Source organism: Gimesia chilikensis (genome assembly GCF_007744075.1).
GTDB classification, from domain to species: Bacteria; Planctomycetota; Planctomycetia; order Planctomycetales; family Planctomycetaceae; genus Gimesia; species Gimesia chilikensis_A.
Window position 1 is genome coordinate 7096564 of record NZ_CP036266.1, and the last position, 57671, is coordinate 7154234.

At 52.0% G+C, this 57671-nt stretch carries 43 protein-coding genes and 1 tRNA gene (1 of these 44 running past the window's edge); 29 read left to right on the forward strand and 15 right to left on the reverse strand.

From position 1 onward, the window contains the following. The first annotated feature begins 677 nt into the window (after positions 1–677). The 7 genes from HG66A1_RS26720 (at position 678) to HG66A1_RS26750 (ending at position 10626) form a co-directional block, all read left to right on the forward strand. The gene (locus HG66A1_RS26720) at positions 678–2165 is read left to right on the forward strand and encodes a DUF3375 family protein (protein WP_145191485.1); all 1488 of its coding nucleotides are present in this window, start codon (positions 678–680) and stop codon (positions 2163–2165) included. After that, the gene (locus HG66A1_RS26725; protein WP_197996832.1) at positions 2158–2739 is read left to right on the forward strand and encodes a DUF4194 domain-containing protein; all 582 of its coding nucleotides are present in this window, start codon (positions 2158–2160) and stop codon (positions 2737–2739) included. Before HG66A1_RS26720 ends, HG66A1_RS26725 begins: the two co-directional genes overlap by 8 nt. Before the next feature lie 12 nt (positions 2740–2751). Next, positions 2752–6156 carry an ATP-binding protein gene (locus HG66A1_RS26730; protein ID WP_145191491.1) on the forward strand — a complete coding sequence of 1135 codons (3405 nt, stop codon included), beginning with the start codon at positions 2752–2754 and terminating at the stop codon, positions 6154–6156. Positions 6157–6170: 14 nt separating this feature from the next. After that, the gene (locus HG66A1_RS26735; protein ID WP_197996833.1) at positions 6171–7346 is read left to right on the forward strand and encodes a Wadjet anti-phage system protein JetD domain-containing protein; all 1176 of its coding nucleotides are present in this window, start codon (positions 6171–6173) and stop codon (positions 7344–7346) included. 501 nt (positions 7347–7847) lie between these two features. Beyond that, complete coding sequence (locus HG66A1_RS26740; protein ID WP_145191497.1) at positions 7848–9035, forward strand: hypothetical protein; 1188 nt, start codon at positions 7848–7850, stop codon at positions 9033–9035. A 69-nt stretch (positions 9036–9104) separates the two neighbouring features. Continuing rightward, positions 9105–9413, forward strand: a complete 309-nt coding sequence (locus HG66A1_RS32930) for a helix-turn-helix domain-containing protein (RefSeq protein ID WP_145191500.1) — start codon at positions 9105–9107, stop codon at positions 9411–9413. A 7-nt stretch (positions 9414–9420) separates the two neighbouring features. After that, positions 9421–10626: a tyrosine-type recombinase/integrase gene (locus HG66A1_RS26750; RefSeq protein ID WP_145191503.1), complete on the forward strand. Its 1206-nt coding sequence runs from the start codon at positions 9421–9423 to the stop codon at positions 10624–10626. A gap of 182 nt (positions 10627–10808) precedes the next feature. On the opposite strand, the gene HG66A1_RS26755 is transcribed toward HG66A1_RS26750, so the two are convergent. The 3 genes from HG66A1_RS26755 to HG66A1_RS26765 all read right to left on the reverse strand — a co-directional run bounded on the left by HG66A1_RS26755 (position 10809) and on the right by HG66A1_RS26765 (position 12584). Further along, a tRNA-Ser gene (locus tag HG66A1_RS26755) sits at positions 10809–10897 on the reverse strand. A gap of 314 nt (positions 10898–11211) precedes the next feature. Next, complete coding sequence (rfbD, locus tag HG66A1_RS26760; RefSeq protein ID WP_145191506.1) at positions 11212–12066, reverse strand: dTDP-4-dehydrorhamnose reductase; 855 nt, start codon at positions 12064–12066, stop codon at positions 11212–11214. Between the two features lie 23 nt (positions 12067–12089). Then, positions 12090–12584: a GNAT family N-acetyltransferase gene (locus HG66A1_RS26765; protein ID WP_145191508.1), complete on the reverse strand. Its 495-nt coding sequence runs from the start codon at positions 12582–12584 to the stop codon at positions 12090–12092. A 167-nt stretch (positions 12585–12751) separates the two neighbouring features. On the opposite strand from HG66A1_RS26765, the gene HG66A1_RS26770 reads away from it, so the two are divergent. The 4 genes from HG66A1_RS26770 (at position 12752) to HG66A1_RS26785 (ending at position 17091) form a co-directional block, all read left to right on the forward strand. Then, a complete protein-coding gene (locus tag HG66A1_RS26770) occupies positions 12752–13321 on the forward strand; it encodes a Uma2 family endonuclease (RefSeq protein WP_145191511.1) in 570 nt (189 codons plus the stop codon). 104 nt (positions 13322–13425) lie between these two features. Beyond that, a complete protein-coding gene (gene sthA, locus HG66A1_RS26775; RefSeq protein WP_145044264.1) occupies positions 13426–14826 on the forward strand; it encodes a Si-specific NAD(P)(+) transhydrogenase in 1401 nt (466 codons plus the stop codon). Between the two features lie 55 nt (positions 14827–14881). Beyond that, entirely contained in the window at positions 14882–15535 is a 654-nt protein-coding gene (locus HG66A1_RS26780) for a hypothetical protein (protein ID WP_145191514.1), read from the forward strand. A 101-nt stretch (positions 15536–15636) separates the two neighbouring features. Next, positions 15637–17091, forward strand: coding sequence for a sulfatase (locus tag HG66A1_RS26785; RefSeq protein WP_145191517.1), 1455 nt, complete (start codon positions 15637–15639; stop codon positions 17089–17091). A gap of 9 nt (positions 17092–17100) precedes the next feature. Here the strand turns inward: HG66A1_RS26785 and HG66A1_RS26790 are convergent, their stop codons facing one another. After that, a complete protein-coding gene (locus HG66A1_RS26790) occupies positions 17101–19044 on the reverse strand; it encodes a redoxin domain-containing protein (protein ID WP_232106682.1) in 1944 nt (647 codons plus the stop codon). Between the two features lie 303 nt (positions 19045–19347). On the opposite strand from HG66A1_RS26790, the gene acpS reads away from it, so the two are divergent. After that, positions 19348–19740, forward strand: coding sequence for a holo-ACP synthase (gene acpS, locus HG66A1_RS26795; protein WP_145044266.1), 393 nt, complete (start codon positions 19348–19350; stop codon positions 19738–19740). A gap of 20 nt (positions 19741–19760) precedes the next feature. On the opposite strand, the gene HG66A1_RS26800 is transcribed toward acpS, so the two are convergent. Further along, positions 19761–20351 carry a TIGR00730 family Rossman fold protein gene (locus HG66A1_RS26800; protein WP_145191524.1) on the reverse strand — a complete coding sequence of 197 codons (591 nt, stop codon included), beginning with the start codon at positions 20349–20351 and terminating at the stop codon, positions 19761–19763. Then, positions 20348–22414 carry an ATP-dependent zinc metalloprotease FtsH gene (gene ftsH, locus HG66A1_RS26805; protein WP_145191527.1) on the reverse strand — a complete coding sequence of 689 codons (2067 nt, stop codon included), beginning with the start codon at positions 22412–22414 and terminating at the stop codon, positions 20348–20350. Before ftsH ends, HG66A1_RS26800 begins: the two co-directional genes overlap by 4 nt. Positions 22415–22822: 408 nt before the next feature. On the opposite strand from ftsH, the gene HG66A1_RS26810 reads away from it, so the two are divergent. From HG66A1_RS26810 to HG66A1_RS26820, 3 genes are all read left to right on the forward strand, one after another. Beyond that, positions 22823–23974: a 1-deoxy-D-xylulose-5-phosphate reductoisomerase gene (locus HG66A1_RS26810; protein ID WP_145191530.1), complete on the forward strand. Its 1152-nt coding sequence runs from the start codon at positions 22823–22825 to the stop codon at positions 23972–23974. Further along, positions 23968–25971 carry an RIP metalloprotease RseP gene (gene rseP, locus HG66A1_RS26815; RefSeq protein WP_145191533.1) on the forward strand — a complete coding sequence of 668 codons (2004 nt, stop codon included), beginning with the start codon at positions 23968–23970 and terminating at the stop codon, positions 25969–25971. The genes HG66A1_RS26810 and rseP overlap by 7 nt, the downstream gene beginning before the upstream one ends. A 128-nt stretch (positions 25972–26099) precedes the next feature. Then, a complete protein-coding gene (locus tag HG66A1_RS26820) occupies positions 26100–26552 on the forward strand; it encodes a hypothetical protein (protein ID WP_145191536.1) in 453 nt (150 codons plus the stop codon). Between the two features lie 13 nt (positions 26553–26565). Here the strand turns inward: HG66A1_RS26820 and HG66A1_RS26825 are convergent, their stop codons facing one another. After that, positions 26566–28059 carry a hypothetical protein gene (locus HG66A1_RS26825; RefSeq protein WP_145191539.1) on the reverse strand — a complete coding sequence of 498 codons (1494 nt, stop codon included), beginning with the start codon at positions 28057–28059 and terminating at the stop codon, positions 26566–26568. A gap of 724 nt (positions 28060–28783) precedes the next feature. Here HG66A1_RS26825 and HG66A1_RS26830 point away from each other — a divergent pair. The 14 genes from HG66A1_RS26830 (at position 28784) to HG66A1_RS26895 (ending at position 50345) form a co-directional block, all read left to right on the forward strand. Beyond that, complete coding sequence (locus HG66A1_RS26830) at positions 28784–29857, forward strand: prepilin peptidase (RefSeq protein WP_197996834.1); 1074 nt, start codon at positions 28784–28786, stop codon at positions 29855–29857. Continuing rightward, a complete protein-coding gene (locus tag HG66A1_RS26835; RefSeq protein ID WP_145191541.1) occupies positions 29832–31076 on the forward strand; it encodes a class I SAM-dependent methyltransferase in 1245 nt (414 codons plus the stop codon). Before HG66A1_RS26830 ends, HG66A1_RS26835 begins: the two co-directional genes overlap by 26 nt. Before the next feature lie 3 nt (positions 31077–31079). Then, the gene (locus tag HG66A1_RS26840; RefSeq protein WP_145191544.1) at positions 31080–31916 is read left to right on the forward strand and encodes a hypothetical protein; all 837 of its coding nucleotides are present in this window, start codon (positions 31080–31082) and stop codon (positions 31914–31916) included. A gap of 233 nt (positions 31917–32149) precedes the next feature. Then, on the forward strand, positions 32150–35242 hold the full coding sequence (locus HG66A1_RS26845; protein WP_197996835.1) for a PSD1 and planctomycete cytochrome C domain-containing protein: 3093 nt from the start codon (positions 32150–32152) through the stop codon (positions 35240–35242). Between the two features lie 57 nt (positions 35243–35299). After that, positions 35300–36727 carry a DUF1501 domain-containing protein gene (locus tag HG66A1_RS26850; RefSeq protein ID WP_145191547.1) on the forward strand — a complete coding sequence of 476 codons (1428 nt, stop codon included), beginning with the start codon at positions 35300–35302 and terminating at the stop codon, positions 36725–36727. 230 nt (positions 36728–36957) lie between these two features. Beyond that, positions 36958–39045, forward strand: a complete 2088-nt coding sequence (gene flhA / locus HG66A1_RS26855) for a flagellar biosynthesis protein FlhA (RefSeq protein WP_145191550.1) — start codon at positions 36958–36960, stop codon at positions 39043–39045. Positions 39046–39143: 98 nt separating this feature from the next. After that, a complete protein-coding gene (flhF, locus tag HG66A1_RS26860; protein ID WP_145191553.1) occupies positions 39144–40499 on the forward strand; it encodes a flagellar biosynthesis protein FlhF in 1356 nt (451 codons plus the stop codon). A 75-nt stretch (positions 40500–40574) separates the two neighbouring features. Then, positions 40575–41555, forward strand: coding sequence for a P-loop NTPase (locus tag HG66A1_RS26865; RefSeq protein WP_145191556.1), 981 nt, complete (start codon positions 40575–40577; stop codon positions 41553–41555). Between the two features lie 375 nt (positions 41556–41930). Then, positions 41931–42152 (forward strand): hypothetical protein, encoded by a 222-nt coding sequence (locus HG66A1_RS26870; protein WP_145191559.1) that lies wholly within the window; start codon positions 41931–41933, stop codon positions 42150–42152. 77 nt (positions 42153–42229) lie between these two features. After that, positions 42230–43006, forward strand: coding sequence for a FliA/WhiG family RNA polymerase sigma factor (locus HG66A1_RS26875; RefSeq protein ID WP_145044282.1), 777 nt, complete (start codon positions 42230–42232; stop codon positions 43004–43006). Positions 43007–43245: 239 nt separating this feature from the next. After that, on the forward strand, positions 43246–44205 hold the full coding sequence (locus HG66A1_RS26880; protein ID WP_145191562.1) for an AAA family ATPase: 960 nt from the start codon (positions 43246–43248) through the stop codon (positions 44203–44205). Next, the gene (locus HG66A1_RS26885; protein WP_145191565.1) at positions 44202–45512 is read left to right on the forward strand and encodes a DUF58 domain-containing protein; all 1311 of its coding nucleotides are present in this window, start codon (positions 44202–44204) and stop codon (positions 45510–45512) included. Before HG66A1_RS26880 ends, HG66A1_RS26885 begins: the two co-directional genes overlap by 4 nt. 121 nt (positions 45513–45633) lie before the next feature. Then, entirely contained in the window at positions 45634–49410 is a 3777-nt protein-coding gene (locus tag HG66A1_RS26890; RefSeq protein ID WP_145191568.1) for a hypothetical protein, read from the forward strand. A 368-nt stretch (positions 49411–49778) separates the two neighbouring features. After that, entirely contained in the window at positions 49779–50345 is a 567-nt protein-coding gene (locus HG66A1_RS26895; RefSeq protein WP_145044286.1) for an FHA domain-containing protein, read from the forward strand. Here the strand turns inward: HG66A1_RS26895 and HG66A1_RS26900 are convergent. The 8 genes from HG66A1_RS26900 to HG66A1_RS26935 all read right to left on the reverse strand — a co-directional run. After that, complete coding sequence (locus HG66A1_RS26900; protein WP_145191571.1) at positions 50329–52467, reverse strand: YfhO family protein; 2139 nt, start codon at positions 52465–52467, stop codon at positions 50329–50331. The genes HG66A1_RS26895 and HG66A1_RS26900 overlap by 17 nt on opposite strands. 115 nt (positions 52468–52582) lie before the next feature. Then, the gene (locus tag HG66A1_RS26905) at positions 52583–53800 is read right to left on the reverse strand and encodes a hypothetical protein (RefSeq protein WP_145191574.1); all 1218 of its coding nucleotides are present in this window, start codon (positions 53798–53800) and stop codon (positions 52583–52585) included. A 72-nt stretch (positions 53801–53872) separates the two neighbouring features. Continuing rightward, complete coding sequence (locus tag HG66A1_RS26910) at positions 53873–54799, reverse strand: malate dehydrogenase (RefSeq protein WP_145191577.1); 927 nt, start codon at positions 54797–54799, stop codon at positions 53873–53875. A gap of 65 nt (positions 54800–54864) precedes the next feature. Continuing rightward, positions 54865–55755: a class II aldolase/adducin family protein gene (locus tag HG66A1_RS26915; RefSeq protein ID WP_145191580.1), complete on the reverse strand. Its 891-nt coding sequence runs from the start codon at positions 55753–55755 to the stop codon at positions 54865–54867. A gap of 59 nt (positions 55756–55814) precedes the next feature. Beyond that, the gene (locus tag HG66A1_RS26920; protein ID WP_145044291.1) at positions 55815–56096 is read right to left on the reverse strand and encodes a EutN/CcmL family microcompartment protein; all 282 of its coding nucleotides are present in this window, start codon (positions 56094–56096) and stop codon (positions 55815–55817) included. Between the two features lie 46 nt (positions 56097–56142). Continuing rightward, positions 56143–56832: a hypothetical protein gene (locus HG66A1_RS26925; RefSeq protein ID WP_145191583.1), complete on the reverse strand. Its 690-nt coding sequence runs from the start codon at positions 56830–56832 to the stop codon at positions 56143–56145. 4 nt (positions 56833–56836) lie between these two features. Beyond that, positions 56837–57121, reverse strand: a complete 285-nt coding sequence (locus tag HG66A1_RS26930; RefSeq protein WP_145191586.1) for a EutN/CcmL family microcompartment protein — start codon at positions 57119–57121, stop codon at positions 56837–56839. Between the two features lie 39 nt (positions 57122–57160). Next, on the reverse strand, positions 57161–57671 hold the 3' end of the coding sequence (locus tag HG66A1_RS26935) for an aldehyde dehydrogenase EutE (protein ID WP_145191588.1). The gene runs 914 nt beyond the window's last position; the window shows 511 of its 1425 coding nt (coding positions 915–1425); the start codon falls outside the window, past its right edge — the gene reads right to left on this strand; its stop codon occupies positions 57161–57163.

Genomic DNA, 57671 nt, shown 5'->3' on the forward strand with positions numbered 1-57671 from the left:
GCTGCATCAGTTAGTCAAACTATTCAGGACGGACATTGTCACCTCGATCTTGGGACACTTCACGGACGTTTTCGTATTCATGCATTGCCCGTGTTCACATCTGAAGAAGCAACCGGTCCCGACGGCGAGTCGAACGTCGTTGCAATCCTTCGTCCCCTGTAATTGACTGAGTGGCCCACATACCACTCTCTTTTTCTACCAGGAGATGGCTACCAAGTATGCTGGAACTCCTTTTTCGGAGGTCATGAAAACCGGCGGGGGGCGTTTCAAACTTATTATCTGTCTGACCTGGTAAATCGGAAATGGCTACAACCAGATCTCTCCTGAGGATCTGGGGGTGAACTGAAACGTCGCACCCTTCACGTTTCAATCTACTGCAAAGAAAAGCAATACATCAGTGCCTTTGCATGTAATCAGTGACTTATATAAGTAAAGAATTATTCCAGTTTAACAATCATCCATCTCCCACATATAATCGCATATTTATAATTAGTAAGGACTTACGAAATAAATTGCTAAATCTGTAATACTGATAATCTTTCGCCAGCTTATGGTTTGCTCTGAAATGCTCGTCTCATTGATGATTTTCGAAACTCTCTTGTGCCATTTAGTCCTCCCAAGGTGTACATTAAGGTAGATGTATGAAGTGAAGATGAAGGCACCTGGAAACCACAACCATGGAACTGGATCGTCTGATCACATTTTTTTCCACGAATCCATCTGCAAGGCTGTTGCGCGCCAATCAGGCGGCCTATATCGTTTATTTCCTGAACCAGCACTTCAAAACAAATGGGAATTTGGCGACTCCGAATACCGAACTCGTGCAGAGCCTGAAAGGTTTTCTGGAACACATTCATGAAACCGATCCGGAGGTACTGCGGGACAATGCGGAAACTTACCTCAATCAGTGGTCTACCGGTGAGACGCGCTGGTTGAGGCGATATTACGACTCTCAACACGCGGATTCTGTTTTCCAACTGACGCCACATTCCGAAGATGTCCTGAAATTCCTGACGGATGTCACTGATCATTCTCTCGGATTTGTCGGCACGGAGTCCCGCTTCACACGCATTCTTGAGACGCTGTCCGATATTGTAATCCGTGGCTCTGCGGACCGGGAACGTCGATTGAGTTATCTGCAAGCGGAACGTGATCGTATCGAGGAAGAGATTCAATCAATCGAGTCGGGTGAAATCGTATCAACACACAGTTCAACCGCCATTCGTGAACGATTTTCGGATGTCATCTCAGATCTGATTTCCCTGCAGGGAGATTTTCGAGCTGTCGAAGAATCGTTTAAGTCCATCACGCGCGATGTTCAAAAACAGCAATCGGAGGCAGTAGATACTCGCGGGCAAATCCTGGGTTCTGCACTGGCTGCGGAAGACCGGCTCAAGGACGAAGACCAGGGGGCCAGTTTTCAAGCGTTTTTTAAAATGCTGCTGTCCCAGTCGAAGCAGGACGAACTGGAAAAGATGATCCGACAACTCGATGAACTCGACGAACTGGCTTCTCAGACGGAAGGGAAATCTCGCGTCAAAGGGATGATCGGTAATCTGTCAAAAGAAGCAGCCCGAGTCCAGCAGACAACGCGACGACTGAATGCGACGCTCCGCCGGCTACTGGATTCCCGCATCAGCACGACGCGACTCCGCCTGGCAACAGTTTTACGAGAGATTCACTCAGCAGCAGTCCGGCAGGCAGAATCACAACCCGAAGCAGAAATCGAAGTCTTTACAGAGATTGATCTGTTTAACGGCATGGAGCGTCCTTTCTGGCAGACTCCGATCCAGTTTGAGGCGATGGAACTGAAGCAGGAAGAACCAAACGAAGCTGAGCGGTTGAATGTCTTCCAACGACTTGCTGAAATGCAGCGGCTCGACTGGGATGCCATGCGATCTAATATTAAAAGCCAAATCGATTTTAACGAACGTGTGACTCTGCCTGACCTGCTAAATGTCTTCCCTCCCGACAACGGACCTCTCGAAATACTCGGGTATATTCAACTTGCTTATGATGGCGGGCATGAGGTCAACGAAAACGAATTCGATCTGATCAGCATCGACACTCCCATGGGAATACAGGACTATGAGATTCCCCGGGTTGTGTATTTGTCTGAAACTGAAAGACTGGAGCGTGTTTCAGGAAGGACCTCCGATGAGTGAGATCCCGGAATTCCGCGAACGGGGTATCGTGGCGGTCCACCTGCTGCAAGGTGTGATCTATGAGGAACAGGAAGAAATCTGGTCGCTGTTGCTGAGCAATGAATCTGACCTGAGTGACTACTTCTGTGAGATTGGGTTGTCGCTGGTCATCGATCGCACAGAAGGAATGGCCTACCTGCGTCAATTCAGCGACGATGAACGGACCGGAGGTTATGAACGCCTGCCGCGATTATTCCGGAAAGCACCACTGACTTATAAAGTGACCCTGCTGTGCATGCTTCTGCGCGAGGAGTATCGGAAATTTGAAGAGGAAGATCTCGATAACGAACGCTGCGTCGTCGAAGTCGATTCACTGCTCGAATTGTGGAAACCCTGTTTTCCAGCTGAATCCGATGAAGTCACGTTACGGAAACAGTTAATCGCTTCCTTCAAACAACTTGAAAACCTCAAATTTGTCAGTGGTATTAAGGATGAGCCTGATTCCTGGGAAGTCCGTAAGCTTCTGAAAGCACGGATTCCCATTGAAGAACTGGAACGCCTGCGGGATCAGCTCACAGCGTTCGAAAACGAATAGGACACGCATGATATGCAACACTTGTTTGACATGGGGCCCGAATACCCCGGGTACCGTCTGCAAAAACTGGAAGTCTTTAACTGGGGGACGTTCGACAGTTCGGACGGGAACGTGTTCTGCTTTGAGCCACAGGGGCGGACCTCGCTTTTAGTAGGACATAATGGCTCGGGGAAATCGACCCTGGTAGACGCCATCCTCACCTTGTTAGTCGATGGAAAAACACGAAACTACAATGTGGCTGCCGGTGCTAAGAAAACCGAGCGAACCCCCAGGAGTTATATCAAGGGCGCTTACAATCGAACGACCGATGAAACACAATCCAGCGTGATTAGCTATCTCCGACCGAAAGGAAATCATCTGACGGCGATCTCCGCCGTCTTCAAGGATGAACAACTCGATCGTTCCTTTACCCTCACACAAATTCTCTACCTTAAAGCAGACGGGGCCGACGATCGGGTTTATGCCTTTGCCCCGTCAGCGCGGGAATTGAAGGCGGATTTGCAGGGACTGGTAAAGTCGGACGAAGTGCGCGAACATCTCAAGCAGTGTGGTTACCAGACGACACGTTCTTATGCCGAATACCTGGGCTGGCTCACCAGGCAGACCGGAATGAGAGGCAAAGCCATTAGCATGTTCAATCAGACGGTTGCTGTAAAGGATATTCAAAGCCTGAATCTGTTTATCCGTGCTCATATGTTGGAGGCAGCCAACTGGCAGGACAAAATCCAGGGGTTGCTGAAGCATTTTAATGACCTCAGTAATGCCCATTCTGAACTGGTCAGGGCACAAAGAGCTCAAGAACTTCTGATGCCGGTTGCGTCCATTGGCCATAAGTATCAAGTCAAAGCGGAGAAACTCAACCATCTGCAACTTCTGGATGCCGCTTCCGAATCCAGTTTTTCATTGCTCACAATTCAGGTATTTGAGCCAGAACTGGCATGTCTGGAGAACAAGGCAGCAGCTTTGGAAGCTATCCTGAACCGACTGACGCATGAACTGGAACAGTCACGGGATACCGTCAGAAGACTGAAAAACGAGCTTGAGCAGGCAGGGGGAGACAGGCTACGACGAATTCCAGAATTGATCCTGAATGAAAAACAGTCATTGTCTAGCAAGAGTCCGAATTTTCATAACTTTCATGATAATCTAAAACAGTGCGGACTTAAGGAAACGGTCTGGAATCAGGAGCAATTCCTGCAAGTTAAGACGAAATTACAGGCACTGCTGTTAACGAATATTCAGCAACGGAATGAATTAAAACAGAAACAGGAAACGGTGATTGGCGAGAAAACTGCCGTTGAAACGATCCTCCGTGAAGAACGCACCGAACTAGAGGCACTACAACAGCAGCGCAGTAATCTACCGCCTCAATTTACCACGATACGCAGTCAGCTCTGTACTGAGCTGAATCTGAAAGAGAGTGAGCTTCCTTATGCAGCTGAGTTGATCGCCGTAGATCCCGATCAGAGGAACTGGACAGCAGCCATTGAGATGGTACTGCGATCCTTCTCCCTCAGCTTGCTGGTTCCAGAACGATATTATCCTCGAGTCAGAGCCTACATTGAGAAACGGAAACTGACTGATGCTGCTGGGAAAGGGCTGCGGCTGGACTATCTGTGTGTAGGGAGTGTCGCTGAAAGCAGCGGGGACCGTATTCCTGCCAGTTCTCTTTACCACAAAATACAATTCAAGTCTAAGCATCCGCTTACTCCCTGGGTACGGGAAGAAATCCAACAACGTTTCAGTTTTCAATGTTGTGATCGTGTTGACGAATTCGATCAGATACCCCGAAATGCTTTGACGGCGAACTGTCATGTCAAATTTAACCGGAAACGACACCAGAAAGATGACCGGGACCGGACCACCGACCCCCGTTTCTTCGTATTGGGCTGGAATAATGCCGAGAAGAAACAGCGTATCCAGCAGCATATTCAGCGGCTCAACACGGAATTTGAAGCATTCCAGACGCAGCTGAATTCTCTCGACCAACAGAGTGAGGAACTGCAATCCGTGAAACAAGCCGCCGAGCAGGCTCTAATTATAGCGGATTTTGACCAGATCGACATTGCACGTCATCAGTCAGCAATCGAAGCACTCCAGACAGAGCAAAAGAAGCTGGAAGGGTCAAATGACAAGGTGCGTGTACTCAAAAAACAGTTAGCAAAAGCGGAGGAACAGGAAGTCTCTCTGGGGAAGGAACGCGATGAGAAGATCGGTCAACAGGCCAAATTAAAAAGTGATATTTCTATTACCCGCAGACGGCTTGATTCGACGCATGCTGAGATCAAACAACAGCGCGAGCGAGACGATTACCCGCAGCATGAGAAGTTCTTTCCGGAGATCGCCGAGTCAATAGAGGTGGATACACTCGCGATCGACAACCTGGAAGAACGGATGCGGGAGTGGAATAAAAAGATACGAGCGAAAATTGAGCGGATCAGAGAGCCACTCGACCGGCTGAAAGAAAAACTATTCGAGGCGATGTCCAGATACTTGAGGGAATTTAAAGAAGAGACAGACGATCTTGACGCCAGACTAGAATCTTTAGAGAGCTTTCTGGGAGTCCTGGACCGGGTCAAAGAAGAAGATTTACCCCGATACGAGCGACAGTTTAAAGACAAACTGAACGATCAGGTCAGCCAGGAGATCGCGTTATTCAATACCGAGTTACGAACCGAGCAAAAGCAGATTGAAGAGAAAATCGACCAGTTGAATGGTGCACTGAGAAAAGTTCATTACTCTCCTGCAACCTATATGCGATTGAAGCCCTCCCAGGTGAATGATCGTGAAATCGAAGATTTTAAACGATCGTTGCGGGAATGTCTGGATGAATCACTGGAGCAGAGCCCCGAAGCCAATGAAGCCCGATTTCAGCGCATTCAATTACTGGTACAACGTCTTTCAGATAAGGAAAAATCAGCCTGGCGAAAAAAAGTAATTGATGTACGTAACTGGTACAATTTTGTCGCTGAAGAAATCGTGATCGAATCAGGAGAGACCCGTAGCAGCTACGATGGCAGTTCGGGCCAGTCCGGTGGGGAGAAAGCTAAGCTCGCTTTCACGATCCTGGTTGCGGCTCTGGCTTATCAGTATGACATTGATCCTGATGGATTCACTCCAGGCCGCTTTCAGTTTGTCGTGGTGGACGAAATGTTTTCCAAAGTCGATGACCAGAACGCGGAATTCGCCCTGAATTTATTCGATCAGTTTGGGCTACAACTACTGATCGTGGCGCCGCTGGATGCAAAAGCCCGCGTGACCGAACCATTTGTCGATCGTTATCTGTATGTTGTGAAGGATACGGAGACCAGCCGCTCCAAGCTACTCAGTATGACGGCGAAAGAGTATGAAGAAGAAGTGAAAAAGAACATCAAGCTGAGTCGTACACAGTCCCGTAATTCTCAAAATACGAAATAATGATGGTTGAGCGAATGCCGTTGGTTTCTCCCGAAGAGATCGCAGATAAAGTCGCTAAGGCTTATCCCCGTTTTCTTAAACGTTGGGTGAGTGGAGAAGTCGAAGACTTTTTTCCGTATCGGGTAAAAGTCCGGTTGACACTGGACCCACGGAATCCCAAAGAAACCATTGATGCTCATGAGCTATTACTCGCCCATTCAAAAGATCAGCGTGGCTGGGGTTATACCGTCCACCGGGAACTAAAGCGGAAGCGGGATTTTGGAACGAACCTGGTTCCGACTGCCATTACAGTCGACACTCTCGAGGATCTGCTGCGTCTGGCCAAAAAGCAGGATGAGTTTGAAAAGACACGAACTGTGATTGAAAAGGTACGTTTTCACTTCCCACAATTAGAGGATTGGTTAGTTGCCGAAGTTACCAAAATCGCAAAACTGGCAGAGTCGGTAGACGGTTTAATACAGGTCACAAATTATCTCATTGCTCACCCGGTCCCTGATTGTTACATCCGACAATTACCGGTCCTTGTAGACACCAAATTTGTGGAAAATCATGAACACACGTTAAAACAGTGGTTGGATAAACTACTGCCTGCGTATGCGATCAATGTAAATGAGAACAAACTGGTCCATCGTTTTGGGTTTCGCGACAGTCAACCCCATCACTCATTCCGATTACTTGATCCTGAGTTACAGTCGGAACTGAATCTGCCTTTCGATGAACTCTCCCTGCCGTTACGTTACCTGAAAACACTGGATGTCCGGGATACCACTGTTTTTATTGTAGAAAACAACCTGAATCTACTGACCCTGCCTACATTCCATCGAGGGGTGGCCATTCGCGGTGAAGGAAACGCAGTCATGCAACTCAAAGATTTGAGCTGGCTGAGTAAGAATCAACTGATTTACTGGGGAGATATCGATGTGGAGGGCTTCCAGATCTTATCGCGGTTGCGAAAATTCTTTCCGCATACAGACAGTGTGATGATGGATCAGGAAACCCTCAACAGTCACACCACTGCTATCGTTAAAGGTAATCCGAGTCAGCCCGAAGCGCCCCCTAATCTGACCAATCGGGAAGCGGAGGCGTATGAGTACTGCCTGAATAATCAATGTCGGCTGGAGCAGGAACGAATTCTTCAGAATTACGTGGAAAACCAGATCGCTGCAATCACATCAGCGCCATCTGACTGACTTTTTATCCAAAATTGTTGGTCCGTTTAAACTTCCAAAAAACAAACTGCATTTTAACAAAGGCTTTCACCATAATTTCTACCAAGTAAAGTCAGTTCTCTGCTTAGAGACTCTCGGGACGGTTAAAAACACCTAAATTTTGGCCAAAAACGTGTCATAATAAATAGGATGGAAAATGCTTATCTATTTATTAAAAAAAAAACATGACTATGTAATTTCAGGCTGCTTATCATTTCCATTACTTTTAAAAAGGCAAGTTTGCTTTACTGTTAGCTATTAGCTAAATTTCGTTGGTTTTCGTGTCATAATACATAAGGAGAAACCTGATTAGCTGTCAGAAGAGAATGCAGACACAGCTATTGCAAATTACCAATCTGATTCGCCAGATCTGTATCAAAATTTTTTAACATCAGCTATTGCCTGCTGCACTATGGAGTTAATCATTTTTCCACAAGGTTATAACAACTGGTGTCAATCACGGACTCGATAGGTACTGCCGACATGCAACCATCTGATAAAGTTACAAATCAAAAAGACTTACAGGACTTCATTCAATTTATTCGACCACTGATTCAAGTGATTGATTCAATAAAGCGTGAGCCGTTTCAATTGAGATCATTATCAATCCCGATGAGGTGGGAAGTGACTCGGCGTCACCCCTTTTATCAAAAACTTTGGAAAGACTCCGCAAACTTCCATCGACAAGAAATTACCTCAACAAATCCATTCGAGAAAATAAAGCGTGAATCAGCAGCTAAACTTTTGGCTCTAATCGGAGTTTCCGGGGAACCTCCAGACCCGAGAACTCCATTTTCTGAGCTGGGCGAATCTGAACTCAATAACGCGTGGTTATCGGGGGCAGTTCATCCTGTCACATTACGGGGGATGGCTGGTATTTTATTGGCAACTTTACCAGAGAGTACCCTCGGGGATTTAGGCCTCTACCTCATAGAAGCCTCTTGTGAAAAAAACGATAAAGAGAAGTATAGTCGAGAAAATAGTCTATCCAAATTGGCTTCGTACAAATGCGAGGTACTTGACTCATATACTGCTGAACCACTGGTTTCGGTTAATCCGGCTGCGTCTCAGCGTCAAATTAGCGAGGCAATTAAGAGTCTCCATGGACAGTGGAAAAATGAACGTGAACTGAAAGAGCAGAGGGACCGCTCAGACAAAAATAAAACCTACTTAGAGGTTTGGGATCTGCGTGAAGGATTTTCAGAAGAAGGCGCTTATAACATTTCTGAAGAGCAAAAATTAAGCGAAATAGCAGAAGTAGTAGGTTCGTCAATTTCCACGGTCAGTAATCATTATCGAAGTGCATTCGAAATGATAATCGGGAAACCTTATTCTCCCGAGTTGTGGTGGAACACAATCGGCGTTTTTAAGCTCAGTAAGTTTGATCTTAAACATAACATTCTAAGTCAGATACGACCTAGAAAGTCCCGGACACCGCGCCCGGTTTCAGAGTCAAGACTCGGGTTAGGAATTGATTCTTTAAAACAAACTCACTTACAAAAAAAACATGAATATACACTACACGATCTGATAATGGATATTAGCTCCCTAATTGACCAAGGTCTGAGTGATGATGAAATCCAAAGTAACCTGGAAATTAAAGCTAAAACTTCTGAATTAGCTCAGCTACTTACCTGGATGCGTTCCAGGACAAGTGAGATCGAAAAATAACGTCTACACTAATTGGTAACCGGTAGAGGGTGAAAGTATTTCATTCCTTCTGAAAACTACCGGAAACCAATGACAAGTCACGCAGATTCAAACCTATCCGATCCGGAATTCCTTTCCCCAGAAGAATTTGCGCAATTCAGTGGGCTCTCTGTTCCCACCATCCACCGGTATCTCAAGTCAGGGCGACTTCCTTATATCCAGCCGGGGGGATTTCGCTGTCGAATTCTTATCCCCCAAAACGCCCTGAATTCCTCAGGAAAAATTCCTTCAGAGAATTCGCCTCCCGTACCACCACGCGCGAAGAAGCCCCAGGCCAAGACATCTGGTCCGGAACCTGCCTGGAAGAAAAAACATAAAGTACTTAAAAACAAAAAGTGAGGATGCTATGCCGCGAAAGCGAAAAAATCAAAAAATTAAAGCCCAATATTTTAGCTGGTTGCTTTCTCAGAGAGGAAAGTTATACCAAGCAGACGGACGTTCAAACACAATTAATGTTGGTCGTCACTCACTAGGAACATCGAATTACCAGGAAGCAATAGATGCAATATATGAACTCGACAGAATTAAAGCCGTCGAACATGGACTTCTCGATGCTGATGAACTTGACAGCCGAGAGAAAGGATCTTTACCTCTCCTGGAAGGTCGCCAACATTACGAAGCAGACATATCCAGTTCGATTCTCATCGGTGGAATCAGACAAAGCAGCCAAAAACGCTACAGAACAGTACTCGATAAATTCATCAAGTTTTGTGCAGTGGAGCAAGTATCAACGTGGGAACAAGTCGACGCTAAACTATTAAAAAACTACGCAGCCTATCTGGAAAATAAGGAGTATGCCAAAAATAAAGAATATTCCCAGAACACGATTTGTCTTGAATTGAATACAATTAAACAAATCGTGAACTGGTTAATTAAGGATGGCTACCTTCCAGAAGGCAAACGTATCGATTTGCCTCTTCGAAAGAAACAAGGAACTTCAACCTATTGCTGGAAGCCGAAACAAGTAGCAGTGATGGTAAAGTACTGTCGCAAAAACAAAGCTTTAAACTGGCTAGGGGATATTATAATCTGTCTTGCCTGCACTGGTTTGCGAATCAGCGAATTAGCCTCTCTTCGATGGTCTGATATTGATCTAGAAGAAGGGATGTTGCGTTTAACAGATGAGACTATGATTAAGAAAAAATCCAAGGCCAGTAAAAGGACAACGAAATCTGGTTATAACCGATCATTTCCAATAAACTCAACGCTGTTGGAAGTGTTCCATAAAATGCCTAACCGTTCAGGAAATGTTTTTCGAGGGCCTCGAGGTGGACAGCTCAAACCAGATACAGTACGACTTATTTTAATTAGGGATGTAATTAAACCGTTAGCAAAAAAGTTTCCCCAGAGTGAGGATGAAATTGGCTTTGCTGATGGCCGACCACATAGCTTTCGGCATTACTTCTGCTCCACCTGTGCTAATAGTGGAGTTCCGGAAAATATGGTAATGCGGTGGCTTGGACATCGAAGCAGCGAGATGGTGCAGCATTATTATCATCTGCACGACGAAGAAGCGAAACAGCGCATGGATACATTACGTTTCATAGGATAATTCGACGGGTGTTCCGTCGAATCACATTTGAAGTAGGCGTTGGAGGACTGATAATTTTTGAAATTCGTGAGTTTACAAGTGGCAGTTTTGTCACAGTTTTTGTCACAGTTGACTGTGTCAAAAAAAATGGTCGTCGCAAATCACTTATTTCTAAGTATTTACAACGACCATTATTTTGAATACGGAGAGAACGGGATTCGAACCCGTGGAACCGTTTGCACGGCTCACCGGTTTAGCAAACCGGCGCATTCGGCCACTCTGCCATCTCTCCTGACTGTACCGGCTGCTGAAAACAGAGCCGATTCAGCACTCTTTATGCTGTTTTTCCCGTGGAATGTCAACGTTTGAAGCTCTGAATATGCAGAGACTTCCGTAAATTAACATCGCGGGAAGAGGGAGTGTATCAAACCAAATTCTCAGCTGCAATAGTTTCGGCCCCCTGGAGATGCGAAAGCAGGGGATCTTGAACTGAGAAACTGGTATCCCAGCCATAATCGCGAGAACCGGTTTGGACACTCACACGACAGCCCGGGTTCGCGCAGAGAAGCTAACCCTGAAACTGATCACAATTACACATCCTGATCTTTAAGACCGAATGTAATTCTCCAGCGCGGTCTGCCAGTCCGGAATCTCGAACCGGGTCACCTGCTCGAGGTGGGAGCTGTCGAGGACACTAAATCGGGGGCGGTCGGCTGCGGCGTTATATTGTTCGGTGGTAATGGGCTGCGTTTCGACTTCGATCCCGGCGATCTCAAACAGGGTCCGCGCCAGTTCATACCAGGTCGTCTGTCCGCGGTTGGTCACGTGGTATAAGCCGTACTGCTCAGTCGCGATCAGTCGGGCGAGTGCTTCGGACAGATCGCGCGTGCTGGTGGGTGTGCAGTGCTGATCGTTAATGATCGAGAGGGAATCGCGTTCCTGTCCCAGCCTGAGCATGGTTTCGACAAAGTTGCCATTTCCGGTTTTGCCAGCTTTCCCATACAGGCCACAGGTACGAATGACATAGTGCTGAGGGCAGAGTGCACGGACAAAATACTCTCCTGCCAGTTTACTCAGACCGTAGGCACTGACGGGGCCGGGGGCATCCTGTTCCCGGTAACCCTGCTCCCGCGACAGATCCAGCCCGAAGACATAGTCGGAACTGATCTGCATCAGGGCTATCTGGTGCTGCTGACAGTAGAGGGCCAGATTCCGGGGGCCGAGAGCATTGACTGCGTAAGCGACTTCCGGTTCCGATTCCGCGAGGTCCACTTTGTTATAGGCGGCGGTGTTGATCACCAGTTCGGGAGCCGTCTGCGCAAGGGCATCAGCGATACTGGATGCATTTTCAATCGAAATCTGCTGATGTGTCAAACCGGAGACCTGGTGACCTTCTCCCGCCAGACGGGCAGTGAGGTCCTGTCCCAGTTGTCCCCGTGAACCAATGACTGTAATTTTCATCTTGAATCGCGTCCTTTGCTGAATCAGGCTGATGACTGGGAATCGGAGGGATTGAGCGGAGCCACAAAGTGAATCTGCCTGGCGACCTCCTGAAAACCGAGTGAAGTATAGAGATGATTGCCTACGGCGTTCTGTTCCAGTGTTTCAATTTTTGCCAGGGAGAGACCGAGCTCTCGAAAGTGTGCCAGGGCGTGTTCGAGGAGCTTGCGTCCCATCCCCTGACCACGGCACTCCGGGACGAACGCCATGTTGGGAATGTAGCCGATGCCGGCTTCCGGATCATGCCAGGTGGAAATGTAGCCGACGACTTTGTCATCCAGTTCGGCGACAAAAATCCCTGTGGGCTCCCGATCGGCGTCCGCTGCCACGTGTCCGGCTTTGCGCCATTTCCAGTCGTGTCCCTGAATCAAACCGTATTTCTGTTCGATTCCCTGATCAATGGAGACTCCCTGAAAGGCTTCGACGGTAATTGCTTTCAGTATGTCCAGATCGGTGGGCTGATAGGGACGAATTTTCATATCTCTCGATCAAACTCATGAGGGGTTGGCGAAACTGTGAATCGTGACTGACGTCGAGCTTCCGTGTATGCTATGATGTAGCCGTGAAAATTGAAAGGTGAGTGGAAAAACTGTTTTTCCCATCCCTTTTCAACGACAAAACCATGCGGCCTGACAGGAAATATTGAATGTCCGATACGGCGATTTATACCGCTGAACAATTTCTGGATGCCCGAATCGAGCTCCCCGATTCCGGACGCTGGACCGAACTGGACCAGGGGCAGATCATTAATCTGGATGCTCCTGATATCGAGCACGGTACGATTGTGCTCAACATCTCAAAGGTACTCTCCCGCTACCTGCATGAGCGGCGGGAAGGATCCGCGACTTTCGAACTGGGACTGGTCGTCAAACGCGATCCTGATACGGTGCGGTTTCCTGCGGTGAGCATTTATAACAGTGGTGGGCAATTTGATGAGACAGACAAGGCGATGACGGAGCGTCGACCGGATGCCATCATAGAAATTGCCTCGACTAACCCGCGCCGCTCGGGGATGAAAGCGCATGTTGATGACTATGTCTCCTGGGGAGTGCCGCTGATCTGGGTCATCGATCCCCCGGAAAAAGAAGTGCTGGAATATCGAACTGCGAGCGGCAGCGAAGTGATTGACATCAATGGCAAAATCACGGGGGGAGACTCTTTACCGGACTTCGCGATGAGTGTGCGAGACTTGTTTGCCGAACCGGATTGGTGGTAAGTTAACAACTGAGAGACCGTAAGTATTCGTTTCATTTCGACTTCTGCTGAAACCCGGATGCTCGTTTCAGCGAACAGTCAGCAACAGTCAAGGAAAATTCAGGGATGCCTAAGGCACATTATGACGTGGCAGTGATTGGTACCGGCCCCGGTGGAGAAGGGGCTGCAATGCAGGCCATTAAACAGGGGAAATCGGTGATCTCGATCGAAAAGTTTGTCGAGATCGGCGGGAACTGCACGCACAAGGGTACGATTCCCAGTAAAGCCTTACGTTATTCCATTCTGCGGATGTCGGAGATCAACGGCTACATGCGGCAGATGGGACGGGCCGGGATGGTCTTTGACCTGGAATTCCCTGAGCTCCGCAAGACGGCTGCCTCCGTGATTCAGAAGCAGGTCGGCATGCGACGGATGTTTTATGAACGAAATGGCGTCGACCTGGTAGAGGGGGAGGCCCGGTTCCTGGACCCGCACCACATTCATATCGAAACGCCTAATGGGCTGACCGAAGAAATTTCGTTCGACTATGCCGTGATCGCAACCGGATCGCGCCCCTATAGACCTGACGATATTGATTTCAGCCATCCCCATATTTTCTGCAGCGATACAATTCTGGATCTCGATTTTACCCCCCGCTCGATCAGTGTCTACGGAGCAGGGGTGATTGGTTGCGAATACGCGTCCATGCTGCGGTCGATGGGGATGAAGGTCAACCTGGTCAATACACGCAGCTCGCTGCTGGACTTCCTGGATGACGAAATCAGCGATGCACTGAGTTATCACATGCGTGAGAGTGGGGTTTTGCTGCGTCACTGTGAGCATTACGAATCGATAGAAGGAACCGATGACGGAGTGATCATCAATCTGCAGTCGGGAAAAAAACTGAAGACCGACATCATGCTGTTTGCAGCTGGACGCACCGGGAACTCGGAACACCTGGGGCTGGAAACCCTGGAGATCGAACCCGACTCCCGCGGACAGATTGCTGTCAACGATGACTTCCAGACAACGCAATCACACATTTACGCCGTCGGTGATATAATCGGTTATCCGTCACTGGCGAGTGCCGCTTATGTGCAGGGAAGGTATGCGGCCAGCCATCTGGATAACGGTGAATGCGAGCGGGCTCTGATCCGGGATATTCCGACCGGGATCTATACCAGTCCGGAAATCAGCTCGCTGGGTAAGACCGAACGGGAACTGACCGAAGCCAAAATCCCCTATGAAGTCGGGCATTCGATGTTCAAACACCTGGCACGCGCCCAGATCATGAACTGTCCGACCGGCATGTTGAAGCTGCTGTTCCATCGTGAGACCCTGGAAATTCTGGGGATTCACTGCTTCGGGCCGAATGCTTCGGAAATCATTCACATTGGCCAGGCCATTATGTCACAACCTGGTGAAGCGAATACGCTGCTGTATTTCATCAATACGACCTTCAACTACCCCACGATGGCGGAAGCGTATCGTGTGGCTGCATTGAATGGGTATAACCGCCTGTTCTGATACTGGTCGGAATCGACAGCAAGCATCTCCGTGCCTGAATACAGGAGAGCGAGATATGGACGGGAAACAAAGTCAGCCAGGACGTCGAATCCTGAAAGTGGCTTTGTTCCTGCTCCTTGTCTGCGGTGTATTTTTCCTGTTACTGCAAGTGCGGGATGCGCAACAGGCGGCTTTTAATTCGACCGTCAAATGCCAGTTGGGACAGGTCGCTCTCGGAGAGGATAATTATCAAGACCTAAATGGGAGTTCGGTCTTTGAAGCTGCACGGGAGCAGGATATCAGCTGGCGGGAGTTGATGGCGAACAGCTTCGATGAATGGCAGGAGACCATCAAGGGAACGGGTTCTGACCGTACGGTCCCCAGCTACCTCCGCACCAGAAAGCCCCCCAGCCTGGCCTGGTTTGATGCGGATAATGCGGCTCCCTCCGACTACCTGACCTGCCTGCATGCCATCAGGCTTTCCGAGAAGTCCGAGAAAAATGAACCGGTCTGGCTTATCGCCTATGTACCACAGCGGCCCATTCAATGGTTGTCAAAGGATGATCTCTCGCTGGAGGCGTTTGAGAGTGTCGTTCGTTCCGATACGAAACAAAGTATCTCCTGTCTGATTCCCCAGGAAGGCCGCACGGTTCAACGCGACCGTTTATTCAAAATACTGGAAGCCGCCAGAGCGGGTGAAACGGTGGAAATCATCTCTAAAAACAGGTAGTCAGTTCAGGCTCCTGTCTTATTTCCTTTCCTTGAGTGACCTGCGGCGACTATAATCGGCGTTCGATCATATCATTCATGACTTTCTAGAAGGGGAAACTAATGGGTCGCGCGCTCCTCGGTTTAATGTTGCTGTTGTCTTTGATTTTGTGCGGTGAAACTCGCGTCGAGGCTGCGGAGACGGAGCGGCCGAATGTGCTGTTTATCGCCGTAGATGATTTGAATGACTGGATCAGTTGCCTGGGTGGTCATCCGGACTGTAAGACACCGAACATCGACCGGCTTGCGTCCCGGGGACTGCTGTTTACAAATTCGCATTGTGCCGCCCCTGCCTGTAATCCTTCGCGTGCTGCGCTGCTGACGGGCATCCGCCCATCCAGTTCGGGCGTTTATCTGAACTCCCAGCCCTGGCGTCCCGTGATGCAGGACGCCGTGACGCTGCCTCAACATTTTCGCAATCATGGCTACCAGTCGATTGGTTCAGGCAAAATCTTTCATGGACGATATAACGACTACGGATCGTGGGATGACTATCTGAAGCAGACCGGTGATCCCCAACCGACGCAGGCTGTGCTCAAGGATCCACACTCCCGGGCCGGTACGATTATCTGGGGTGTGCTGGATGCACAGGACCAGGAGATGAGCGATTACAAGATGGCGAATTACGCCATTGATTTCCTGAGCACGCCTGACCAGAAGCCTTTCTTCCTGGCATGCGGCATTTATCGGCCGCATATGCCCTGGCAGGTGCCGCGTAAGTATTATGACATGTATCCCCTGGACAAGATTCAGCTTCCCAATGTGCCCGAGCACGATCTGGATGACATACCGCCAGCCGGCGTGCGGATGGCGAAACCAGGTGGAGATCATGCCAAGATTCTGAAGACCGAGAACTGGCGATATGCGGTGCAGGCTTACCTGGCGAGTATTGCCTTTGCGGACGTGCAGGTGGGCCGAGTGCTGGATGCTCTGGATGCGAGTCCGTATGCGAATAATACGATCGTTGTTCTCTGGGGGGATCATGGCTGGCACCTGGGAGAAAAGAAACACTGGCGGAAATTTTCGTTATGGGAAGAAGCGACCCGGGCTCCATTAATGATGGTTGTTCCGGGAGTGACACAGGCAGGAACCAAATGTGATCAGGCAGTAGACTTTATGAATATCTATCCGACACTGTGCGAACTGTGTGAGCTTCCGCGGGGAGATCACCTGGATGGTATCAGTATGGTTTCGTTACTGAAAGATCCCGCGCAAACGTGGGAACGTCCAGCATTAACCACGCACGGGCGACTGAACCATGCAGTGCGGGACAACCGTTATCGGCTGATTCGCTACCAGAATGGCGATGAAGAATTGTACGATCACAACCAGGATCCCATGGAATGGAAGAACCTGGCTGACGATCCGCAGTATGCGGAAACCAAACAACGGCTGGCAAAATGGTTCCCTGCAAAAAATGCTCCCGATGCACCGCATGATGCATCACTGGGACAGGGAAAGAAGAAGAAACAGCAGCAGGGTAAAGGCAAGTCGAAAAAGAAATCGGCCCAACCCTGACCGTAGCTGTTACTCCTCTTTATTGCCGCGTGTTTTTTCCAGCATGTCTGCGAGTTCGTTGACAGTCACGACATCATCTTTGTTCTGGTCAGCCCGGAAAAAGACGGGGAGTTCCACCAGCGGAACTTCTGATTTTTCCAGCTGACCATTTTTATTTTTGTCGCGTTTGAGCACCAGACGGAAGGCAACGGCCTGGGCACGGTTTTCCGCTTTGGCTTCCTCCCGGGGAACAGCAACATTGAAATAGCCGATCATCATTTCATTCCAGGTCTGATCGCCCCAGTAAACCGGTTTATCGGGATCCGGGTTGGAAAGATTGCTGTCCGAATTATTAAAGTGTGCGACACAATGGATGTAGTCGCCGGGCTCAAGGGGAATCGGCTTTTCAATCTTGTAGGCTGTCTGCCAGTTGAAATCAAAGGCAGGTACATCGAGTAGTACTTCGCCCGGTCCATCCGGTGTTTTCCGCAATTCATAGCGGAACGATTTGCCGCGAAGGTGCATGTGGGGCATGAAGCCCAGCAGGAGCATATTGCGGTCGCTGGGAGGGGAAGTGCCTTCGATTTTAAAATTGTCGTTGTTGGCATCGATGGGGAACTTGCGTCGGGTGAACTCATGATTGAGCACGTGCGCGGTCATGACCTGGTGCGTGACTTTGGATTCATCAGTAAAGACCAGGCCGACTTTACTGCGATCCTCCTGTTCGGTGCCGATGGGAGTGTAGTGCATTTGAAAGACCAGCTTGGAACCGGCGGGAACTTTCTTGGCCATCCCCTCGGGCAACATGACTTCCCGTGAACCGGGTACATAACCGACGAGGAACTGATCGCCTTCACCAAACACGCGAACCCGTTTTCCCTGAGGGGGTCGCGCGAAGACGAGAATATGATGTACGACCGCCCGGTTACCGGGCAGGGCTTCTGCACCGGTGAGCCATTTGTCTTCTTTAAAGCCGGGATCGACGGTGAAGTACTGATATTTGACGCCCCGTTTGCCTGCCTGTGCCGGGACCTTAAATGGTTTCTCATCCATGTAGAAGACGGCATCAGGCTTCTGGGGCAGTTTCCAGCCGGTCACGTACGTGCGTGGTTCGGGCAGTTCTTTGGGATCTCCCTCGGGAGCGCCGTTTTCTACCCACTGGTAGATGAGTTCTTTTTCTGCTTTGGTCAGGCTGCGATCGTTGGAGAATTTCCCATGAGCGGGGTCGGCGTGCCAGGGGGGCATCCGCTGATCGCGAACGACCTCGGCGATGGTTTCGGCCCAGCCGGCCACTTCCTCGTATTCGGTCAGTTCGAACGGCGCGATTTCGCCTTGTCGATGGCACTCGACACAATGCTTCTGCAAGAGGCGTGCGATCTGATTAGAATAGGTGACACTGCTGTTGGGATCCGGTTCCCGGATGCGACCAATGAAACAACCCAGCGGTTTCGTGGAAGCGACACTGACAGGTTTCCCGGCGAGCAGTTCTGTGATCGCAATTTTCAGGTCCTGGCGTTTGGGTTCGTCGCGAATGTAACCGACGCCGTACTGATCGTCGACACGACCGTGGTAGCGGACAGTTCTCGATTGATCGAGCAGAAAGATTTCCGGGGTCCGCACGGCACCAATCTGATCCGCTACGCGGTTGCCCGGATCTTTGAGCACGGGGAACTTGATTCCATGCTTGCGGGCATACGCGGCGATTTCGGTCAGCGAGTCCTGCTGGTTGGACATAATGGCATAAAAGGCTACGCCCTGGGTCTCGTATTCGTCAGCCAGTTTCTGGAGACGATCGCCGTAGAGTTTGGCCAGCGGACATTCGGTTCCCAGAAACGCCAGGACGACCAGTTTCTGGTCGCGGGCGTCTTCCAGTTGCACCTGTTTGCCTCGAAAATCCTGCAATTTGAAGTTGTCGACCGATTTGCCCACCAGCGACTCTGTGGGCTCGGCCAGAAGAGTAGAAGTGAACAGCAAGCAGGACAGGAAACCCGATATTAGACGATAGAAGCCTCTCATTCGACCTTGAACTCCCCTCTCGACTCAGATTTAATGATGGGCGCTGGTTAAGTCTGCGAAATGGTTCGACGCGAATTGAACCCTCAAGATACACCAGAGTAGTGGCCTTCGTAGATAGAAATACTGTTAAAATACGAAGAAGCACTAATATTAATTCTCCCTTGCCCGGTAATACCCATGTGCGGCCGATTCTGTTTCAGAAATCCAGGGAAAGAATTTTGTTTTCCATTATACAATAGATCAGTATCGGGGTAAATATCAGTGATAGTCGGGCTGGGTACAGATATCGTCGAAATTTCACGCATCGGTCAAATGATTGAGCGGCATGGTGATACCTTTCTCAAGCGTGTCTTCACGGAAAGTGAAAACGAGTACTGTGGCACCAAGAAGAACAAGGAACAGCATTACGCGGGACGATGGGCGGCCAAGGAAGCGGTGATGAAGACGCTGGGGACCGGTTTTGTGAAGGGGATCGGCTGGAAAGAGATTGAAGTGGTCAACCTGAAGAGCGGGAAGCCGACCATTGTGATTTCCGGAGGGGTAGAGCAGTATGCGGGAGAACTGGGAATCGAAGAGATTCTGATCACGATCTCCCACAGCCGGGAATTTGCTACGGCCACGGCAATCGCTGTCGGAAAAATGCCGCTCGCCTGAAGTGCTGTTTTTATTTGAGATCAGCTCTGCTTGAGACTCAGAATTTTCTCGATGTGCGGCAGCTGGTGTTTCTCGAGATGATCAACAAGCGTGGCCGGTGTTTCATCGGCAATGATCAGATCGCGGTATTTCGGTTTAATGAATTCGGTATCGATACAATGCTCGACCAGATTCAGAAGCGGATCATAGAAACCTGAGGTGTTGAGCAGTCCGATCGGCTTGAGATAGATGCCGAGTTGAACCCAGGAGACAACTTCGAAGAGTTCTTCGAGAGTACCGAAGCCGCCCGGCATCGCGATGAACGCATCGGAAAATTCAGCCATTTTCGCTTTGCGGGTATGCATGTCTTCCACGACGTGCATTTCTTCGACTCCCGGATGGAGCAGTTCCCGGGTAGCCAGTTGTCGCGGAATAACGCCGATCACTTTACCGCCGGCTGCGAGAACGGCGTCTGCAATGATGCCCATCAGTCCTACGCTGCCGCCGCCGTAAACCAGCGTGATGTTTCGTTCGGCCAGCAGACGTCCCAGTTCCTGAGCAGACTCATGGTATTGAGGATCGCTGCCGGATTTCGAGCCGCAGAATACGCAGATGCTGTTGATCTTACTCATGTACCGGTTCCATCAGTTGACTGATCGTTGTCTGAGGCAGGCTCTTCCTTGTCTTTTTCGGCAGTTTTATTTTCTGCACTGTTATCAACGAACGTTCCCGGTTTGATCTGCGGGCCGCGCTGATGCTGCTTGAGAATCGACTGGAGCTGGTCCATGTCCATGACTTCGCATTCAAGCAGTTCCTGGGTCAGGTGCTCGAGCAGCTCCCGGCGTTCATCCAGAACCTCGTAAGCGATCTTCGCGCATTGATCGATGATCCGCCTGATTTCAAGATCGATTTCCCGGAGCGTGTTTTCACTGTGAATGCTTTCCGAACCTGAGGAGGTATCCCCGAGGAAGGGCGACCGACGGGTTTCGCTGTAATGTACGCGGCCCAGTTTGGCACTCATACCAAACTCCGTCACCATACGGCGGGCGAGGTCGGTTGCCCGCTGCAGGTCGTTTTGAGCACCGGTGGATGTTTCCTGGTAGATAATTTCTTCGGCAGCGATGCCTCCGAGGAGCACGCAGATACGGTTTTCCAGTTCGCTCTGGGTGACCAGCTGTTTTTCTTCTTCGGGTCGTTGCAATGTATAACCGAGGGCACCAAGACCACGGGGTACGATCGATATTTTATGTACCGGATCCACGTTGGGCAGCGAACAGGCTACCAGGGCATGACCACATTCGTGGTAAGCGACCCGGTTCTTTTCGTCTTCGTGAATCAGGCGGGTTGATTTTTCCAGGCCGGCGACCACGCGTTCTACGCCTTCTTCGCATTCCCGCATTGTCACTGCTTCTTTGTTATTACGGGCAGCGAGCAGGGCAGCTTCATTGATCAGATTGGCCAGATCCGCACCGACGAAGCCGGGGGTAATTTTGGCGATGTGCTGCAGGTTGACGGACTCGTCCATTTTGACTTTGGCACTGTGGACTTTGAGGATGGCTTCGCGGCCGCGAACATCGGGACGGTCAACCAGGACGTGTCGGTCAAAACGACCGGGACGCATCAAGGCGGGGTCCAGAGTTTCGGGACGGTTGGTGGCCCCCATGACGATCACACTTTGATCGGAGCCGAACCCATCCATTTCAACGAGCAGGGCGTTGAGTGTCTGTTCGCGTTCATCATGACCGCCGGGCATGCCGCTGCCACGCGTTTTACCCAGGGCATCGAGTTCATCGATAAAGATAATGGCTGGTGAGCGCTGGGCTGCCTGCTGGAACATATCCCGCACGCGGGCGGCACCGACGCCGACAAACATTTCGACGAAGTCGGACCCGGAAAGTCCGTAGAAGGGAACTCCCGCTTCGCCGGCAACGGCTTTGGCGAGCATGGTTTTACCGGTTCCCGGAGGTCCGACAAGCAGCACCCCTTTAGGGATCCGGCCTCCCAGAGCCTGATACTTGGCCGGTGTTTTCAGGAATTCGACGACCTCGCGAAGTTCTTCGACTGCTTCTTCGATCCCGGCTACATCGTTGAAAGTGACTTCGATATCATCCTGAGCGTACATCCGTCCGCGACTGCGTCCGAAGGACATCGGCGACCCTGCGCCGCCCATCCGCCGGAAGAGATAGATGACGAAGATGAGCAGAACGACCGGAAAGAAGAGCACCGCAATCAGCGATTCCCACTCGGAAGGCCGACTCTCAGAGTCGACGATAATGCTTTTATTTTCGAGCTTGGTCTGCAGTTGTGCGCGGGCTTCCTGCGGAATCCCCCAGACCGGGATGTAATAATTTTTAGTTGTGTTGGCGAGTGTTCCTTTTTCGGAGCCTTCCTGTTTCGGCTGATCCTGGAACACGATGTAGTCAGTGCCGAACTTCAACTCATGGACGTTGGTTTTGTTGTATTTGCCGTCATCCAGTCCTTTGACGAAATCGCCGAACTTGATTTTTTCGCCACGCTTATTATTAGAGACCACCGAGAGAGTGATGAACAGGATCAGCCCGCCGACCACGAGATACCAGAGTGCATTACTTTTGGGACCTTTGGGTTCGGGGCGACGGCCATCGCCTTTGGGATTGCGTTCAGGGGGAGTGGGACGTTCTCTGCGGTTCGACTGTTTCGGATCCAAGTTGGGCATGGGATTATTTATCTCTGTCAGAGGAGTGTGCTGAGCCGGTCACGGGAAGCGGAAGGCCGAACTGAACATTATGCCAGACGCAGCAATTCCTGGATTTCTATCTGTATCATGAGTTGAAAGGATCTTAACACAGAATGCATCTATGTTTTATTGTAAATGTATGTCCTTTCGACAAGGGGGTCAATCAAAGCTTTGCCTGGAAATGCGTGTTCCTGGCTTTGGTCCACGCTGAAAAGGCTCCGGTAGGGACTGAATGCCTCTTGCCATGTTTAATTATTACGCCTAAAATGCGGTTTCGTTGGTGGTTAGGGCAAAAAAACAGAACCAAGGCATGTCTTTTTTCCACTCTGCTTTAAGAATTGAAACAACAGTCAATCTGTCCGACTGAGGATGAAATAACAGGGTCGAATGAAGCAAATAGCCGTTCTCGGGTCTACGGGGTCCATTGGCACGAGTACACTGGATGTGATTGCCGCCCATGCAGAAGAGATGCAGTTGACGGCTATCACTGCGCACAGCAGCTGGCAACAGCTGGCGGAACAGGCTCAGCAGTTCCGCCCGCGCTGGGCTGTAGTGAGCAATTCCGACCTGAAATCTGCCGTTGATCTGAGTGCTTTTCCTCAGGAAACCGAAGTCCTGTTCGGCGATGAGCAAATCGAGCGGGTCGCTGCAGCAGATGAGATCGACACTGTGATTTGTGGCATTGTCGGAGCGGCAGGACTGAAGGGTGCCTGGGCAGCGATTGAGTCCGGCAAGACGATTGGTATCGCGAACAAAGAGACATTAGTCGTTGCTGGGCCACTAATTATGGATCTGGCAGAGCGGAGCGGGGCAACCCTGCTGCCCGTCGACAGTGAACACAGTGCCATCTACCAGGCGCTACAGGCGGGATCGGCATCCGAAGTGAAACGGGTCATCCTGACCGCCAGTGGAGGTCCGTTTCGGGGAGCGAGTCCCGCGGACCTGGAAGACGTCACCCCGGAGAAAGCCCTGGCACATCCGACCTGGGACATGGGACCAAAAATTACCATCGATTCTGCCACGATGATGAATAAAGCACTGGAGCTGATTGAAGCCAAATGGCTGTTTCAGCTGACCGTGGATCAGATTTCCGTGGTTGTGCATCCCCAGTCGATTGTGCATTCGATGGTGGAATTTGTGGACGGATCTGTCATTGCCCAGCTTTCGCCTCCCGATATGAGGCTTCCCATTCAGTACGCACTTACGTATCCTGTTAGGATGGAAGGTCTGAACCCTCCAATGGACTGGAGCCGTGCTTTTGAACTCAGCTTTGAGCCACCTGATCTGGAAGCATTTCCCGCCTTGCGACTGGGAATTGAAGTCGCGGAGCAGGGGGGAACATGCGGTGCCGTCCTGAATGCAGCTAACGAAGCAGCCGTAGAACGTTTTTTAACGGGTGATTTGCGTTTCAGTGATATCGCGACCTCCTGTGAACAAGTATTAAAATCACATCAATACGAACCCCACCCCAGTCTGGATAAACTGTTTGAACTGGATCACTGGGCCCGTGAGGAGATTAAAAGGTGGAAGTCATGTTGACCAGTCTGTTAATTGGAGCAACTTTACTCGGCAAAGTGACCAACATTGCCATGGTGGCCATCGGTCTGGGGCTGGTCATTTTCTTTCACGAACTGGGCCACTTCGCGGTCGCCAAGTGGTGTGATGTGAAAGTGGAGCGGTTCAGTATCGGCTTTGGTCCGATCATCAAAAGTTTCAAACACGGGGAAACCGAATACGCGCTGTCGTGGATTCCCTTTGGTGGTTACGTGAAGATGCTGGGACAGGACGATGTCGATCCCAGCCAGTTAACGAGCGAGGAGATCGCCCTCGATCCGCGCTCCTATTCCGCCAAACCAGTTTACCAGCGAATGGGCATTATCTCTGCCGGCGTGATTATGAATATCATTACCGGGATGCTGTTCTTTGCCTTCGCGTTTCGCCTCGGCGTCGCTTCGACTCCCTGCGTGGTCGGTGCTGCCATACCAGGCATGCCTGCGTGGGAAGCCGGGATTCAACCGGGCGACGTGATTACGAAAATCAACGGTGAAAAAACCAATTCCTTCATGGATATCATCCGCAGCAGTGCCTTCAGCGATGGTGATATCAAGATGGAAGGGATCCACCCGAATGGAGAGAAGTTCGAAGTGGATATCACGCCGGACCGGACGGGGACCCGTCCCCAGATTGGTCTGCTGCAGTCACAGAGTCTACAGATTCCTGTCTATGAAGATCCTGGCATGAGCGTCACTGCGAAGGGAACCGCTGCGTCAAAAGCAGAACCCGCTTACCAGCCGGGAGACACGTTTGTGACTATCGACGGTAAACCGGTCGAAAACTATGCCCAGCTGCAACGGCTGTTTGCCGCCCGCAGTTCAGAAACACTGAAAACGGGCGTGACACGCAAGGGTGCTTCCGAGTCTGAAGTTGTGGAGATCACGGTCGGTAACAACCCGTTCCACACCCTGGGACTCTGGATGGATATCGGGCCGATCGAGTCGATTCAGAAAGGCTCACCCGCCGATCGTGCCGGTTTGAAAGCCGGTGACAAGATAACTCATATCGATGGTCAGGATGTCGGCAAGGTGATCAATCCGCTGCGTCTGCCCAACTATTTTTCTTCGCGTGCCGGCGAGACCGTCCCGATTGTTGTGAGCCGTGCCCAGGATGGGGCGCAGCCGGCTGAGGTCAATCTGAACGTGGTGCCTCTGGACAATCCTGCCTGGCTGGAACATCCAATTTTTTCCAATACCCCCCTGTCGGTGGGCTCACTGGGAATCGCCTTCCACGTGATTCCGACCACTCTCAAGGTCGAAGAAGGCAGCCCGGCACACAAAGCAGGCATTGAAGCTGATGCCCACATTAAAAAAATCAGAATCATGCCTCCGGAAGGTGAACCGTTGAGTGAATGGCAGGGTCTGGAAGAAGTCAGCTACGAGTTTGACGACAAGAACATGAACTGGGCGAATGCGTTCTGGGAAATGCAGGTAAGACCAGGCTGGCCCGTTGAATTGACCTACAGTCATAAAGGACAAATCAAACAGGCCAAGCTGACTCCCTGGGTCAATCCGAATCAGGAAGAGGGCCAGCAATGGTCCCTGCCGGTCCGGGGAATCAAGCTGCAGACGCTGCGGGAAACTCAGCAGGCACAAAGCATGGGTCAGGCGCTGGGAATGGGTGTGCAATACACGACGAATTCCGCCAAGGACATTTACCTCACCCTGCGCAGTCTGTTTACCGGTCGCGTGTCTCCGCTGGAACTGAGCGGCCCGGTCACCATCGCCAAGGTGGCGTATGAAGTTTCAAACGACGGCTATTCGCAGTTGCTGCTGTTCCTCGGTTTTCTGAGCGTCAACCTGGCAGTGCTGAACTTCCTGCCGATCCCGGTTCTGGATGGCGGGCACATGGTCTTTTTGTGCTGGGAAGGCATCACCCGCAAACGTCCCAACGAGCAGGTTCTGGCTGCAGCAACCTACGTTGGCATGATCTTTGTGCTGGGGCTGATGATCTTCGTCCTCTATCTGGATATTTTCCTGTAAGCCGAAATGAAATTTATTTGGGCACAGCAGCTTCTTCTGTTAAGCTGATATGAGAGTCAGCGACCTCGTCTGGGGTCTCTGGCTCATTGCTCAGATAGTAACGTTGCAGGATGTGGGAGAAAGAAACGATGGCGGCAGGTCGCTCCCCTCGTGGTTCAGGAGATCAGGCAGCAGCCTGGCTGGCGACAGTTTTTACACTCATGGGTGGATTGTTCGCCTGTGTGTTCGTGGTCGTCACCAGTGGCGAACCGCCGGGCAGGCCGATGATGATTGCTATCGGCGTGATTACCGTTTTGCTGCTGTTATCGTGGCTGTTGCGTGACAAACCGCCGGAAGCGCGCCAGGAATCGCTTAAGCTCTGGCACTGGTGGAAGAAAGAAGAAAACGATACTTACGAGTATACGCCCCGTCCCCGCAAGCGAAACAGCCAGACGCAGTACGGGAGCAATCAGCCACCGACCCTCGAATCGATTCGGGAAGCGGTGGATGAACAGCGAACTTGGGTTCCCTCAATTCGGAACATGAAACAGTCTGATGACTCAGCGACTGGCCAGGGCAATTCCCCTGACCAGCCGGGTTAGTTTCGGCAGCGGCTTAGCGGAAGCGAGAGAAGAGTCCGCGACGACGAGCCTGTGAGGAGTAGTCCCGGGACTGATTATTGTTCTGCTGATACTGTGGCTGCTGATGGTGCTGTGTCGGATTCTGCTGACGGAAGCGTTCTGAGTATCCAACGATCGGATCAGCGGCAACAGGTTCCTTGAACTCTTTCGACTTCGCCAGTTCTTCAAGGTACTGAGCATACTCGGGGCGAGTGCGCTCCCGATAGATCACCAGCGAATCGATGGCGTGATACATTCCGCCTGGTTCCAGGGGCTGTTTTTTGTATTCAATCAGATCGGTGGCAATCCGGTATACCGCACTGCGAACCCATGGTTCATTCAGCCGGTTTTGCGGCAGAGCTTCGATGATAAACTCGAGTGTATGCCCCGTGGTGGAGACCCGTTTGTTGACGTCGCTGGCGTATTCTGGACCTTCGAAATATTTGGATGAGAATGAACCGTCACGATTCTGCATGGAACGGGCGTATTCGATGTATTGACGCACTCGCATGCTGGCTTCCAGCCAGGTACCCCGTAGATGCTTCTGATCGCGGGAGTAGCAGTTGACGGCACTGGCCAGAGCGAACAGTCCGTGAGTTCCACCGCAGGCAGAGCGAGTCGGTTCGGACTGCATCTGAGCCCGAACCAGTTTCTCCATGCTCCACTCTTCATTCCGCTCGCTGACCCATTCGGTATCCCACGGGAGGTAGCGTGAGAATGCCCACAGAGTCCAGGTGATTTCTTCGTCGGTATTCACCTCTGCTTTGGCGTTGCGGATCATGTCGTCAATAGTGACGATCTTTTCGCCGGTGTTGAATTTATGATCGAGGGGCACGCCGGCCATGGCATAGAAGGCCAGGAACTGGTTGGGGTGACCTTCAAAAGCGTAAGGTTCGGTGAAGGGGTGTCCCTTCGCGCCATTTTCGGTAGTGATGAACCAGGGACGACCGCGGAAGCTGGGACCGGTGGAGACCCAGTCGAGAGCTCTTACTTTTTCATTATTCTGATACAGCGTGTATTCCCAGCGGAGCGCCAGAATCCCGTGAGCGATCTGCCAGGGTGTGTGCACTTCGGTGGAAAGCATACGACGATGTGAAACTTCGATGGCTTCATCGACGAGCTTGTCCAGGGGATCCACAATTTCGGGAACTGGCGGAGGCTCGGGTTTCTTCATCGAAGGCTTGGAATCCTGGGCAATTCCCGGGAAAGGTTTCGGTTCGGGTACCGAAGCCTTCTTTGTTTTTTTGTCGGCTTCTGATTTATCAGTAGCGTCGTCTGCAATCAGCTCGGGTTTACGGGCTTCGATACTGAATTCCGGCTTCTGGGCGACCAGCGGTTCTTCATTGTCAGCGTCAGTAGTGTTCACCTGTCTGATTTCGCCCTGATCCTGCTCCAGATCGGGTACGAGCAGTTGCGGACCTGAATCACCCCACAGGTTACAGGTCAGTTGAAATACGGTGGCGAAAACAATGAGAGTTGAACATTTCATCCAAAGGTCGGGGGTCAGCCTTGAATTCATTTCCGTCTGCTTTCCAAATCTTCTGTATGTAATCTGAATGTTCCGGGAACTACAGTGAGCCTGTGTCTTTCCCGTTCTGATTCTGGGTGGATTCGTAGTTGTTTGCAGGATGCAATCTACAGTTCAGGTCCGCCCGAGAACCCGATGGGAACTGTCTGACTGCGATACATAGACTCAGTCTGATACGAATTTCAGGTGAGTAGAGAGAGTTGATTCGTATCCGAAGGAGTAGTGGCCCGGATTTTTGGAAACCGGAATGTAACAATTATCGGTTCAACTAATTCGATCTGTTGACCGGGGTTTTTGAGAAAGCGCGGTCCAGCGCGACTTTCGAAAAAATCAAGTATCAATTACGTAAGATGGTGTATGTATTTTTGCCAGGGATCTATTTATGATGTTGGGAATCAACCACTTTCTCTTTTTGCAACGATTATTCCATTCCTGATGGATTGGGGAAATTCTGCAAAATATGATTTTCTCTCGATTTTTAATCAAGCCAGAACCGTCCCGAATTCCGGTAGCGGGGATCAGATTGTCACCTGTTTGAGACAGCTGCATCCTGGTTTGCCGACAGGAACGCCCGCTGACGGGCGCAACCAGAGACAGACAGATAATGACACCACTGTTGACAGCGATGAGTTGGAGTCCCTCCTACTGGCTTTTGGAGGTTTTTACTGCTGTCTGGTGCTTTGTGATGGGCTCCGTTATCGGCAGTTTTCTGAACGTGGTGATCTACCGGATGCCACTGGGGCTGAATATTTCCAAACCGAAGTCCCGCTGCCCCTTTTGTGAAACCCCCATCCGCACCCGTGATAATCTGCCGATCCTGGGCTGGTTGCTGCTGCGAGGTAAATGCCGCGACTGCCAGGCTCCCATCCCGGCACGTTACCCGATTGTGGAAGCCCTGGTGGGTGTCGTTTTCCTGCTGCTTTATCTCGCGATTGTCCATTCGGGAGGGGCTCTGCTGCCTTACCGACCTCCGAACCGATTTTCGGGGGGTTACCAGATTCTGGAGGGACGGACCTGGGACCTGATCGCGCTGGCCGTCTATTACTGTTACCTGTTTATCGTCGTGGTGGCTGCCGCCTATATTCAATATGACCGCCAGTTGATTCCCCGCCGCCTGTTGTTCTGGTGCCTGGGGATTGGCCTCGTTGCGGGGTGTCTGATTCCGGAACTGCATCCGGTTCCTGCCCAGGTCTCCGTTCAGACGAATGTGTCTTCGACAGAAATCATGTTAAGTGAACTGCGTTACCATGGCGCGCTGCATGTCAGCTTTGAACTCAGTTCGGTGCTGACTGTCTGCTGGGGACTGCTGTATGGTGTGATCGTGGGAATCTTATTCTGCTGGCGAAACCTGTTTCAGCCGGGAGCGCAACCGACGCTGTTCCCGCCACGGACGCTCTGGCTGCTGGTTCTGATGGGAGTTTACCTGGGCTGGCAGCAGGTGGTCAGCGTAGGATTTCTGTCTGCTTTGATCCTGTGTGTGGTTCAACTGGTTTTCTGGAAGCGGGACTCATTCTGTGCCAAATTACCGGCTGCGGCTTTTCTTTGCGGCGCATTGACGCTACAACTGTTACTGGGTGGATATTTGACAATCCTTCCCGATCAAACCGGTTACCTGACTTATCTATTCGTAACCGGTGGCCAGATCGTGGCAATTCCGCTGCTGACTGGCCTCTCTGAAGCTGCATATCGAAACCGAGAAAACATCAACTCAGCGCAGGATCAGATACCATTCGATGAATCCTCAACCCTCACATCCTGAAGCGGGATTACCTTCCCTGGTAATAAAAGCATTACAGGAGGGAAACTGTATTCAAATGGTGTTGAGCAAGCCGATCAAAAAAAAGGCAGCGGCCCGGCGGAAGGTTTCGATCAGGCCGGTGCTGATTCGAGATAAGCAGCATTATCAACTCTCGTTCACTCGGGGACAGCAGGAAGTTCACGAAAACCTGCTGCCGGGAGAGACGATACAACGAGTGGAGCAACTGTGGGAAGATCTGTTTCTGGAAGGTTATCTGTTTACGAATGAGGCAGACTATCACTTACAGAAAACGAATAAGGGATCTGTGCAGTTGAAGAAGCACGCTCCGACCAAAGCGCAACCCGAGCAGGTGACGTCACACAACCGCGCGAAACAGTACCTGATCCCGGAGGGCGTGCATTGTCCCTTTCTGGAAGAGATCGGGGTGATGTCGCGCAATGGAAAAGTGAAGGCTGCACAGTACCGCAAGTTTCGCCAGATCAACCGCTATCTCGAGTTCATCAACGATATCGTTGCGGCGCTGCCTGAAGACGGCACACTCCGGATCACAGACTTTGGCTGTGGAAAAAGTTATCTCACGTTTGCCACCCATCATTTTTTCACCTCGATCCTGCAGCGTGATGTGAACATCACGGGACTCGACCTGAAGCGATCGGTGGTCGAACACTGCCAGCAGATCGCCGAGAACCTGGATTGCCGGGGGCTCTCTTTTAAAACGGGTGACATCGCTGCCTTTCAGAATGAGCAGGGCCACTGCGATCTCTCCATCTCTTTACATGCCTGCGATACCGCAACCGATGCTGCCCTGGCTGCCGCTGTCCAGGCGGATGCGAGTGTGATTCTCGCGGTTCCCTGCTGCCAGAATGAAATTTACCAGCAGATCACAAGTCAATCTGCAGAGGGTCTGCTCAAACACGGGATTCTCAAAGAAAAAACAGCGGCCCTGCTGACAGATGCGCTCCGTTCACAGGTGCTGGAGATCTGTGGATATCGCACACAGGTCATCGAGTTCATCGATACACAACACACTCCCAAAAACCTGCTCATCAAAGCGGTCAAACGTACTGCTCCCCTGACAGACTCCGATCTCCAACAGGCGGTGGAGGAGTATGAATCATTAAAAACCCAGTTCGGGATTCCTGCCTTTGCGCTGGAGCGCTCACTGGGAGATCACTTTAAGCAACTGTGTCAATCTGCTGTGAAAGACAGTGCCGGATAAGTTATGCACGAGGATTTTGAGTCAACACCACCCAATACCAGACGCGTCAAACCGGGCCTGATCCTGTTTCTGTGCATCGTGCTGGTTTCCGGGCTGTTCATTTATCGCATACAAAGTCGACATCAGCTGCCCGATCAGACCACCGTAGAGAAGCAGACGGTGGAACCAGAGTTGACCGCAGAGGATTCGACAGAGGAAGAGGCTGAAGAAAAAACGACTCCGATTGAGGAGTCCGTGACACCCTCAACGGAAACCGTACTGACGCAGACCGCGCATCGCCAGCCATTGCTGCCTGATGAGGAGACGGTAAAACAGGGAGAGCTCGACTCGACCAGCTGGCAGAATCCGTTCTATCGCCTGCTCTGGAAAAACTCAGGCTGGAAGTTTACCGACGAAGGTATGGAATCGCCGGCGGACCAGTTCTGTATCGCGACGTTTATCCGTCCTTACAAAAAGGTCAGCGTCAGTTTTCGCGTCGATGTCAAACAGTCGTTCCCGGATTTTGAACTGCAGTTGCTGACACGGGATCCCGCGCAGCCGGACCAGGTCCTGGTCGCCAGCCAGATCCATTTTCAGAATACCGGAGTCACAGTCACCGCTGCCGGACAGAAGACGAAAACTGAACTCAAAAATGTGAAAGTGGATCTGCAACAGGCTCAACCCGGTAGCGTGCCTGTGCGGCTGGTGGGAACCGGAAACCGGTTTGTGATCAGCATTGGTCGGCGGCGGATCCTCACATGCGCCCAGCCTGCAACTCAATCCGGTAAAGAGTGTTATCTCTGTTTCATGGCAGACAAACAGCCAGTGCGGATTACGGCACTACGACTGGAAGGTGAGTAGAGCTCTCCAGATGCGGGGCATCTCGGGCACAATAAACCCTGATTTCCACTGAGCATCTGACAAAAACTTGCATTTCGGTAATTCCGCTGGTAATCTGATATTTAAGATACTTTACGATCGGGCGACCTTCCCCGCTTCTCCAGCAGACCAGATTTTTGCCTCGTCATCCGCGTTGTTCTGATTTTACTCCCGGCTCGCGAAAATCAGGCTCATTTTTTGTATCAGGTTCTTTCATGCGGAATTTGTCAGGAGTTGTGATCACCGCTGCCTGTATCCTGCTGATCGCAGTACAGACGGCTCCCGCTGCAGACGAGAAGTCTCAGGTCGGTTTTGAAAAACAGATCCGACCGTTGCTCAAGCAGCACTGCTATGACTGCCATTCCCAGGGGGCAGAGGAATCCGGCTTACGCGTGGACTACGGCGCCAACCTGATCAAAGGAGGCGATCGAGGACCGGCGGTCGTACCCGGCAAACGCGACGAAAGCCTGTTGTACCTGAGCCTGAAAGGGGAGGGGAAAATCCCACGGATGCCCCACGATCTGCCGCCACTCAAACCAGCTGAGATCGAGTTGATCGGTCGCTGGATTGATGACGGGGGCACCATCCCTGCCAGCGAACAAAATTTGCAGACCGTTGATGCTTCAACAGATCACTGGTCGTTCCAGCCGATTGAGCGTCCCGAGCCTCCTCACGTCAAACAGAAAAGCTGGGGACGGAATCCGATCGATGCCTTTATTCTGCATCGCCTGGAGGCACAACAACTCAAGCCGTCCCCCGAGGCGGATCGAACGACACTCATCCGCCGTCTGAGCCTGGATCTGACGGGACTGCCTCCGTCAGTGGAACAGGTACAGGAATTCCTGGCTGATACGAAGCCTGGTGCTTATGAGCGTCTGGTGGATCGCCTGCTCGCCTCTCCGCATTACGGGGAGCGCTGGGCCCGGCACTGGCTGGACGTGGCCCGCTACGCCGATTCCAACGGCTTCACCATTGATGGTCCCCGATCGATCTGGAAGTACCGGGACTGGGTCATCGAGGCGATCAATGCCAACATGCCCTTTGACCAATTTGTTACCGAGCAACTGGCGGGTGACCTGCTCCCCAAACCGACGACGGAGCAGCTGATCGCGACCGGCTTTCATCGGAATACACTGATCAACCAGGAAGGGGGCACCAACCCGGAACAGTTTCGCGTGGAAGCAGTGGTGGATCGTGTGAATACCACGGGCGCTGCCTTCCTCGGACTGACGGTGGGTTGTGCCCAATGCCACAAACACAAGTATGATCCCATTACCCAGCGGGACTTCTATCAGTTGTATGCGATCTTTAACAGCACCGCAGATATCAATAGCGCGCCCCCCACACTGCCACTGCCTACTGAGCAACAGCAGACCGAACAGAAAGAGTTGAAGCAGGAAATCGCGAAACTCACTAAACAGCTGGAGGAACGCAAACAAGCACTGGAACCGAAGTTCGCTGCCTGGAAAGAACGTCTGCAGCAGGACCTGCAACAGTCAGAGCAGCAGTGGAGCGTTCTCGCACCGGGATCGATCCAATCCAAGAATGGAGCCACGCTCACCGTTCTTGAAGACCATTCGCTGTTGGCAGGGGGTAAGATTCCTGCATTTGATACGTACGTCGTCGAAACCGCAGCGATCCCACAAGGGACCTCCGGTCTGCGGCTGGAAGTACTGACTCACGAGAGCCTGCCTCGTAAGGGGCCGGGCTGGGCCGGGAACGGAAACTTTGTGCTGGATGAAGTGACCGTGGAAATGGCAGAGCAGACCGAAGCGGGCTGGTCTGACTTTCAGCCGGTCAAGCTGATCCAGGCAACCGCCGATCATTCACAGGACAAATTCCCCGCCAGCAATCTGGTAGACGGGGATCCCAAAACCGGCTGGGCCATCAATACCCGCAAGGGGAATATGAACGTCAACCGGCGGGCGATACTCAAGCTCAAAGAACCGATCAAAGCCAAACAGCCGGTCAAACTGCGGGTGACTCTGACGCATACACGGAATGCAAAATACAATGTCGGTCGCTTCCGACTCGCGGCAACCACGGTGGCTCCGGAAGTCTTAAACATCAAACCCGAAATTCTGGCGATCCTGAAACAGCCAGAGGACAAATGGGATGCGAAACAGAAAACGACCGTGGAAGAGGCCTTCCACCAGTCGGACTCGCAATGGCTGGCTCTGAATCAGCGGCTGACGAAACAGAAGGCGGCACAGACCAAAGTCAACAAAGCGATCGTGACCACGATGATCATGCGGGAGCTTCCCAAGCCGCGGGAAACCTTCATTCTACTGCGAGGGAATTTTCTGGATCCAGGTGCGAAGGTCAGTCCGGGCGTTCCCGCTGTGTTACCGTCTCTGCCTGAGGATGTTTCCCAACCGACGCGACTGGACCTCGCCCGGTGGCTGACCAGTGAAGAGCAACCATTGACGGCGCGTGTGACGGTGAACCGATACTGGCAACGGTTCTTCGGCAGGGGCATTGTGGAAACCGAAAACGACTTCGGGACACAGGGTTCAGATCCCACGCATCCGGAACTGCTGGACTGGCTGGCGTCGGAATTCATGCGGCTTCACTGGGATGTGAAACAATTTCATAAACTGATTGTGACTTCTGCGACCTATCGGCAGGCATCTGACTTTAACCCGAATCATCAGGAAAAAGATCCGCGGAATCTGCTGTTATCTCGACAGAACCGGTTTCGGATGGAAGCGGAGTCGATTCGCGATCTGTTTCTGGCCAGCAGTGGTCTGTTGAGTCGTAAGATCGGCGGGCCGAGTGTCTATCCGCCTCAGCCAGAGGGGATTTATGTACTCACACAAAATAAGAAGAGCTGGCCGGAAGAGCAGAACGAAGACCGCTATCGGCGGGGCATGTATACGTATTTCTGGCGTTCGAGTCCGTATCCGATGCTGCCGACCTTCGATGCACCAAACAGTAATACCACGTGTACGCGACGAGTGCGTTCCAATACGCCCCTCCAGGCACTCACACTGGCCAATGATCATTCGCTGTTCGAACTGACTCAAGGGTTTGCGCTCCGCATCCTGCAGGAAGGTCCTCCATACGATGAAGGTCGCATCCGCGCCGCGTTTGAAATCTGCCTGTCCCGTGCCCCCTCTGATCGGGAGCTGGAAGTGATGACCGACTATCTGCAGGAACAGCGTGCTCAGTTTAAACAGTCACCAGAGGCTGCGGCCCAGGTCGCGGCTGACGATTTACCCAAACAGATTGACGTGATCGAAGCGGCGAGCTGGACGGCGGTCGCCCGCGTGTTGATGAATCTGGATGAATTTATTACCAGGGAATAGTTCCCCCCTCAAGCGGATGCCGGCCGCAAGACCTGACCGGCAGACCGGGAGAATCAGATGAATTTCGATGACCTGATGTTACGCGATCAGACACGACGTCACTTTTTCGAGAATTGCGCGATGGGAGCCGGGGCCATCGGTCTGGCTTCACTGATGCAGTCGGAACAACGCGCACAGGCCGGCACAGGCAAGTTGCATGGTACCCATCATCCGCCCAAAGCCAAGAATGTGATTTACATGTTTATGGCGGGTGGCCCCAGTCAGCTGGAGATGTTTGATTTCAAACCGAAGCTGCAGGAACTGGAAGGCAAGGTCATCCCCGAATCGTACGTGGAGGGCAAACAGTTTGCGTTTCTGAAAAAAGACGCCAAGCTGCTGGGCACGCGACGAAAATTCAAGAAGCATGGCGAATCGGGCATGGAACTCTCGGAAGTTGTTCCACATCTGGCTGAGGTCGCGGACGACATCACCATTTTGAAGAGTATGAAGACAGACGTCTTTAACCACGGCCCGGCTAAACTCTTCATGAATACCGGGACACAACAGTTTGGTCGTCCCAGCATGGGTGCCTGGGTAACTTACGGCATTGGCAGCGAGTCACAGAATCTGCCCGGGTTCGTCGTGCTGCAATCCGGACCGCGGGGACCACGGGGTGGAGCGCCGCTGTGGGGCAGTGGTTTTCTGCCGACCACGTACCAGGGAGTCCCCTTTCTGAACGGAGCGGATCCGATATTGAATCTCTCCAGCCCGTCCGGGATCAACTCGGTGAGACAATCGGAATTCATTGATACGGTGAATCAATTGAACTCGCTTCGCCTGGAGAAGACGCGCGATCCGGAAATCGCCACCCGTATCTCTGCGTATGAAATGGCTTACCGCATGCAGTCCAGCGCCCCTGAATTGATGGATCTCTCGGGCGAGACGAAAGAGACACTCGATCTGTACGGCGTCGATCCCGCGAAACCTTCATATGCCCGTAACTGTCTGCTGGCCCGGCGGTTAGTGGAAAAAGGCTGTCGCTTCGTGCAACTCTATCATACAGACTGGGATCATCACGGAAACAAAGGAACGGATCTGGGAGAATCGCTGGATGCCCGCTGTCTGGAGACCGATCAGGCATCGGCTGCACTTGTGAAGGACCTTAAACAACGGGGACTGCTGGATGACACGCTGGTCATCTGGGGGGGTGAATTTGGGCGGACTCCACAAGGTGAGCCCCGTGATCTGATTGGTCGCGATCATCATATCGATGCGTTTTCCATCTGGGTCGCCGGAGGTGGATCTAAGCCGGGTGTCACAATAGGAGAGACAGACGAGCTAGGCTACTATTCTGTCGAAGACACGATTCATGTACGCGACTTCCATGCGACGGTGCTACACCTTCTCGGCATCGATCACCATGAGCTTTCCTATTTTTACCAGGGTCTCGATTTCCGTTTAACGGGCGTGGAAGAAGCGCATGTGGTTGAGAAAATGCTGGCCTGAAACAGGGCTGTCGGCCCGGTCTGAAAAAAACTTGAGCGAAATATGAAGAAATCCTCTGGACAGATTTTTGAGTTTCCATTATCACTCGCCTCTCTCTCATCCATCTCAAAAACTTAATAGTTCACATCACACTAAATCTGTCGTTCTGACACTTAAAACCAACCCTAACCCCAACGAATGCGGAGGCATGGATGCCACCGGAGTCTAAGACCGGTCTATCCGGAGCGATAATGCGCAATTCGGGTCTGATCTTCCCACTAGTCATAGTGAGTTCAGTCCTGGTGATCATTGCGCCTCTGCCTCCGATGATGATGGACCTGCTCTTGTCATGCAATATCACTGTTTCCGTAGTGATTTTGATGACCACGATTTACGTCACACGCCCGCTGGAATTCAGCGTGTTCCCGGCGATCCTGCTGGGTACCACACTGGCGCGGCTGGTGTTGAACGTAGCGACCACCCGTCTGATCTTAACCCGCGGAGCCGATGATGGTACCGCAGCGGCAGGCGGCGTGATTGAAGCCTTTGGTCAGTTCGTGGCAGGCGGTCATCTGGTTGTGGGTCTGATTATCTTCGTGATCCTGGTCACGATTCAGTTTATGGTGATTACCAAGGGTGCGACACGTATCAGTGAAGTGGCCGCCCGGTTCTCACTCGACAGTATGCCGGGTAAGCAGATGGCCATTGATGCCGACCTGAATGCCGGGTTGATCTCCTCAGAAGAAGCGAAAACCCGTCGCCAGGAAATCACCGAACAGGCTGACTTCTACGGTTCAATGGACGGTGCCAGTAAGTTTGTCCGTGGGGACTCGATTGCCAGTATCATCATCACGCTGATCAACGTTGTCGGCGGTCTGTATGTAGGTATGGTAGACCACGGCATGGAGCTGTCGAAAGCAGCACTCGTGTTTACCACCCTGACGATCGGCGATGGTCTGGTGACTCAGGTGCCGGGCTTTTTGATCTCACTCGCCGCTGGTTTGATCGTTACCCGAACTTCAGTCGACAGTAACCTCCCCCGGGACGTCGTTAAACAGTTTTCCGGACATCCGGAAGCCCTGTTCCTCGCTTCAACCTTCCTGTTCGCTCTGGCGTTCACAGGACTGCCCGCCGGCCCGATGCTGGCTCTGGCCATCGGTTGTGCGGTTACGGGGATGTTGCGACGCAAAGGGCAGCAGGCCACCGAAGTACAAAAACAGAAAGCGGAAACACAACAGCAGGAACAGCAACAACAGCCTGCCGAACCCAAACCGGAAGATCACCTGTTTGTCGATCCTCTCGAACTGGAACTGGGTGTCGGACTGTTGAGACTGGCCGACCCGGCAACCGGCGGCGATCTGCTGGATCGTGTGACCCGCATCCGACACAAAATTGCCCAGGAACTGGGAATCATTCTTCCCAAGGTTCGGATTCGCGACAACATTCGCCTGGGACAACGCGATTACCAGATCAAGATTCGCGACGTTGCAGTGGCCTGGGGTACGATCTATCCCGATGGTCTCCTGGCGATCGATACGGGAGCCACAAACGGCGATATCCCGGGGATCGACACCATCGAGCCGGCCTTCGGACGTCCCGCCAAGTGGATTGAACTGGGACAGAAAGAACGTGCTGAGCTGATGGGCTTTAATGTCGTCGAACCCTCGGCCGTTGCGATTACTCACCTGACCGAAGTCGTCCGCGAACACAGCAGTGAACTGCTCACCCGGGAACAGGTTCACGGACTGGTTGAAAACCTGAAGGAATCGTCTCCCAAAGTTGTGGAAGAACTGATTCCCGACGTCCTCAAGATTTCTCAAGTCCAGCATGTACTTTCCAATCTGCTCCGCGAACGGGTACCGATTCGCGACCTGGAAACCATCCTGCAGACGCTGGGCGACTATGCAGACCGAACTAAAGAGCCGATGTTGCTCACCGAATATGTGCGGAATGGACTGGCCCGTTCCATCTGCCAGCAGTACCGCGACAGCAATCGCCTGCTGCGGGTCGTGACGCTCGATCCGGAACTGGAAGATGTGCTGATGTCGGGCATTGATTACAACGAGCATGGACTGGCAATCAAGCTGGCACCGCGGACGGGTGAGATCATTACCCAGGCGATTGCCGACCAGGTAGAACCTCTGGTTGCCATGGGCGGACACCCGATCGTGCTCTGTAATCCCCAGATCCGCGCCGGCCTGAAACAGATTACATCGCCGTTATTACCACGACTGGTCGTGTTAAGTCTGAATGAGATTACCCGCGACACGGATGTGGAAGCGATCGGACAGGTATCAGCAGACCGTCTGAAATCGAATGCGGTTGTGGGGGCAGCATAGAGATAAATACTATCAACGTCAGTCATACACAACACTTAATTGAAACAAATACGATCCACTGAGATCAAACGTAAATAACCAAACAGGAACTGAAAACCATGTCAGATGTTCGCACTTTTAAAGCCGCCTCAATGCAGGAAGCATTGAAACTGGTTCGCGAAGCAATGGGCAGCGATGCTGTGATCCTGCAGACAAAACAGGTGCCGGGCCGCAGAGGACTCCTGCCCTGGACCCGCACCAGAGAAGAATTTGAAATCACGGCAGGTCTGGGTATCAAAGTCCGCACACCTGCCGCCGTGCAGAATAACAGACGCCCCACCAGTTCCCCGTTACAACATCGTGCTTCCAATCTCCAACCGGCGGGCGCCCGCAATGAATCCGTTACTTACGCTGAACCACCGTCGCGTGAGTTACCCTCCGAACATCGCTCCGCACCGATCCAACGGACACCTGCTCCAGAAAGACGAGCAGAAGAAGACAACAGACCGCCGGTTCACAATCGTCTCGAACAGCGTCTGCAGGATTCCCGTCCCCGACCGAGTCATGCATCGCAGCCGGCCTACGATCCCACTGAGGAATTTGCAGAAAAGCTGAATGCCATCCAGGAAATGCTGGAATCACTGGATCGCCGCACCCGCTCACAACGTGTTACCGATGTTCCCCCGGAACTGTTTCACATTTATACGGATCTGATTGACGCTGAAGTAGACGAAACCATTGCTCACGATCTCGTCAGCCGTCTCAAAGAGCATGCGACTCCCGAACAACTCAAAGACACCCAGGCCAGTCAGTCCCTGTTAGCGGCACTGATTGAAGCGCAACTGGAATGTGCTTCCCCGATTCGTCCGCTGCCTGGTCAACGCAAAGTGGTGGCCCTGGTCGGTCCCACCGGCGTCGGTAAAACAACAACGATCGCCAAGCTGGCTGCGAACTTCCGTCTGCGTGATAACATTAAAATGGGCCTGATCACTGTCGACACCTACCGTATTGCCGCTGTCGAACAGTTGCGAACCTATGCGGAAATCATCGACCTGCCCATGAAAGTCGTAAGCACGCCACGGGAAATGCAGATGGCACTCGACGAGATGGTCGGACTGGACCTGGTCCTGATCGACACCGCGGGTCGCAGCCCGAGCGATGATCTGAAAATTCAGGAACTGGAAAGCCTGTTCCGCGATATTGCAATCGATGAAATCGCCCTGGTGATGAGCATGACTTCCAGTGTCCGCACTCTCGAAGCGATTGCCGAACGATTCAAAGTAGCTCGTCCAACGTCAATGATATTGACCAAACTGGACGAAGCCCCCGTCATGGGCAGTCTGCTGACTCTGAGTCAGAAAGTAAAACTGCCGATCCAGTATCTGACTACGGGACAGGATGTCCCCGACGATATTGAACCGGCGAATGCTGCCCGGATTTCACGCCTGGTTCTGGGCGAAGACAAACTGCAATAATCTCACATCACCTCACTCACTTCCTTACCTGTCATTTCAATCACTTTAAAATAACCCTGTTTTGAAGGTCAACCGATGGCTCCCGCTGTCAATGATTTCAATTTCGATCACGCCGATCTGCATACCGAAGAGTCTGCAGAACCGCAGTCCCTGTCTACCAGTTCGTCTCACGGCGATCAGGCGAAGGTACTGCGTGGACTGATGGAGCAGCGTCAGCCGGGTGTGATAGAAAAATCGAAATCGACACGCTGTCGCACCCTGGCGGTCTGCAGTGGTAAAGGGGGTGTGGGGAAATCGGTGATCTCACTGAACCTGGCACTGGCCCTGGCCAAAACCGGCGCTTCGGTCTGCCTGATGGACATCAACCTGGCGTTAGGTAACATCGACTTACTCTGTCGACTGAACGGTTACTGGAATCTTTCGCATGTGGTAAGTGGTGCCCGATCACTTAAGGAAATTCAACTGGAAGGACCGCTGGGCATCAACGTGATTACCGGCGCCAGCGGCCTGACTGATCTCGCGGACTGTTCAGAAGCAGTTCGCCGCGATGTACTGGGTCAGATGCAGGAACTGGAAGCGACGCATGATTATCTGATTCTGGATAACGGTACCGGCATCCATCGCAGTATCCGCCAGTTCGTCACATCTGCAGACGATGTATTGATCGTGACGACTCCCGAACCAACGGCGATCGCGGATGCTTATGCGACGATCAAGTCCCTCTCAACAATTCAATCACTGGAAATCCAGACCCTGGTCAATCAATGCACTTCTCTCGACCAGGGCGATAAGGTATTTCAGCAACTTCAAAAAACTACCGAACTGTTTTTGCACACCGGTCTGAGTCAGGCAGGGCAGATCCCCCACGATCTGCAGGTCGTTCAATCGGTTTACGATCGGGATCCGCTGGTGCTCAGTCATCCGCAGAGCCCGGCTGCCGAGGCGATCTTCCGCCTGGCCCGGCATGTGATCGATGTGCGTAAAACAAAGGAACAAAACAAACAAGAGTCTTACTTTCCGCGACTTTGGCAGCGTCTGCTGGGCGAAGCCGCATAAACTTGAAAATCAGGATGGAAACACCGGGAACATACTCTCTCATCTCTCTCATTCCCGTTCTTTCCTGGCCTTCACGTCACGTCTAACTTGTAAACCCCTGACAATTGATTCCATTCGCGTGCGTGCAGACGCTGGTCTGTTACTGCGCTATCCAACCAGTTTTCAAGCCCAAACTTAGGGCCTGAACTCAGTGATCGCGTTACGCACCGGGAACGGTCTGAAATGTTAGGTTTTAACGATTAATCAAATTGTAGGAGAAAGGTTAAATTTTCTAAGGCAGGACACCGATATTAAAAGACAGAGGTGTGAAGTTCTCTCCTGAAAGTGAAGAGAGTTTCATCCCGACGTTTTTCGAACTCTATCCGGGAATATTCTGTGGCCCTGCATTATGCATTTCGATTATCGCTGATCGCTTTTGCGACTGAATCAGTACGAGGAATCTTTTCTCATACTGATTTCCTTGGAGCGACCCAATCCGCACTCATAGCTGCAGTCATATTTTTTGGTCTTGGCCTGGTGTTCGGAGAAGTTGCCTCCCGTCTGGTTGAAGAATCAGTACGGGCGAGTTTTGAAAAATGGAAAACAAATCTTGAATAAGAATAAAAAGTAACCGCAGTCATTCATTTTATATCGTGCCTATTTGAAACGACTGTAAGTTGATCACGGAGGAGTAAATGGCCATCAAAGCCAGTGAAGAAATCGCAGAGATCTGGAAGGAATTCAAGCAGGATCAATCCAACCAGACACTCCGCAATAAATTGATTGAGCAATATGTTCCCCTGGTTCGTTATAATGCAGAACGAGTCTGGGCGAAGCTCCCTGAAGGGGTCGATTTAAACGACTTGATCTCAGCTGGTGTATTCGGGTTAATGGATGCCATCAATGCATTCGATCTGGAACGGGGCGTTAAGTTTGAAACTTACTGCGTTCCCCGTATCCGTGGCGCCATGCTGGACGAACTGCGTACCATGGACTGGGTTCCCCGTCTGGTGCGGAGTAAGGCCAGTAAGCTGGAAGCCGCCCGCAAGGCAGCCGAAGCAGAACATGGTCGCCCGCCGGCGGACGAGGAAATTGCCCGGAAGATGCAGTTGTCTCGCAAAGAGTTCGAAAAACTCAAAAGCGAAGCCAACGCTGTCGGCCTGGTCAGCCTCAATAAAAAGTGGTATGAAACCGATAGCTACAAAGATGTACGGGAAGTGGATATTCTCGAGGATGCCAAGGGAGAAGATCCCACAAAGAGCATCCAGAAGCGGGATCTGATGCGACTGGTCACCAAGGGCCTGAACCGCAACGAACGCCTGATTATCATCCTGTATTACTACGAAGAACTGACCATGAAAGAAATCGGCAGCACCCTGGGTCTGTCCGAGTCGCGTGTCAGTCAGATGCATTCCAGCATTGTCAACCGCCTGAAAGAACAACTGGGCCGTCGACGACCCGAATTTGCATAATACATTTGTCTTACTCCTCTAAGACACAAAAGGCCTCCAGCGGTATGGAGGCCTTTTTTTACGTCTGGACGTTAACGGACAATTTGTAAATTCCTGCGAGTTCTCGCGCGGTATACTCGAAATTGGTGCGCGATTCGATTTAGAATAGGCCCACAGGGAACATAAGTTCCGGCTCGTCGATTTACGACCACTTGGGATTCCACTTACTTCAGACAGATAATCGGGGTGACAGGTCATTCATGGAAGTTTCTCAGATTGAAGATTACTATCAGCGCTCACTGACAGAGGTGGGAAAAGTTCTCATGGGTCAGGAAGATCTGGTAGAAGGGGTGCTAATCGCCCTGTTCTGCGAGGGAAATGTGCTGATCGAAGGGGTTCCCGGCCTGGGTAAGACCTTGCTGGTCAATACCCTCAGCCACGTCCTCTCCAGCAGGTTCCGGCGAATTCAGTTCACCCCCGACCTGATGCCCTCCGACATCACCGGGCATACCGTGTATGACATGCACGAAAAGGTTTTCACGTTCAATGAAGGCCCCCTGTTCACCAACCTGCTGCTCGCGGATGAAGTCAACCGCGCCCCGGCGAAAACACAGTCGGCACTGCTGGAAGCGATGCAGGAACGCCAGGTTTCGGTGGATGGTAAAACCTATCCGCTGGAGCGTCCGTTCCTGACGATTGCCACCCAGAACCCGCTGGAGCAGGAAGGAACCTATCCGCTGCCCGAGGCGCAGCTGGACCGGTTCATGTTCAAACTGCTGGTCGACTATCCGACACAGGACCAGGAAAACGCGATCCTCGATCTGTACGCGGCCGGTAAAGACAATCGCGATCTGGGCACCTTCGGTATCGAGCCGGTTCTGAATACGGAAACCATTCTGGAGATTCAGAGACGGGCCACTGAAATCATCGTGGAGCCCTCGATCATCAATTACATCACTTCGATTGTCTCCCGCACCCGAGGCTGGCACACCATTGAAGTTGGTGCGAGTCCACGTGCCAGTGTGAACCTGTTGATCGGTTCGCGGGTGATGGCCGCCTGCCAGGGCCGCGACTTTGTTGTTCCCGATGATGTGAAGGAACTGGCCCTGCCCGTGCTGCGGCATCGTATCCGTCTGCATCCGGAAGCCGAGATTGAAGGCGTGAATGTCGACGACGTGATTCGAGAAATCCTGGAAAGTGTTGAGGCGCCCCGCCAATGATGCCCCGTCTCTCCCTGCTGTTTCTGTTCGCCGCCTCGATGGTTCCCTTTGCGCTGGGAACGGTCTGGCCCGAAGCGGGACAGCTGGGAATTCTGGTCTGCCTGGGTGTGTTTCTGCTGTCGCTGGTCGATCTGGTGGTTACCCCTTCGCTGCTGGCGATTGAAGTCAATCGGGATGTGAATGAAGTCCTGAGCGTCGGTACCCCGAACAGCGTCAAACTCTGGTTTACCAACCGTGGTTCGGTGCCTCTCAAGATTCACGTGCATGACGAACCGCCGATGCCATGCAGCTATACTGACTTGCCTTTCGACATTGAACTGTTTCCGAACAAGCACCAGTACAGCATTTATCATGTCGAACCACATCACCGGGGCAAAAACCGGTTCCGCCGCGTCTTTCTGCAGATGAAAAGCCGACTCGGCCTGTGGACGGTTTACGATGAGCGGGACATTCATCAGGTGGTCCGCATCTATCCGGATATTAAAGCAGTACATGGCGTAGAACTGATGGCCCGCCGGAACCGCCTGGCAGAAACCGGCATTAAGATGTCCCGTCTGCGGGGACGCGGGACTGAGTTCGATCGCCTGCGCGAGTATCGTCGTGGCGATGAATTTCGCAGCATTGACTGGAAAGCGACCTCCCGGCACCAGGAACTGATCAGTCGCGAATACGTGGTGGAGAAGAATCAGAATATCATCTTTCTGCTCGACTGCGGTCGTTCGATGTGTAACGCCGACGAAGGCGTGACTCATTTTGACCGGGCATTGAACGCGGCGATCCTGCTCAGTTATGTGGCACTCCGGCAGGGAGACACAGTCTCGCTGATGGCCTGTTCGAACAAGGTCGAGCGTTGGGTTCCCCCGGTGCGCGGCGCCGGTTCGATCCAGAAACTGATCCGCCAGGTCTATGATCTGGATCCGGTCTACGAGGCCTCAGACTACCGACTGATGTCGGAACAGCTCCAGCTGCGCTACCGTAAACGTTCGCTGGTCGTTGTACTCACACACGCGCTGGACGAAGTGCATCTCTCGCATTTGAGCGATGCCCTGCGGATGATGCGCTGGCCCCATCTGGTACTCTCTGCGTTCCTGCGAAACGTTCCCCTGCAGGAGCGGATGAACGCGATCCCGGAAACAGACCGCGAAGCCTTCCAGATCGCCGCAGCCGCAGACATCGTGGCCACCCAGACCACACAGATCGCCGCGCTACAGAAATCAGGTCTGCTGATTCTGGACACGCTGCCGGAGAATCTGTCGGTCAATCTCATCAGCCGCTACCTGGACATCAAAGCCCGGCAACTGCTGTGATAGCAGAGTAGAGATTCTCCCGTTTGCTTCCTGCTGCGCACAGGTTTATAGTTGTATCCATGCGTGCAAACCCCAATCAGCACTCTTACTGAACCTGTCAGCACTTCGAAAGCACTGCGGTATGCGAATCTTCTCACGGACTATATTGCTATTCAGCCTGTGTGTAATGGCCCTGATCGCCTCTTTGGTGGAGGCAGCGGATGACGCAACTATCAGCCGAGAACAGGCGATTGCCATTATCAAGCAGTTTCGCGGGGATATTAAATTCCAGAAAGATGATGCCAAACTCGACATCAAGTCCATCTTCTTTGCCAATTCAAAAATCGATGATACGGGCCTCGTCTATCTAAAAGATTTTCACCAGATGCAGGATCTGGCTTTTTATGGTGCCCAGCTGACAGGAGCAGGTTTAAAACATCTGCAGTATTTCAATCAGCTGCAAAAACTACATCTGGTACGCTGCCCTCTGAAAGATGCAGAGCTGGTGCATCTCAAACAGTTCCCGGCATTAAAACACCTCTACATTCGCAATGCCGAGCTGAGTGATGAGGCCCTCAAACACATGCAGGAATTAAAGCAACTGGAGAGTCTGTGGCTGGTCTCGACCAAAGTAACAGATGCAGGACTGATCCATCTGAAAGATTTAAAAGAACTAAGCTCGCTGAATCTCTATGAGACCAAAGTCAGTGATGCCGGCCTGGCTCAGTTGTCAGGTCTGAAGAAGCTGAAGTACCTGGATTTAAAGCTCACTCAAGTCAGTAGCACTGCTGTTGAGAGGCTCCAGGCGCAGATCCCGGACTGCAAAATTGCATTTGACCGACCGATCCTGCCTGCGCATCTCAAAGTGGCTGAGGAAGTGAAACAGTTAAAAGGATTTGTACGATATCGAGATGCGAACGCGCACCGGATTTTGTCGACAATCAGTCTGAGTGGTCCTCAAATCAACGACGCCCGCCTTTCCTGCCTGAAAGGTCTGTCTGGGTTGAAATCACTGACGTTGAATCAGACCAATGTCAGTGACCAGGGTCTAGTATGCTTAAAAGATCTGACGGGGCTGACCTCGCTGACCGTGATGCAGTCTCCCATCACAAATGAAGGTCTGTCACATCTAACGGGGCTTTCCCACTTAACAGCATTAAATCTTTCCAGAACAGCTATTACCGATGCTGGGCTAAAACACATCCTCAGCCTGAAACATCTGCAACGATTGAATCTGATCAATACCGGCGTCTCCTCAGCAGGCGTACAACAAATTAAGACAGCCCTGCCGAAATGTAAAATCGAAACCGGCGGAAGCACTGACGTTTCCATGCAGGGAAAGACAGAGATTGCCGCCCTCAAGGCATTGGGAGCGCACATTCAGAATCAAAGAGAGTATAAGAATGGAAAATACACTTCGGAGTATTTTACCTCGATCCGATTTTTTGGAAATCGGATCACCGACGAGCAGCTCAGACAATTAAAAATGATTCCCCGTTTAAAAGTCGTTACTTTTATCCAAACCAATATTACCGACAAGGGCGTGGAATATCTTTCCGTTTTATCAGAACTGGAACAGTTACAGTTATCTGGTACTGTGATTACTGACAAAGGTGTATCGCACCTGAGTGATTTAAAGAATCTCCAAAGTCTGGATCTCAATCGTACGGGCATCACCGACCAGGGTCTGGTTCCGCTGAATAAACTGCCTCAACTCAAATCACTGAACCTGGGAGGAACTCGGATCACAGATAAAGGCCTGATACATTTAAAAACACTACCAAGCCTGGAGACACTGAAGCTTTACAGCACAGGAATTACCGGATCTACCCTGAATGAATTGAAGCCACTGTCAAAACTGAAGACATTGGATTTATCCCTCACTCCACTCAATGATGACGGATTAAAAACAGTCGGTGAATTACACCAGTTACAAAGCATCTCCCTCACAAAAACGAAAATCACAAGTACCGGGGTCTCCCACCTCGCACCGCTGACAAAATTGACATACCTGAATCTCGATTATACCCAACTCGACGATGCTGCCCTGCCACCTCTCGCCAATCTGACAAATCTCAGCTCATTGAATCTTACAAAGACACTGGTGACAGATGCCGGGATGATTCATATATCAAAACTGAAAGCACTGAAGACACTGAATCTGAATCACACGAAGATCGCAAGCGTGGGTCTCGATCCCCTGAAATCACTCACGCAGCTTTATAAACTAGGGCTAAGAGAGACAGCCATTGATGATTCGGGACTCAAAACTCTCAGCTCCCTCTTTCACTTACGTAGTTTGGATCTGTATGGCACTCAGGTGACAGATGCAGGCGTGCTCCATTTCAAGAATAAAGTTATCAAACCGACAGATCTCAACTTACATGGCACGCGCATTACAAAAACCGGACTGGAAACACTCAAGCAGGAATTCCCGGACTGTCAGATACAGGCATCACCGCCCCTGGATTCTGACATTGAAGCGATACTGGCCAAACTGAAAGCAGCGGGTGCTTATCGTGTTCGCCGACTACGAGATGATGGGACAGAGCAGCTTACGATCCGGTTCTATCCTCGACTGGGAAACCAAACCGAGTTGCCTCCCATCAATGAACGTCTGAAACTGTTAAAGGGGCTTAGGACGTTAGAAGAGCTGGAAATTTCCGATAACAATTTAACCGATCCGGGCCTCAAAGAACTTCAGCATGTTCCTGAACTGAGAACTCTACGAATTAATGCTGGTAAGCTGACTGCAGAGGGTTTGAAACAGGTAGCCCAGCTCAAGAAACTGAATCTGCTGCAGATTCAGAATGCGGGAATCACTAATGAGCAACTGGTAGAGCTAAAGGACATGACTCAACTGGAAACACTGGTCCTGAGTGGAAATCAGATTACAGAGCACGGCCTCAAACATCTTTCAGGGCTCACAAATCTCAAAGGACTCAATCTGAGCCAGAACCGGATTTACAGCGACGGCATGGTACATCTTGCTTCCCTCAAAAACCTCAGAGGCCTGATTCTGGAGGGGACTCGCGTGGCCGATCAGGGACTGCAAGATCTGATCACTCTACCGCGGCTACGGACATTAATTCTCAATGGAACGACCATTACAGACGGCGGAACACAGCTTTTGAAGAAGATGAACTCGCTGGGGATGTTATCTCTGGAATCCACCTACATCTCCGACAGAGGGCTCAAAGATCTGGAAACGCTGCGGGGATTGTATCGACTGAAATTGAATGACACGCATGTCACGGAACAGGGAGTTAAGAACTTTCAGCGTCTCTTGCCAAAATGCCAGATTGAATACACAACACCTGTCGCATCGACTCTGCAAAACATTGTGCAGGAACTGAAAGAAGCGGGCGCTGATGTCAGCTTAATCAAACTGGGGAATCACCAGGCAATTGGTTCCGTGTATTTTCGGAATCCCGTCAAAGGTATCTTCACCGTTGATGACCGAACAGATAAAGCACAAGTGCTCGACAGTTGTCTGATACGGATCTCGGCACTGAAAGAGTTGAGACAGTTAGGTATTCACTGGCCTGAATTCGACGATGCGAAACTCAAACGTATCAAAAATCTAAAATACCTGTCTGAGCTCGATTTGACCGGGAGCCGTATTACTGATTCGGGAATCCAGGAATTAGAGGGGATGGTAAACCTGCAAATTCTGAAATTGAATCATACGCAGATCTCAGATAAAGGAATTACCGATCTGGTTAAGCTGACTCTGCCTCGGTTGAATCAGCTCGAACTGAACCAGAGTAAAGTGACGGAGGCGTCTCTCGATTCTTTAAAAGCATTGCAGCATTTGAGAAACCTGTCTCTGACTCATCTGGTGGTTTCGAATCCGCAACTCACAGAATTCAGTCAGGCGCTACCGAACTGTCACATTAAACTCAAAACCGAAGAATAGCCAACACGCTCGCGGTATTAACCCTTCCCCGCACCTACACAAAAGCATATACACCTGTACTGTTATTCCGCTGGTATCAATTGTAAGACACAGTGTCCACGTCGAGTGTGGGAATTAGTGAAAAGATTTTTTCGGGTGATCTCACTGAATTCGAGGAGAAACTGGTGGTCAACATCGTGTGCATATCTATAAATGGTCGATATTTATAAAGAATTAACAAAACCGGCGCGCATATAAAATATGCGGGTCGTACGACGGAAATCGTTCCCTCTTGTTTGAGCGTTGACTTTTTTCTTTTACTTAGTTCAGGGCCAGCCGTATAATTAAGATTCATTAGAAGTAAGCTACGTTTGTATTTGGAGTCATTTATGGCAGTCTGTTTAGTCCCCGTGAACCAGGGTCGCCCCATTGTGTTAGATAAGGCGATCATTCTTGTTGGACGGCATCCGGACTGCGATATCGTCATCACCGACAGCCCGAAGATTTCCCGCAAACACTGCTGCCTGGCGATTGTCAACGATCGCCCGGTCATCCGCGATTTAGGCAGCATGAACGGGGTTTACGTCAACGGAACCCGCATCGATTCGGAAGTTCGTCTGAAGCTGCACGACGAAATCAAGATCGGTAACGTCGCTTACCACCTGGAAAACATCGGTGCGGACGACAAGAAGAAACAGGAACCGAAGGAAAATACCCTCAGTTCCGACGACTCCCCAACCAAGGCTCCTTCTGTACAGCATTTCAAAAAGCCTGGCAAAGACATCGACATCTCTCAGCAGTTCCCCGTCGCGATTTCCGAAAGCGGCCAGAACGTAAAAGCGAACGAGAATCTGGACAGCCACGAGCTGGACGCTGATGATGAAGATGAAGAAGGCAATTATTCGGACAGCTTCGAGGGACACGGCTCGAACATCGAGTTCATTTCTTCTTCGTAGGCGCTTCTACTCCGGTCTGCTCAGCAGGCGGAAACTGCCTCCCCCGATTTTTCATCTGAAATAACAGCGGGTGCCAGAACCGGAAATGGGCGATCGTCATGATCACCAGCAGCGTGATACAACTGATGATCCCGCCAATCAGAAACCAGCCCGACTGGTATGCCCAGATCACTTCATGCTGCCCCGCGGGAAGTTTCACGCCCCGGTACATGCCATCCACCAGTTCCGCTTCGGCAGGCTGACCATCCACGTAGACCGACCAGCCGGGATACATGAGATCGGTCAGGATCAGCGTGTCTTCTTCCGGCGTCTCTGCCTCAATGACAATTTCATTGGCCCGGTAGGACTTAATCTCTGCCTGCTGATCAGCCACGGGATGTGACCAGGCAACGCGACCGCGGGACCCTTCGAGTTCATAGAAGTAGACCGGTTCATCGAAGCGGCCCCAGGCGGGATTGATCACCGCATCGAAATCACTCCACACCGGTTTGACCGGCCAGCGACTCAGGTCCAGTGGATGCTGACTCAGGATATGTGTCACCCCTGCTTTTCTCAACCATTCAATCTGCTCTGGCGTGGCTGGTTCTTTAAAAGGCAGCGGTTCCGGCATGGCCACCGCGGGGTCGAAATACTGCTCGGGGCCGATGCCCAGATAGACGGGCGTGGAAGCCACGCCGATCAAGGTCGGCAGGTTTGCGCCCGGGGCAAACAAGCGCACCGGCTGACCGTATTTGCTGGTAATCTCTCGGAGGGCACTCTTATCGACATTGTTAATCGGTGGATTCGGGATGACCGTGGCATAGGTCACGTAGCGGCTGACGACCCAGAAATCCGCCGTGGTAAACAGGCAGACTAACGTCACCACACCAATCTGAATCGTGGGTTTCCAGTGGGCGATGAGACGCTCCAGGCAGACACCGGCGATTACCGCGACCGCGAATGTCGTAACGATGCCGTAGCGTCCGGGACCGGTAAAGAAACTGAAGCCGGGGATGTGCCTGGTGATCGGCATTAACCAGCCGGGCGTATAAAGGAGTGCCAGAAAACCGATGATTGCCAGTAAGACCAGTCGTCGATCACGTGTCCACGCTCCGGAAAATGTACCGTAAATCAACAGCAGCAGTGCGGCAATCCCGAAGTAGAGATGTGCTTCTACCTGATTTGTGGCTTCCGAACCGGGAGCCAGCCCTGCGTCGAGATTGACTTCATAAGGATACCAGGCCCAGGGAGCGACGATCTGCGACAGGTACCAGACGGGAATATGGCCATAACCGGGCTTATGCGAACGTTCGCCTACCTCGGCCCGCTGACTGTGCTGTTTGAGTTCCCAGGTCGGCGCCAGTTGAACTGCTGACAGTGCGTAGGTCGAAACAAAGGCCAGCAGCAACAGGATGACCGTGCGTCTGCGATAGGGCTTGAGTGCTTCGGTGGTTTCATCACGACTGAACCAGATGCGAGCGGGGATATAGACCAGCAGCATCAGTTGAGTGATGAAGGCCAGGTTAAAGTGGCCAGGCAGGATCTGCATACTGAGTGCGAAGCAGAGTAGAATCGGGTAGCGCCAGAAGCGGGTCTGGAAGAATGATTCCACACACCAGAGCGTCAATGGGAGCCAGGCTCCGCCGATGATGGCCCATTCCAGACAGATCCGTGACGGAAACCAGCCGTAGGTGTAGACCAGCCCCGCGAAGAGTGCTGCCGCGATCGAATAACCAATCCGCCTGACATACAGAGCCGTGAAGACAAAGGCGAGGATGTAATGCAGAAGCTGTACGAAGTTATAAGCGGTATTCACGGGCAGAAAGCGGTAGGCGAAATAGTTGAACGGATAGAAGGCGCCGGTCTGGCTTTCCGCGACGAGGGGGAAACCATGACCGATGTAGGAATTCCAGAGCGGGAATTCGCCGGCCTGCAGGCGTTCTGCAAAGAAAGTTTTCTGCGGGAAGAAATAGGTATAGAGGTCGCCGCCAATCAGTCCCCCACCTGACCAGAGACCGCTCCAGAAGACCCACGTCAGCGCGACGGCCATAATCAGAATGATGCCGGCAAACAGGGGTGTGCCGAGCGGTTTTGTTTCCGCAGAGGGGGTCGGTTCGGCTTTCTTCTGGGGGGAACGACTCAAGCGACTGGACCTTGTGCTGACTGAATACTGTCTGAAATAAAAAAAGCAGGCGGCTGAATACCTGCGTGTATTCTAAGCCGCCTACTCTGATGTCTCAACAGACTGCGTCCGGAAGTTAGTTACCGAACATGCGGTTCAGGCGTGCCTGATGATAGGCCAGCTTTTCTGCGGAACTCATGGCTGCGAAATTCGGAGCTTCCTGAGTCTTCCCTGCTGCGGGTGTAGCCGCTGCTTTCTCTGCGGATGGGGTCGCCGGCTTACCGCCTGCTTTCTTCTCCGGAAAGCTGAAGGTTTTGCCGTCTTCACCGCCATAGCTCATCACGGCGGTCTGGTAAGTCAGGTCGGTTTCGAGATCGCGGTGCGGTTTGATGCCCAGTTCCTGTAGAACGCCGTGATAGGCTTTGACGGCATCTGCGGGTTGGATTTTGTCTTCGACCAGGTAACGCAGAAACTGAATAAAGGCGAGCTGATGTTCTGCCTGGTTGATCTTACGACCAAAGAGGGCGACACGGGCTCCGTATTTACGAGCATCGTAGATCAGCTGGAAGGCATCGAGAGTCGTGCCTGCCGAACCGCCGAGAATACCGACGACGAGGTGCGGATCATAGGCGACCAGTTCTTCCATGGCCCGTGGACCGTGGTAGACCATTTTCAGAAAGACGGGACGTCCCGCCGAAGCAACGCCGGCCAGAGTCCGGGCGATCAGGTCGTTAATGAACCCGGGAGCCAGATCTGCAGCGACCGCGTTACTGATGTTCGGATCGAAAATCTCGAGGAAGTGGCGGAACTTCTTACGTTCGGCTTCTTCGCGAAATTCCTTGTAGCGTTCAAGGGTCGCGAGGTCTTCTTCGAGATTGTTATTAAAGGTTACTGAGTAAAGACCCAAGTCAGCACCGTAGGCGCGTTCTTCAGGCTTACAATCGAGATGTCCACACTGGATGTGGTCCAGGCTGGCCGACCGGAATGGTTTGGCCGGCGGCAGATGCAGTTTGCCTCCGCGGGGAACGTGCACGTCGGTGGTGTCGTTCGCCCGGGCGGCGGGAGTGATCGGCGAGTTGTCAAACAATCGCTCGTCGATCGTCAGTTTCTCGCTGGTACTGGCAGACATCAGGACGATGTCGACCACTTCCTGCTTGATGACTTCGCGAATCTGCTGACGGTATTCTGCCAGCGTTTTGTATTTGAGTTCCTGGTCGTGCCGTTCCGGAGAGAGTCCGGGGGCACCGATGCCGAAGGCCATGTCGGCGTCTTTGGCATCAGCAATGATAAACTCTTTCGAGCCGCTGGGGTCAGCGTGAATTGACTGAAGCTTCCTGTCGAGAGATTTTTCCATCACACAATCATTTCAAAAACAAAACGCAAAAGCAGAACGCATAAAACACTTCAGGGGTCACCCGGCTGAGAATCAGCCGAGGACTTTGTCGACGGTTTCCCTCAGGACCCGGCCAGACTGGGTCAGAGCCAGCTGTTCTTTGGGCCAGAGTTCGATTTCCAGGTGCTGCATGACGCCGGTGCGTCCCATGACGGTCGGAACCGAAATACAGACATCCCGCAGACCAAAGGCACCATCCTGCAGTGATGAAACCGGCAGAATGCGACGCTGATCAAGGGCGATACAGTGCACGACATCGGCGATACTCACGCCGACAGCGAAACCAGCTCCGCCCTTTTTCTTGATGACTTCGGCTCCGCTGCCACGAGTTTTCTTTTCGACTTCGGCAATCAGACCGGCATTCACACCAGGGAACTTATCCAGAGGGAGTCCGCCGACCTGGGCAGCTGACCAGACAGGAACCATGCTGTCGCCGTGCTCGCCGAGAATCAGGGTGGAAACCTGTGTCGGAGGGACATCCAGACGGGCTGCCAGCATACTGCGAAGACGGGTGGTATCGAGAACGGTACCCAGACCGATGACCTGCTGAGGCGGCAGTCCGAGTTCTTTCATGGCCAGGTAGGTCAGCACGTCGACCGGGTTGGAGACGACGAAGACAATCGCTCCGGGTTTGGTGCCAACACGTTTGACGTCAGCCAGGATGTTTTTGAAGAGTTCAACGTTGCGGTTGATCAGGTCCAGGCGGCTTTCATCGGGCTTACGACGCAGACCGGCGGTGATGACGATTACGTCGCTGTCTTTCACCAGTTCGGTGCCCCCCGCATAAATCTTCTGATCTGCGGTCAGAGAACTGCCGTGCAGCAGGTCCAGGGCCTGGCCTTCGACCAGTTCCTGATTGACGTCTACCAGAGCGATTTCCCGGACAATGCCTCCGGCCTGTAATGCAAAGGCAGCACAGGAACCGACGAGTCCCCCACCACCGATAATACTGACATTCATGATCAAATCTTTTCTATTTATGACGAAGTGAGCTATAAACAATTCTGCAAACGTTTACCCGGGGATTACTGTCCCAGGGCTGACATGACCTGATCGGTGATCGCTTTGATCAGCTGATCTGAGTTGCCGCCGGCAGGTGCTGCTGCGGGCTGGGTCGATGGTTTCTGCAGGTATCCCGGGTAACTGGGAGCTGGCTCAAACGCTTTCTGCTGCGGCAGACCTTCGGTATAACCTTCCCGGAAGGCGCTGTTGCCACAGAGATCACAGTCTTCAACGTGGAAACGGGGATCATCGAAACCGAGCTTCTGCTTCAGGTCGAGCAGTTCGCGGGTTTCATTTTCCGTAAAGTAGTTGATGCGTCCGAGCTGCTTGGAGAGCAGCAGGATTTTACAGTACGCATCCAGAATTTCGGTTTTCCAGTAAGCGTCTTCCAGTGACTTACCGAAGCTGACGGTACCATGACCGGTCAGAATGATCGTGTTGGTGCCCCCTTTGAGGAAAGGCAGTACGGTGTCGGCGAATTTCTGTCCGCCCGGTGTTTCGTAAGGAGCCATAGGAACTTCGCCCATGAAGACTTCGACTTCGGGCAGCACACACTGTGGGATCGGCTCGCGGGCAACAGCGAAGGCAGTCGCGTGAGGCGGGTGACAGTGCACGACGGCTTTGACGTCGGGACGTTCTTTCATGATCGAAAGGTGCAGCAGGATTTCGCTGGTCCGCTTGCGGGTACCGGCGATCTGGTTGCCATCCAGGTCAACCGCACAGATGTCTTCGGGATTCATAAACCCTTTGCAGATCATCGTGGGTGAGCAGAGTACTTCGTTTTCGCCTACACGAATCGAGATGTTACCGTCGTTGGCAGCCGCGAAGCCTTTGTTGTAGACGCGACGTCCGATTTCGCAGATCTCTTCTTTCAGTTTCCGGTCGTGAATTCCACTGTTCCATTGACTCGACATGGTTTTGACTCCCAACGTAAATTTAAAAAGTATGTGTTTTCAGTTTGTGTGACTGGTCGTTAGTAAACTTCAACCTGATCCAGGATGGCCGACACATAGGCGTCGATCGGTTTGGTATCAGGATTAAAGGGAGCTGCTGCTTCCGCTCCTTCACTGACAGCAATCAGGCTGCCAGGTGAAGCACCCAACTCATCGTAGATCACAAACGGTTCCGTTTTCTTTTTCTTGTTTGTGTTCAGTTCGTCGCTCTTCAAGGGAATCCCGATAATCCACCGCGCGCCGTCCAGACTCGGATGCTTGCGTGACAGTGTCACTTTGCCGATGACTTCTGCGATTTTCATAATCTGGTTCCCTGTGTTGTTCCCTGAATTTGACTTTGCAGCCCACTCAGACTTCCGGATGCGGAGTGCCGGCGGAGACAAAGGCTTTCATCAGGTTTCTCAATTCAATAAACGATTTCTGTTCCGGGTTGATACAAACGAGGTTTGGACTCATTTGCGACACAACCGTTCGCAGGTGATTCACATCCTGGATGGCGGCGGCACAGATTTTCTGATTCCGATTCGCCAGGCAGGCTGCTTTCTCTGCTGCCGAGACAAACAGGACCACGCCTGCAGCATCGGCACGACATAAACTGCTGACCGCCCCCTGGATGGCTTCGTCCAGAGAACCTGCCAGTTCCTGTGACCAGCTTGCGCCGGTCTGCTGTTCGATATTTGTCAGAGCCTGTTCCACCACGCCAGCCCGACTGAGAACAATCGCCCGCCAGGTGCCCCCCTGCTTCGCTTTAGTGGAAGCAGCGGCTGTCGCACGCTGGATCTCGACTTTGTGTTCCCGCAGATAATCTTTAGCCGAAGGGGTCAGAATGGCCCCGGCGGTGACGCCGATGACGGTCTGTCCTTTAGCTTTCTCTGCGAGCAGGTCGGCCGTGATCACTTTCTCTGACAGGATGACTGAGGAACTGTTCCTGACCTGGGTCATACCGCTGCCTGTTGCCTGTGTGACCTGCCCCTGACGGGAAAGGGTCGACAAGACATCGGCGACGACCTGATTGACCAGTTCTTCAGAAATCTGCATTAGTTTATTTCTTTTTCCTCGGAGACACCTGATCTTCATCGAGCACACCCATGGTGGCCCAGCGGATGGGGGTATTGTCGGCCCCCACCATTTCCCGGACGGCAGCCCCGTCTGATGTCAACAGCACCAGATCGTCTTTGCCGCATCCGAGTTGATCGATGACCAGTTCAGGAAATCCATCTGCGTTGCCATCAATATCCAGTGTCTGGACGAGCAGCAGTCGCCAGCCTGCCAGACTGGGATGCTTTGCCGTGGCGGTTGCCCGTCCGATGACTCTGCCTGTCAACATATGATTTCAATCCTGAAGCGGTGATCCGCGAAACTTAACTTAGATAATTCGTAAATGTCCGACTGTGGTGGAACGACGGAAGCGGGTGAAGGTCAGCGGGTTGGTGACCCCTTCCCCGGTGGGTGTCGCGATACTGAAGGAACCGTAGCCTTCACCACCGTTGCCCAGGGCTGCTCCACAGGGACCATTCTGCACAAACAGAGTGGTGTCCATGATGCGACCCATTTTGGTAATGGTTTCAATGTTTCTTGAGTGAATCATGCTGGTGTGCCGGAATCCATGTTCGAATTCTTTGGCCAGTTCGATTCCGTGATCGGCGTTGCGACAGCGAACGAAAGGCACGAAGGGCATCATCTGTTCTTCCGGTACGAAGGGGTTGTTTGTATCGGTTTCGCCGTAAAGTAACTGAGTTCCGGCTGGCACATTGACGCCGATCATCCCGGCGAGCACGGCGGCGTCTTTGCCGATCATGTCGCGGTTGAGCATAGCGTGTCCGCCCGGTTCTTTGGGAGGAGCGAAGGCCAGCGAAGTGAGTTGTGCGACCTGCTGT

Bases quoted from the DNA above. Each gene is read 5' to 3' on its own strand.
- HG66A1_RS26720 (WP_145191485.1), top strand. From the start codon at position 678: ATGGAACTGGATCGTCTGATCACATTTTTTTCCACGAATCCATCTGCA.
- HG66A1_RS26725 (WP_197996832.1), top strand. From the start codon at position 2,158: ATGAGTGAGATCCCGGAATTCCGCGAACGGGGTATCGTGGCGGTCCAC.
- HG66A1_RS26730 (WP_145191491.1), top strand. From the start codon at position 2,752: ATGCAACACTTGTTTGACATGGGGCCCGAATACCCCGGGTACCGTCTG.
- HG66A1_RS26735 (WP_197996833.1), top strand. From the start codon at position 6,171: ATGCCGTTGGTTTCTCCCGAAGAGATCGCAGATAAAGTCGCTAAGGCT.
- HG66A1_RS26740 (WP_145191497.1), top strand. From the start codon at position 7,848: ATGCAACCATCTGATAAAGTTACAAATCAAAAAGACTTACAGGACTTC.
- HG66A1_RS32930 (WP_145191500.1), top strand. From the start codon at position 9,105: ATGACAAGTCACGCAGATTCAAACCTATCCGATCCGGAATTCCTTTCC.
- HG66A1_RS26750 (WP_145191503.1), top strand. From the start codon at position 9,421: ATGCCGCGAAAGCGAAAAAATCAAAAAATTAAAGCCCAATATTTTAGC.
- rfbD (WP_145191506.1), bottom strand. From the start codon at position 12,066: ATGAAAATTACAGTCATTGGTTCACGGGGACAACTGGGACAGGACCTC.
- HG66A1_RS26765 (WP_145191508.1), bottom strand. From the start codon at position 12,584: ATGAAAATTCGTCCCTATCAGCCCACCGATCTGGACATACTGAAAGCA.
- HG66A1_RS26770 (WP_145191511.1), top strand. From the start codon at position 12,752: ATGTCCGATACGGCGATTTATACCGCTGAACAATTTCTGGATGCCCGA.
- sthA (WP_145044264.1), top strand. From the start codon at position 13,426: ATGCCTAAGGCACATTATGACGTGGCAGTGATTGGTACCGGCCCCGGT.
- HG66A1_RS26780 (WP_145191514.1), top strand. From the start codon at position 14,882: ATGGACGGGAAACAAAGTCAGCCAGGACGTCGAATCCTGAAAGTGGCT.
- HG66A1_RS26785 (WP_145191517.1), top strand. From the start codon at position 15,637: ATGGGTCGCGCGCTCCTCGGTTTAATGTTGCTGTTGTCTTTGATTTTG.
- HG66A1_RS26800 (WP_145191524.1), bottom strand. From the start codon at position 20,351: ATGAGTAAGATCAACAGCATCTGCGTATTCTGCGGCTCGAAATCCGGC.
- ftsH (WP_145191527.1), bottom strand. From the start codon at position 22,414: ATGCCCAACTTGGATCCGAAACAGTCGAACCGCAGAGAACGTCCCACT.
- HG66A1_RS26810 (WP_145191530.1), top strand. From the start codon at position 22,823: ATGAAGCAAATAGCCGTTCTCGGGTCTACGGGGTCCATTGGCACGAGT.
- rseP (WP_145191533.1), top strand. From the start codon at position 23,968: ATGTTGACCAGTCTGTTAATTGGAGCAACTTTACTCGGCAAAGTGACC.
- HG66A1_RS26820 (WP_145191536.1), top strand. From the start codon at position 26,100: ATGGCGGCAGGTCGCTCCCCTCGTGGTTCAGGAGATCAGGCAGCAGCC.
- HG66A1_RS26825 (WP_145191539.1), bottom strand. From the start codon at position 28,059: ATGAAATGTTCAACTCTCATTGTTTTCGCCACCGTATTTCAACTGACC.
- HG66A1_RS26830 (WP_197996834.1), top strand. From the start codon at position 28,784: ATGGGCTCCGTTATCGGCAGTTTTCTGAACGTGGTGATCTACCGGATG.
- HG66A1_RS26835 (WP_145191541.1), top strand. From the start codon at position 29,832: ATGAATCCTCAACCCTCACATCCTGAAGCGGGATTACCTTCCCTGGTA.
- HG66A1_RS26840 (WP_145191544.1), top strand. From the start codon at position 31,080: ATGCACGAGGATTTTGAGTCAACACCACCCAATACCAGACGCGTCAAA.
- HG66A1_RS26845 (WP_197996835.1), top strand. From the start codon at position 32,150: ATGCGGAATTTGTCAGGAGTTGTGATCACCGCTGCCTGTATCCTGCTG.
- HG66A1_RS26850 (WP_145191547.1), top strand. From the start codon at position 35,300: ATGAATTTCGATGACCTGATGTTACGCGATCAGACACGACGTCACTTT.
- flhA (WP_145191550.1), top strand. From the start codon at position 36,958: ATGCGCAATTCGGGTCTGATCTTCCCACTAGTCATAGTGAGTTCAGTC.
- flhF (WP_145191553.1), top strand. From the start codon at position 39,144: ATGTCAGATGTTCGCACTTTTAAAGCCGCCTCAATGCAGGAAGCATTG.
- HG66A1_RS26865 (WP_145191556.1), top strand. From the start codon at position 40,575: ATGGCTCCCGCTGTCAATGATTTCAATTTCGATCACGCCGATCTGCAT.
- HG66A1_RS26875 (WP_145044282.1), top strand. From the start codon at position 42,230: ATGGCCATCAAAGCCAGTGAAGAAATCGCAGAGATCTGGAAGGAATTC.
- HG66A1_RS26880 (WP_145191562.1), top strand. From the start codon at position 43,246: ATGGAAGTTTCTCAGATTGAAGATTACTATCAGCGCTCACTGACAGAG.
- HG66A1_RS26885 (WP_145191565.1), top strand. From the start codon at position 44,202: ATGATGCCCCGTCTCTCCCTGCTGTTTCTGTTCGCCGCCTCGATGGTT.
- HG66A1_RS26890 (WP_145191568.1), top strand. From the start codon at position 45,634: ATGCGAATCTTCTCACGGACTATATTGCTATTCAGCCTGTGTGTAATG.
- HG66A1_RS26895 (WP_145044286.1), top strand. From the start codon at position 49,779: ATGGCAGTCTGTTTAGTCCCCGTGAACCAGGGTCGCCCCATTGTGTTA.
- HG66A1_RS26905 (WP_145191574.1), bottom strand. From the start codon at position 53,800: ATGGAAAAATCTCTCGACAGGAAGCTTCAGTCAATTCACGCTGACCCC.
- HG66A1_RS26910 (WP_145191577.1), bottom strand. From the start codon at position 54,799: ATGAATGTCAGTATTATCGGTGGTGGGGGACTCGTCGGTTCCTGTGCT.
- HG66A1_RS26915 (WP_145191580.1), bottom strand. From the start codon at position 55,755: ATGTCGAGTCAATGGAACAGTGGAATTCACGACCGGAAACTGAAAGAA.
- HG66A1_RS26920 (WP_145044291.1), bottom strand. From the start codon at position 56,096: ATGAAAATCGCAGAAGTCATCGGCAAAGTGACACTGTCACGCAAGCAT.
- HG66A1_RS26925 (WP_145191583.1), bottom strand. From the start codon at position 56,832: ATGCAGATTTCTGAAGAACTGGTCAATCAGGTCGTCGCCGATGTCTTG.
- HG66A1_RS26930 (WP_145191586.1), bottom strand. From the start codon at position 57,121: ATGTTGACAGGCAGAGTCATCGGACGGGCAACCGCCACGGCAAAGCAT.